We start from the raw sequence: 55,435 nt of genomic DNA on the forward strand, positions 1-55,435 counted from the left end.
TCCCCAGGTACTTGATGCCTCTAAAGGGCCGTCCGAGACCAGGACGTTGATAGGCAGGGTGTGGAAGCGCTGTGAGGCGTGCAGCTAACCTGTACTAATGACCCGTGTGGCTTAACCATACAACACCCAAGAAGTGTGAGACCTTGCAGGTCGAGACTACGACTTCTTCATCAAAATAACGCTTTTTCCGAATTACAGTTTATGCCTGGCGGCCATAGCGTTGTGGAACCACCTGATTCCATGCCGAACTCAGCAGTGAAACGCAACCGCGCCGATGATAGTGTGGCAGCTGCCATGTGAAAGTAGGTCACTGCCAGGCACCCAATTTAGTACTCTGACTATACAGCTTTTGCGGAGCGGTAGTTCAGTTGGTTAGAATACCGGCCTGTCACGCCGGGGGTCGCGGGTTCGAGTCCCGTCCGCTCCGCCATTACTCAAAACCCCAGCCGATTGGCTGGGGTTTTTTCGTTTTAATCAAAATTATCCCAGTACGGCGGGTTACTGAAGTATCCTTCCATAAAATCGATAAAGCATCTGACCTTGCTGGCCAGCAATTTACGGTGTGCATATACGGCATAAAGACCCATGGGCTCGGGCTCATGTTGCGGCAGCACAACTTTCAGCTTGCCTGCTGCAATGGCGGGGCCGCAAATAAAAGAGGGTTGAATGATAATACCGGCACCTTCTATGGCGGCGCTGACCAATATTTCTCCATTATTGCTGAGCATGTCACCTGTTTGTTGATATCCAGCCGGTTGTAGCCACTCGTTGATAGAAAAACCGGTGTTGTCTTCCATATAGCTGTAGCGCAGATACTGATGATTTTTTAGTTCATCCGGACTGGAAGGAGTGCCGTGTTTTTCCAGGTAATCCGGAGCGGCGCACATGATCAGCCTGACCGGAGCTATCAGCTTGGCAATCATGGATGAGCTCTTTAAATGGCCGATGCGCAGCGCTATATCAAAGCCTTCTTCCACAATATCCACTTTTCGGTCGTTCAGTTGCAGGTCGATACTCACCGCCGGATGAGCGCGCTGAAAGCGACAGAGCAAAGGAGCCAGGTGCAGAGTAGCAAAGGATACTGGGGCACTGATGCGCAGTAGCCCCTGTGCATTTTGCTGCAGATCAGTAAGCTGGCTATCCATATCGTCAATATCATCCAGCACTAACTGGGCACGCTGGGCGTAACGGGATCCGGCTTCGGTAAGGTGTATCTTGCGGGTGGTGCGATTGAGCAAGCGTGCACCGAGGTGGTCTTCCAGGCGGGAAACATACTTGCTGACCAGCTGCGGTGACATATTCAGCCGCTCTGCTGCACGGGTAAAACTGCCTTCGGTGACCACGGTAACAAAGGCACGCATAGCATCAATACGGTCCATGGAAGCTCCTGACAAAGTAGACGTCTAATTATCAATGTTATGTTTATAATTAAGCAATATGAGCAGTATTAATCCCTTCAAAAAGAGATAGTAAAGTGTGCTTACTTCCTGAACATATACGTTCAGGCTCACTCATTATTATCTTCATTTGAGGGCATTCCATGAAACGTTCATTAGCACAGAGCTTGTTCAGCAGTAACGGTGGTTATGCTTCATTGGTGCTGCGGATACCCGTCGGGCTGATCCTGGCTGCTCATGGGGCACAAAAGCTGTTTGGCTGGTTTGGTGGCCATGGCCTGGAAGGAACAGGGCAGTGGCTGGCAAGCATTGGTCTGACTCCCGGCTATCTGATGGCAATGCTGGCCGGCAGTGCCGAGTTTTTTGGTGGTATAGCGCTGCTACTGGGCTTGCTGACTCGTCCGGCAGCGCTGGTGTCTGCTTTTACTATGCTGGTGGCAATTTTTTCCGTACATATCGACAATGGCCTGTTTATGTCCAATAACGGCTACGAATATGCTCTGACATTATTGGCGGCGACACTTGCTCTGGCCATTCAGGGAGCGGGACGGCTCTCGCTGGACGACATAATACTGAAGCATTTCGAGCGTGCAGGAAACGGGTTGCGTACTGATGCATAATCATTCCCGGTCTAAACTCAGCAATATTCTCTTTATCTCTCACGGAGGCGGCCCTATGCCGCTGCTGGGAGATCCGGGCCATCAAGAGATGGTGTTTCAGCTCAAGACAATCGCCGGTGCCTTGCCCAGGCCCTCGGCCATACTGGTGATCAGTGCCCATTGGGAAGAGACGGTGCCAACCATTACTTCAGGAGCCAGCCCGTCTCTGATCTACGATTACTTCGGCTTTCCGCCGGAGTCCTATCTCATCGAGTATCCCTGCCCGGGTGAACCTGTGCTGGCGGTGCAGATCCACCAGGCGCTTGAGCAGGCGGGCATTACTGCCCGGCTCGATGAGCACCGGGGGTTTGATCACGGCCTGTTTGTTCCGCTTAAGCTCATGTATCCGGCGGCAGATATTCCGTGTGTTCAGTTGTCACTGGTCACTAGTCTGAATGCAGCTACGCACCTTGCCATCGGACGTGCGTTACAGGCTTTGGAGTGTGAAAATCTGCTGGTGATTGGATCTGGTTTCTCCTTCCATAATATGCGCGCTTTTTTCGCGGCTGATACACCGGACATTCAGGCCGGTAATGCGGCATTTGAATGCTGGCTGAAAGAAACCTGCAGCAGTACTGACATAAAGGAGCCGGAACGTGCGGAGCGGCTGGTGCACTGGGAGCATGCGCCCTATGCCCGACTCTGTCACCCCCGGGAAGAGCATCTGCTGCCGCTGCACGTCTGCTACGGGCTGGCAGAAAAGCCCTGTAGTACTCATATTTCTGCGACAATCCTGGGCAAAAAGTCGGGCATTGTATATTGGGGGCCGGAATCTCTGGTTTGATCGTCTGCTTAAAGACCTGGCTGAAGCGTAAAAATTACTGTAAAACGTAAATGCAAATTAGTTTTAATTGCATTATAGTGTGGTTGCCTGGTTTTATCACATCAAATGCCATTAAATACTAACGGGTGAAAAATGAAAAAAGATAAGAAAATACAAAAGCTGACAGTAAGTGATTGTTACTCTGTCACACCTCATATGCAGCGCCTTGTATTTACAGTCGATGATATTACCCCTTTCACAGAGTGTGGTGCTGGCCAGTACATCAAACTTATGTTTACTCCACAGGGTAAAACCGATCTTTCTTTACTTGGTGAAGAAGAAAAGCCGGTATTACGAACTTACACCATCAGAAAATTCAGCCCGTTACATCAACAAATCACGGTAGATTTTGTCAAGCATCGGGATCTGCCAGAAAAAACACCCATATCGATTAACAGCGGCGGTTATGGTCATTACTTTGCCCAGCATGCAGCTATTGGTGATACCATTTTCATGGCAGGGCCCGGTATCATAAAGCCCATCAATATGGATGCAGACTGGTTTTTACTGGTTGCTGACATGGCAGCAATTCCTGCATTAAGCGTTGAAATAAACACCTTGCCTGAATGTGCAAAGGGCTATGTTGTATTAGCATTAACATCTGAAGATGATATGCCCGAAATAAATATTCCAGCAGGAGTGAACTTGAAATTATGTATTAAAGGTGAAGAGGAATCACTGGCAAACACAGTAGAAAAACTTGAGTGGTTGCGTGGTCGTCCTTCAGTCTGGTGCGCATGTGAGTTTAATGTCATGAAGGCCATTCGCAGATATATCTCTGACCAGCATAATGTTGAACGTAGTAGATGTTACTTTAGTAGTTACTGGAAGGAAGGTGTTACCGAAGATGGCCACAAGGTATTGAAACGAGAAGACAACGACGCTTTTTATCGTTAAATAATACGGGTGACCTACCTACGTTGTTATAACACGCAACCTGGCTGCGGTAGCTCAGAATATGAAATCATGAGCCATGACTGGCCAGCCTTCCCAGATAAGGCTGCAGCGAAAAGCCCAGCTGTTTGCTGAGCGTCCATTCCTGCTCTTTTAGTGCTTTGGCATTGCCAGGAGCGGGGCTGGTGCCGGCAAATACCACCCAGTTGCCGCTGCTGAGCAGGCAGGAACGTACCTCGCAAAAGTGACGGTCCAGCAGTGCCATAAACTCGTCACTCTGATGACAGTCCCAGCAGTTCAGCACCAGCCAGCCGCCGGTTTTAAGCTGGTGTCGGCAGTTTTCGATAAACTCCGCCGAGAACTGCTCGCCTTCTGCATCATCAGCGTTATACAAGTCACTGAAGATCACATCCAGTTTTTTACCCTTGTACTCCCGCATAAAAGCAAAGGCATCGGCCTGATGCAGCTGCAGACGTTTGCCCTGAGGCAACTGAAAATAACGCTGAGCAGCCTCAATCACACTGGGGCGCAGTTCAACTACCTGCTGTTTCAAACCAGCCACGCCTGCATGCAGGCAACTGTTCAGAGTACCGGCACCCAGCCCCAGAGTCAGTGTCTGCCTGGGAGTATTGAATAACAGTACCAATAGCATGGCTCTTACATACTCCAGCTGTGGCACATGAGGTTCACTTCTGCTCCAGCTGCTCTGGGCATCCGGGCCGCCAAAGTTAAGGGTGCGCACACCGTCAGATTCCAGCACGCGAATTGGTCCGAATTCATCATGAGCAGTGAAAATTTCCTGCGGCATCGCTATCTCCCTGGCATAACAAAAAATAAAAAGCCCCGGCTGAGAGACCGGGGCCTGAAAAATACGGAAGGGTATTCAGTCCAGCAGCGCCTGCGCAATTTGCTGCCATTCTTCTTTGGTGGAGCAATTGGGGCGTTTTTTGTCGGCACGGCCATACCAGTAATCGGCATTCCACAGCACGCCTTCTACATGATGCAGATAGGCATGTACCCAGGCGGAAGGCTGATCACTGTTGTCGCGAATGCACTCGTGGGCTTCTTCCCACTGACCATTGGCATCCAGCCACAGGGCGAGCAGGGCATCGGACAGGCCGGCAGGCGGCTTGGGCTGATTAAGGGAGGCGTGAAAGGCCTTGAAGTTCATGTGTTGCTTCCTGAGGTCATTATAAAATTTGATATGCCTCACAGTTTACCATAATGAAAAAACCTAAAAACCCGAAAGCCGGCATCTGAAGATTATTGAGTATTTACCATGGTGAACTCCTGGCCCAGCCGGCGAAAAGCATTCAGCACCAGACCATTATCCCGGACTTCCAGATAATGCAGGTTACCGTCGGCATTCAGCACCAGGGTGAGCTGCTGGCCAGCCTGCAGCCGGCTTAGCGGCTTGTAAGAAGGCTCTGCCTGCACCAGGGCGATCAGCTCCTTGCCGGGCAGCTGCCAACTGCGGAACAGAGCAGATAGCGTTTCTCCGGGTGCCAGTGTGTGATCAATACGTTTGCCGCCAGTGGGCACATCTATCACCCGTTTGTCGGCATCACTCAAGGGTACCGCCAAGCGACCGGTAACAGGGGCATCCGGGGTTGCCGGAGCCGGTTGCCAGACAAACAACCCCAGCCAGGCGGGAAGAAGGATCAGCAGACCCGCCTTATGAACGCGAGGCAAGCGACCCAGAGCGTTCAGCAGCCGCCCCAGGCCTTTGCGGGCAGGCAGTGTAAATTGGTTAAAGCGCGCTCCCAAAGAGTGGCGCTGTTGATGTTTGGCGGCGCTTTTTGATCTGGACATAGTTTCCTCCCCTCGCGGCCACAAGTGTATCCAGCGCCCTGTAACTCCACAAGATAGCGGCACCGCTTCTTTACAAAAGCCGGCGTTGCAGACAGGGTGCTGCGACAAGGCGTTTCACCCCATGCCTTGCGGGTGCTAAAATAGCCGCCATTTCATTTTCAGCTCTTATTTAACCAAGGCAGACAGAATGACAGTTAAAACACGGTTCGCCCCCAGTCCAACCGGCTTTCTTCACGTAGGTGGTGCCCGCACCGCTCTGTATTCCTGGCTTTATGCCCGTCATCAGCAGGGCGAGTTTGTGCTGCGCATTGAAGACACGGATCTGGAGCGCTCCACCCAGGAAGCCATTGACGCCATTCTGGAAGGCATGAACTGGCTGGGCCTGAGCTGGGATGAGGGCCCCTATTACCAGACCAAGCGTTTTGACCGCTATAACCAGCTGATTGATCAGCTGCTGGAGCAAGGTAAGGCTTATAAGTGCTACTGCTCCAAAGAGCGGCTGGAAAGCCTGCGCGAGCAGCAAATGGCTGCCGGTGAAAAGCCCCGCTACGACGGCACCTGTCGTCATGGTGAGCACCAGCATGCTGCCGATGCGCCTTATGTTGTTCGTTTTGCCAACCCCACCGAAGGCAGTGTGGTCTTTGACGATCATGTACGCGGTCGCATAGAGATTGCCAACGATCAGCTGGATGATCTCATTATCCGCCGTACCGACGGTGCACCTACCTATAACTTCTGTGTGGTGGTAGACGACTGGGATATGGAAATTACCCATGTGGTACGCGGTGAAGATCACATCAACAACACACCGCGCCAGATCAATATCTATAAAGCGCTGGGTGCTCCTGTGCCGGAGTTTGCTCATGTGTCCATGATCCTGGGTGATGACGGTGCCAAGCTGTCCAAGCGCCATGGCGCGGTAAGCGTGATGCAGTATCGTGACGACGGTTATCTGCCTCAGGCCCTGCTGAACTATCTGGTGCGTCTGGGCTGGTCTCACGGCGATCAGGAGATCTTTACTCTTGATGAAATGATCTCGCTGTTCTCGCTCAATGCCATCAGCAAATCGGCGTCTGCCTTTAATACCGATAAGCTGCTGTGGCTGAACCAGCACTATATGAAAACCCTGCCTGCGGCAGAGGTGGCCGGTCATCTTGAATGGCACATGCAGGATCAGGGAATAGATATGACTCAAGGTCCGGCGCTGACCGACCTGATTGGCCTGTATGCCGAGCGTTGCCATACCCTGAAGGAGCTGGCCGGACAAAGCCGCTATTTGTTTGAAGACTTCAGCGAGTTTGATGCGGCGGCCGCCAAAAAGCACCTGCGCCCGGTAGCCGCCGAGCCGCTGCAGCTGGCCCGCACCAAACTGGCAGCCCTGACCGACTGGCAGGCGGCATCGATCCATGAAGTGATCAATGCGGTGGCGGCCGAGCTGGATCTTGGCATGGGCAAGGTAGGTATGCCGCTGCGGGTGGCGGTAACCGGTATTGGTCAGTCACCAGCCATTGATGGCGTGATGGCGCTGCTGAGCAAAGACAAGGTTCTGGCCCGCATCGACATGGCACTGGCCTTTATTGCCGAGCGTGCTCAAGGGTAATACATAGCTTGAAGCGAAAAGCCTGAAGCTGGAAGAAAAACGGCGTTGCCTGCAGGTAACGCCGTTTTCACAATCCTCAATCCTAAATTCCGCCAAAATGAATAATTACTGAACGCTTTGTTCAAAAATCATCTGTTTGCACTAATTTTTCTAATTGCCTGTTGACTCTGAACAGCGCTGTGCCTATTATGCGCCTCGCTCGCAGGGACAAGATTCCTGCAACGACTTGTGCGGGGCTATAGCTCAGCTGGGAGAGCGCTTGCATGGCATGCAAGAGGTCCGCGGTTCGATCCCGCGTAGCTCCACCAATCAAGTCAGAGCAGTTTCTGCCAAATGGGGTTATAGCTCAGCTGGGAGAGCGCTTGCATGGCATGCAAGAGGTCCGCGGTTCGATCCCGCGTAGCTCCACCAGGCGGCAGAAACAAACACCAGTAAAACAGTATTGTTTTGGGGCTATAGCTCAGCTGGGAGAGCGCTTGCATGGCATGCAAGAGGTCCGCGGTTCGATCCCGCGTAGCTCCACCAAAACAATCTGACCCAATTCGGGGCTATAGCTCAGCTGGGAGAGCGCTTGCATGGCATGCAAGAGGTCCGCGGTTCGATCCCGCGTAGCTCCACCAAATTTTAAAAAGCCGCAGTTACCATACTGCGGCTTTTTTCGTTCTGGCCTTTTTCTATTCAACTGCGCACAATAAAACAAACTCGTACGAGACTGTTTTTATGGAGCACTTCAATTCTATTTTTGAGCGAGCCTGCGCCCGTCATGGCGGCGAAACCATGCTGCGCCGGCTGATCGCCACTCCCGCCTTCAGCCCCGATGAACTAGCCGCCATTCCCGATGATCGCTGGCTGTCTTCCTTTACCATGAGCCTGTTTCAGTCGGGCTTTGTGTGGAAAGTGATCAGAGACAAATGGCCGGACTTTGAGCGGGCCTTCTTTGGGTTTGACCCTCATAAAATGCTGCTGTTGGATGAACATCACCTGGAGCGGCTCAATAACGACGCCAGCATAGTGCGCCATGCGAAGAAGATTGCCGCTGTGCCGGTCAATGCTCAAATGATACTGGATCTGGGCCGGGATCACGGCGGCTTTGGCGCTTTTGTGGCCGCCTGGCCCAAAGACGATGTGGTAGGGCTGTGGCAGCACATTCGCAAGCACAGCAAACTGCTGGGCGGCAATATCGCCCCTTATGCCTTGCGCCGGCTGGGAGCAGAGACTTTTGTATTTACCGGTGATGTCAGCGCTTATCTGCAGCATCACGGTGTGGTAGATGCGGCGTTAAGCTCCAAAAAAGGCATGAATCAGGCTCAGGCCGCTTTTAACACCTGGCGCGAGCAAAGCGGCCTGAATTTAGGCGAAATCAGCAAGACCATCGCCTTTTCCATCGGTTAACGACAAGGGTTAAAGATAAGGCGCAAGAAACTCGTCTACTTGCTCGGCAATCAATGGCTGTGCCTCGGCAGTGGGATGAATACCGTCATCCATCATCATGCCGTTTTGGCCAATCAGCGGTGCCACAAAAAACGGCAGCAGAGGCACTTGCTGCTGCGTAGCCAGGCGGCTGAACAGGCTTTCAAACTGCTGCAGATAACGGCGGCCATAATTGGGTGGCAGCTGAATATCGGTCAGCACCACCCGGGCACCGGCGTTGTTGGCCAGCGTGATCAGCTGCGCAAGATTGCGTTCAATCAAATCCGGGGGCAGGCCGCGCAGGCCATCATTGCCACCCAGCTCCAGCAAGACCAGGCTGGGCTGATGGCGCTGCAGCAGAGGTGGCAACCGCTGCAGCCCCCCTTGAGTGGTATCGCCACTCACGCTGGCATTGATGACGGTGACATCACGTCCTTGCTGCTGCCATTTTTCAGCCAGCAAATGAGGCCAGGCCTGATCGGCACGCATGCGATAGCCGGCGCTCAGGCTGTCGCCAAGAATAAGCAGGGTATCGGCCAGCACGGCGGACGACCCCAAAAAAACAAACAGCACAAGGATCCGTAGCATGACAACAGCATCTCCCATTATTCGTGTGGTGGATCTCGAGCACAGGGTGAGCCTGGGCGACGAGGACATTACCATCCTTAAAGGTGTTAATCTGGAAGTCAAGGCCGGACAGCGGCTGGCCCTGGTGGGCGCTTCCGGCTCGGGCAAGTCTACGCTGCTGGGATTGCTGGCGGGGCTGGACAGTGCCAGCCGCGGGCAAATTCATATTGCCGGTCAGCCCCTGCACCAGCTTGATGAAGAGCAGCGGGCGGCGCTCAGGGCCAGACACATCGGCTTTGTGTTTCAGTCGTTTTTGCTGCTGCCCACTTTAACCGCCCTGGAAAACGTGATGCTGCCTGCGGAGCTGAAGGGCGACAGTGGTAACCGCAAGCGGGCCATGGCGTTGCTGGAGCAGGTGGGTCTGGGTAACCGGGTGCGGCATTTTCCGGCTCAGCTATCAGGTGGCGAGCAGCAGCGGGTCGCTATTGCCCGGGCCTTTATGACACAACCCGATATTCTGCTGGCAGATGAGCCTACCGGTAATCTGGATCAGCAAACCGGCGCCCGTATTATTGAGCTGTTGTTTGAGCTTAACCGCCAGCACGGCACCACCCTGGTGATTGTGACGCACGACGAGTCTCTTGCCGTCCGCTGTGAGCGCCGTTTGCTGATGACCGCGGGTCAGCTGGAGGAGCAGCATGGCTAGTCTGGGATGGGGACTGATCAAACGGGAAATAGCCAGCGGCCCGCTGCGGCTGTTTGTGCTGGCGCTGGCCCTGTGTGTGGCCAGTATTCTCAGCGTTACTTTGGTGGCCGACCGGCTTAACGGTGCCCTGCAGGTATCAGGACGGGATTACATTGCCGCCGACAGAGTGCTGGCGGGCAGCCGGGCCGCCGAGTCTGAATGGCTGAGCGAAGCCGAAGAACGCGGCCTGCAGGTGTCGCGGGGGCAATCGTTCAACAGTGTGCTGTTTGCCAATGAACAGCTGCAGCTGGCCAGCATCAGGGCGGTGGATAACGCGTTTCCATTTTATGGCGATCTGGTGCTGGCACCGGCGGGCAAGGTGAGGTCTGGCAATATCTGGCTGTCGGCCCGGCTGCTGGCGTTGTTGCAGGTCAGCCCGGGAGACAGGGTGGAGCTGGGCAATCTTGAGCTGACCGTGGCCGGTGAGCTGGTGAGCGAGCCGGATCAGGGCTTTTCACCGTTTTTGCTGGCACCCAGAGCCCTGATGCATCTGGATGACGTGGCCGCCACCGGCATTTTTATGGAAGGCAGCCGCAGCCGTTACCGTTATCTGTTCAAGGGGGAAGACAACATCCTCAATGAATACGCTGACTGGCTGGAACCACAATTGCAGCAAGGGCAGAACTGGCGCGGCCCCGACAATGCCGACACCCCCGTGGCCCGCTCCATTACCCGGGCTGAGCAGTTTTTTCGGCTGGCCTCACTGATTGGTGTGCTGCTGGGCATTCTGGCCATGGCCATTGCGCTGGGTTACTTCTCCCGCCGTGAGCAGGACCGCATTGCCCTGCTGAAAACCCTGGGAGCAGGGCGGCAGTCATTGCTGCGCTGGCTGGCGCGGCTGCTGAGCGTGCTGATGTTGCTGGGGGCAACACTTGGTGCTGCGGTGGGCTATGGCGTGCACCAGCTGATTTTGCTGGCGCTGGGGGATGCTCTGGCGGTGCCCTTGCCACCGCCTTCGCTCACGCCCTTCCTGGTGGCCGGCGGCCTGGCGTTGCTCACCACGGTTATGCTTTCTGTGGTGCCCATGCTGCGGCTGTTAAAAGTGCCGCCGCTCAGAGTGCTGCGCAACGAGGCCGAGGCATATATTTCACCCTGGCTCAGCGGTGGTATTCTGCTGGCAGGCACAGTGGCATTAAGCTGGCTGTTTGCCGGCAGTCTGGGCCTGGCCGCCGGTTTATTGCTTGGGCTGCTGGCGCTGGCGCTGTTGCTGGGCGGATTGTGCCGGGGCTTGCTGGCACTGGCGCGTCTGCCCAAAGGCAGTGTGGCGTTCCGGCTGGCATTAAGCCGGCTTAATCGTGCCCGGCTGGCCACGCTGCTGCAGTTTGGTGGTGTGGCGATGGCGCTGTTTCTGGCCAGCCTGTTATGGGTAGTGCGCGGCGAGCTGACCGAGGGCTTTCTGGCTCGCCTGCCCGCCGACACTCATAACCGTTTTTTAATTAATATTGCCGATTATCAGCTGGATCCGGTACGTCAGATCCTGAACGATAACGGTCTGGCATCTTCTCGTTTCTATCCCATCGTACGCGGGCGGCTGGTGCAGGTGAACGGTGTGCCGGTGGCTGAAATCAACAGCGAGCGCGGCGGTGGTCTGGGCCGGGAGCTGAACCTGACCTGGAGTGACCAAATACCCGAAGGTAACCGCATTATCAGCGGACAGTGGTCACAGGCTGAAGGTGGTGTTTCGGTAGAAAGCGACCTGGCCGAGCGGCTGGGGCTGACGCTGGGAGATACCCTCAGCCTGGATCTGGCCGGCCAGCAGGTATCCGCTGAAGTACGCAATATTCGCGAAGTAGACTGGGACAGCATGAAACCCAACTTCTATCTGGTGCTCAGCCCCGACGTACTGGCGGATTATCCCGCCGCCTGGATGGCGAGTTTTTATCTGCCCGAGCGCCAGAAAGCGGTGGAAGTAGAGCTGATCCGTGCCTTTCCCACCATGACAGTGTTTGATGTGGAAGCCCTGCTGCAGCAGCTGCGCACCATACTGGCGCAGGTGAGTCAGGCGCTGCTGGTCATCATGGCGCTGGTGACCGGTGCCAGCCTGCTGGTGCTGCTGGCGCAGGTGGAAGCTACCCTGGAAAGCCGCCGCCGCGAGCTGGTATTGCTGCGCACACTGGGGGCCAGCAACCGGGTGATTCGTGCCTCATTACGCTGGGAGTGGCTGGGGGCGGGTCTGGTGACCGGGCTGGCGGCGGCGCTGGCGGTAGAGCTATGTGTGGCTGTGCTGCTGCCCTGGTGGCTTGATCTGCCCTGGCAGCCTCATCCGCGCTTATGGCTGGCGCTGCCGGGGCTGGGAGCCGTGCTTTTGCTGATCACCGGCCGCGCCGGCGGCCTGCTCAGCGGCACCCTGATGAACCGGCTGCGGCAATGGGGGTGACCCTGCGGGGAGCTGTAAGTCGGAAGCTGGATGTTTGAAGCTGGAAGTTTAAATCAAAACATTGTCACTCCGGTACTGAACCAAGTTCAGCATGACGGTCCCGGAGTCTAAGTCAGAAACACAGTTATCTGCAGAAAGATTCCGGCTCGAAGGCCGGAATGACCAGTGTTTGGGGCCGGAGTGACGTTGGTTTTAACCTACCGCCTTGGTGCGCTCAGGGTTTCTTTCAGTGCCTTGTCGAGAGTGGGGTAGCGGAAATGAAAGCCGGCCTGTTGCAGCCGCACCGGCATTACCCGCTGGCCGGTCAGCAGCAGATCGGCCATTTCACCAAACAGCAGCTTCATGGCCCAGGCGGGAATACGGGCAAAATGGGGCTTGCTCAGGTTCGCGGCCAGACTTTTACTGAACTGGGCATTGGTCACCGGCTCGGGAGCAGTGGCATTAAAGGCACCGCGACACTCCTCGTGCTCCAGCAAAAACAAAATCAGGTTCACCACATCTTCAATGTGGATCCACGACATATATTGCTTGCCCGAGCCAATGGGGCCGCCCAGGCCAAAACGGTAGCTGGGCAGCATTTTTACCAGAGCTCCGCCTTCGGCCCCCAGCACCACGCCCAGACGAATACAACAGACCCGGGTCTGCTCGGTGTCTGCCCGTCTGGCCAGCTCTTCCCATCTGGCACAGACGTCATGGCTGAACTCGGGATGAGGGTGAGTGTCTTCGTCCACCAGGGTGTCGCCCTGGCGGCCGTAAAAGCCCACTGCCGAACCGCTGATCAGCACTCCGGGCGGATTGCTGCCGGCGCGTAGTTTTTCTACCAGCTGCTCGGTAATTTGCCAGCGGCTTTGGCAAATGCGCTCTTTCTGCGCCGGACTCCAGCGCTTGTCGGCAATGGGCTCCCCGGCCAGGTTAATAACCGCATCAAAGCGGTCGAGATCGGGCAGATCATCAAGAGAAGAGAGGGCTTCAATATCGTGCCCCAAACGTTGATACACCTTATTGGGTGAACGGCTCAGCACCGACACCTGATGGTGCGGACGCAGGTGGCTCATCAGGCGGCTGCCTACAAAGCCGGTTCCTCCGGTAAGCAGTATCTTCATCACAGGCTCCTTCAAAAGGCGGGGCCGGCAGGCCCCGCAAAGACAAGGTTATCCACATTATCTGTGAGTAAGTCTGTAGATTATCTTGCCTGATAAGGATAGTTGTTTGATCTTTATAAAAAAATCAAAGACGCACAGGGATCCGTCAGGATCACTTCAGTGCGGCCAGAGCACCGTCATAGTCGGGCTCATTGGTCAGCTCGGGCACACGCTCAACGTGAGTCACCTTGCCGTCTTCGTCAATGCACACCACGGCACGGGCAGACAGGCCACGCAGGGCACCGTCGCTCAGGGCCACGCCATAGTCGGCCAGAAAATCAGTGTGACGGAAGGCTGAAGCCACCTGTACGTTTTCCAGACCTTCGGCAGCGCAGAAGCGGCTGGCGGCAAAGGGCAGATCCATGGACACACACAGCACCTGAGTGTTGTTCAGGCCGGCGGCCTTTTCGTTAAAGGTACGTACGCTGGTGGCACACACGCCGGTGTCGATGCTGGGGAAGATGTTCAGCAGCACTTTTTTGCCTTTGAAGTCACCCAGCTTGATATCGCTCAAATCGGCACCGGTCAGGGTGAAGTCGGGGGCCGCCTGGCCAACGGTGGGCAGCTGGCCGGAAACGGCAACGGAATTACCCTGAAAAGTTACGGAAGACATTGAGACTCTCCTGATGATTGCGGGTTGTTGGTGATTAGTTATCAGTATGAGTGACTAAGGTAGCAGTTTTCCTATGCTGAAACAGCTTTTTATCCACCTGATAACGCCCCTGTTTATGTAGGGTTATGACCCTCGTCAACGCTTTTGTCATCCTTTGTTAGTAGAGTGGTCAAATGACTCTTTCATTTCAGGGAAATACGGTGCGTACTCTTCATCTGGATGTGGCCATTATCGGGGCCGGCGGGGCCGGGCTGCGAGCGGCCATTGCCGCCGCCGAGGCTAACCCGGCCCTTAACATCGGGCTGCTGTCCAAGGTCTATCCCATGCGTTCGCACACAGTGGCGGCGGAAGGCGGCGCTGCCGCCGTGGTGCGCGACGACGACAGCCTGCAGCAACACTTTGACGACACCGTCTCGGGCGGCGACTGGCTGTGCGAGCAGGACGTGGTGGCATTCTTTGTGGAACGCTGTCCGGAAGAAATGACGCGCATGGAGCACTGGGGCTGCCCCTGGAGCCGCAAACCCGACGGCAGCGTTAATGTGCGCCGTTTTGGCGGCATGAAGGTGGAGCGCACCTGGTTTGCCGCCGACAAAACCGGCTTTCATATGCTGCACACCCTGTTTCAGACCTCGATCAAATACGCGAATATTCAGCGCTTTGACGAATTCTTCGTGCTCGACCTGCTGGTAGAAGAAGGCCGGGTGCGGGGGCTGGTGGCGTTGCATATGGCCGAAGGAGAGCCGGTGCTGATCCGCGCCAATGCAGTGGTAATGGCCACCGGCGGCGGGGCTCGGGTGTTTCGTTACAATACCAACGGCGGCATTGTCACCGGCGACGGCATGGCCATGGCGTATCGTCATGGGGCCGCGCTGCGGGATATGGAATTTGTACAATATCACCCCACCGGCCTGCCCGGCTCCGGCATATTAATGACCGAAGGCTGCCGGGGCGAGGGCGGGGTGCTGCTTAATCGCCACGGCTACCGCTATTTGCAGGACTATGGTCTGGGGCCGGAAACTCCCCTGGGCGAGCCCAAAAACAAGCACATGGAGCTGGGCCCGCGAGACAAAGTCTCTCAGGCGTTCTGGCACGAGCTGCAACAGGGCAACACCATTACCCATGCACTGGGCGAGGTGGTACACCTCGATCTGCGCCATCTCGGTGAGCAAAAAATCAAAGAGCGACTGCCCTTTATTCGTGAGCTGGCCAAGGCTTATGTGAATGTGGATCCGGTGCATCAGCCCATTCCCATTCGGCCCACCGCTCACTACACCATGGGTGGCATAGAGGTCGACAAACATAGTCATTCGGCACTTTATGGCCTGTTTGCTGCCGGCGAATGTGCGTCCAGCGGCATTCACGGCGCCAACCGGCTGGGCTCCAACTCGCTGGCAGAGCTGCTGGTATTTGGCCGTGAAGCCGGCGAAGGGGCGGCCCGGCTGGCGGCCGAAAACGGCGGCGGCAATGACGCAGCCATACAAGAGCAGGCCCATGCCGTGGTGGCTGGGCTGGACAAGCTCAGAGGCCAGCGCGGCACAGAGCGGTTGGCAGACATTCGCAACGAGCTGGGCCGGGTAATGGAAGACGGCTGTGGCATTTACCGGGACGCCACCGGCATGCAGGCAGCGGTGAACAAAGTCGGCGAGCTGAAAGCCCGCTATCAGCACCTTAACCTGACCGACAGCAGTCGGGTGTTTAACACCGAGCTGGTCTCGGCGGTGGAGCTGGGCTTTTGCCTGGATGTGGCCGAGGCCATGGCCCACAGCGCGCTGGCGCGCACAGAGTCGCGCGGGGCGCACCAGCGGCTGGATGACCCTTGCCGCGAGCGCAACGATGAGCAATTTCTCAAGCATACTCAGGCCTTTTATCAGGCTGGTGCCGCGCCGCGCATTGATTACAGCCCGGTCAGGATCACTATATCGTCGCCCGCAAAACGAGTGTACGGTGCCGCTGCCGAGCAGGAGAAAACACAGTGAGCCAACTGAAAACCCTGAACATATTGCGTTATCAGCCCGAGCAGGACGAGGCACCACATTTTGAGCCGTTTCAAGTGCCCTGGGACGACACTACCTCGGTGCTGGATGCGCTCAACTACATCAAGGACGAGCTCGATGCCAGCCTCAGCTATCGGTGGTCTTGCCGCATGGCCATTTGTGGCTCCTGTGGCTTTATGATCAACGGCGTGCCCAAACTGGGCTGCAAAACCTTTTTGCGTGACTTTGACGAGCTGACCCTGGAGCCGCTGGAGCACTACCCCATAGAGCGGGATCTGGTGGTGGATATGGAGCCCTTTGTAGAGCGGCTGGAGGCAGTGAAGCCCTACATCATCGGCAACGATCGCCAGGTAGAAGAGGGCCCCAATGCACAGACGCCCGCCGAGATGAGCGCCTATCATGCGCTGTCTCAGTGCATTAACTGCGGCCTCTGTTATGCCGCCTGCCCGCAGGTGGGGCTGCGTCCGGGCTTTGTGGGGCCGGCGGCCATCGCCTTGGCCCGCCGTTATAACCTGGACAGCCGGGACAACGGCAAAAAAGAGCGCATGGCGCTGCTGAACGGTGAAGACGGCGTCTGGGGCTGCACCTTTGTGGGTTACTGCTCGGAAGTGTGCCCCAAAGAGGTAGATCCGGCGGCGGCAGTCAACCAGGGAAAAATCGACTCCGGCATCAGCTATCTGCTGGCGGCCTTAAGGCGGGAATAAGGAGCAGTTATGAGTGTACGCAAACCCTATCACAGACCCATGCCGGCAGGCTGGTGGCGGCAAAAAGCGCCTTACCGGCTGTATATGCTGCGGGAGGCCACGGTATTGCCCTTAACCTTTTTCTGCCTGTGTTTGCTGGCGGGATTGTGGTCGCTGGGGCAGGGCGCAGCAGCCTGGGCTGGCTGGCTGAGCTTTATGGCCAGTCCGCTGGTGCTGGCGCTGAATGCCCTGGCCTTGGTTGCCAGTTTATTCCATGCCGCTACCTTTTTTCTGATGATGCCCAGAGTCATGCCGGTAAAACTGGCGGGCAAGCCGCTGCCGGTGCACAAGGTGGCGCTGGCGCAATGGGCTATCACGGCGGGCATCAGCCTGTTTGCGCTGTTGTGGCTGCTGGAGGTGCTATGAAACCCATCAATTCAAACCCCAAACGCTCGGAAGAGCCCATCTGGTGGAGCCTGTTCGGTGCCGGCGGCAGCTGGTTTGCCATGCTCACCCCCGTTACCGTGCTGCTGGTGGGTCTGTTGGTGCCGCTTGGCATAATAGACGCCAGTGTGCTCAGCTATGAACGCATGCAGGGAGTGGCGGCCAGCTGGCTGGGCAAGGCGGTGATTGCCGGCTCCATTATTTTGCCGCTGTGGCATGCCATGCACCGCATTCATCATGGCATTCACGACCTGGGTGTAAACGCCGGCCTGGCCGGCAAGGTGGTGTGCTACGGCTTTGCGGCGCTGGTGTCGGTGGTGACCCTGGGATTGCTGGTGTTGTAAAAAGATTCCGGCTCGAAGGCCGGAATGACAGTAAGAAGTCACAGCTCGCGAATAAACGACTTATCCAGTTGTTTAAAGGCGGTGTTCAGGGTCTCGCCCAGCTCAAAGTAGCGGGGGCGGGACACTGGCTCACTGATGCGACCGCCGGCGGCAGCAATTTTCTCGTGTATCTGCAAATACCACTCTCTGAGTGACGGCGGCAGTCGTGTGTCGGCACGCTTGCCCAGCCAGTAATAACCCTGCATGGGCAGGCTGGCCAAAAACAGCGCCGACGCCACCACGCTTGGCCAGTAGTGGGGGGCACCAAACTGAAACTGCAGCATCAGGCTGAGAGTGATAAGCGCCGGCATGGTTTTAATACCAAAGCGGGTAGCAGCAATAATCCGGCTTTCCGGGAACATGGCGGCCAGCCTGCGTTCCTGTGGCCAGATAGTTGAATACTCCTGACCACGATGTAGAGTGCGAGTAAAGGGACTCATAAGTCCTCCGGCAACAACGATTCAGTGTAGCTAAGTTGCAAAACAACGACTCAGGTCAAAAAAACAGCGGCAACTGTCAGTTATTTTACCACAGACAAAAGATTAATATTCTCCATCATGGCTGCCGGCTACAATGCCGCCCTTGTAACGGAAGACACGGCCAGACCGCCCGTTGGTAAAGCCCTTTTCTCAAGGATAGAGTTAAAGTGATTTTTATTGCCCGGTTTTTATAACGGGCAAGATGTTTTCGCAACTCCGAAAGAAAGGATTTCCAATGAGTAACGATCTGGTCCTGGTGCTTAACTGTGGCAGCTCTTCTCTTAAGTTTGCCATTCTGGATGCCGCCAGCGGCAATGAGCAGCTGTCGGGACTGGCCGAATGCTTCTATCTGCCTGATGCCCGCATCAAGTGGAAACTGAACGGTGAAAAAGGCGAAGCTGAGCTGGGTGCCGGTGCAGTCCACCAGCAGGCGCTGGACTTTATTGTAACGCAACTGCTCAACCCCAACCCTGAGCTGCTGCAGGGGCTGGTGGCGGTGGGCCACAGAGTGGTGCATGGCGGCGAGCGCTTTACTCAGTCGGCCCTGATCACCGACGAGGTCATTAAAGGCATAGAAGACTGTGCCAGCCTGGCCCCGCTGCACAACCCGGCGCATCTGGTGGGGATTCACTCGGCGATGGCGTCTTTCCCCAACCTGCCTCAGGTAGCGGTATTTGACACTGCCTTTCATCAGACCATGCCCGAGCAGGCTTACCTCTATGCCATTCCGCACCGGCTTTATCGCGAGCATGGCATTCGCCGCTATGGCATGCACGGTACCAGCCACTATTTTATTACCCAGGAAACCGCCAAAGTACTGAATAAACCGGTTAACGAGCTGAATATTATCAGCTGTCACCTGGGTAACGGTGCTTCCGTGTGTGCGGTGAAAAACGGCGAGTCGGTAGACACCTCCATGGGCCTGACCCCGCTGGAAGGCCTGGTGATGGGCACTCGCAGCGGCGACATCGATCCGGCCATTATTTTTCATCTGCACGATGCCCTGGGCTACAGTGTGGAAAGCATCAACACCCTGCTCACCAAAGAGTCGGGGCTGCTGGGGTTAACCGAAATCAGCAGTGACTGCCGCTTTGCGGTAGAAAATTACCAGCAGTTGCCGGCCGCCAAGCGGGCGCTGGATATCTTTGCCTATCGCCTGGCCAAATACATTGCCGGCTACACCTGTGCCCTTGATGGCCGGCTGGATGCCATTGTGTTTACCGGTGGCATTGGCGAAAACGCCGCCACGGTGCGCGCGCTGACCCTGTCCAAACTGGCACTGCTGGGGGTGGAAGTAGATGCCGACGCCAACCGCGATGCCTGCCTGGGCCGGGCGGGGCGCATCAGCACCAGTAACAGCCTGCCGGTGTGGGTGCTGCCCACCAATGAAGAATGGGTGATTGCCAAAGACGCACTCGCCCTGTCACAACAAGAGGAAAACCAATGACCAGAACCATCATGCTGGTGCCTGTCAGCAGTGGTGTGGGTGCCACCTCGGTAAGCCTGGGGATGGTGCGCGCCATGGAGCGCAACGGCGTTAACGTCAGCTTTTTCAAACCGGTATCCCAGCCTCGAAACCGCCGCAAAATACAGGATCATTCCACTGCTGTGGTGGCCAATGGCACCAACCTGACGCCGCCCGAGCCCTTTGCCCTCAGCTATGCCGAAAGCATGATCTCGGCGGGCAATCTGGATGTATTACTGGAAGAAATTGTCGCCCGCTTTGAAAAGCACGTGACCGAAAGCGCTGCCGAAGTGGTGGTGGTAGAAGGGCTTATTCCTACCGACAAACAGCCCTTTGCCACCCGCATCAACTACGACATTGCCAAGGCACTGGATGCCGACATGGTGTTTATTGCCCAGCCCGGCAGCGACAGCAGCCAATATTTAAAAGAGCGGCTGGAGCTGGCCTGTGCCAACTTTGGCGGCGTGCTGAACAAGCGCATTGTGGGCTGCATTATCAACAAGGTGGGGGCACCGGTAGACGAGCAGGGCAACACCCGGCCCGATCTGACCGAAATGTTCAACCCCAACTACAAGGGCGATCACGTTACCGCCAACCTGGAAGTGCTGCAGGTGTTTGGCAAAACGCCCCTGCGCATTCTGGGCTGCATTCCCTGGAACACTCAGCTGGTGGCACCCCGGGCGGTGGATCTGGCCCGTCACCTCAATGCCACCATTATTAATGAAGGCGCGCTTAATACCCGTCGCCTGCAAAGCGTTACCTTCTGTGCCAGAGCGCTGCACAACATGGTGCATCACTTTAAACCGGGCAGCCTGCTGGTGGCCTCGGGTGACCGCTCCGATGTAATTGTGTCTGTGTGTCTGGCGGCTATGAACGGTGTAAAAATTGGTGCTCTGCTGCTCACCGGCAGCTACCACCCCGAGCCCCAGATCATGGACTTGTGCCAGCGCGCCATTGAAACCGGCCTGCCCATTCTGATGGTGAACACCAACACCTGGCAAACCGCCGTCAGCCTGCAGCATTTCAACCTGGAAATTCCGGTAGACGACGCCGGCCGCATTGAAGCGGTGCAGGACTATGTGGCCGGCCATATCGACAAGCACTGGATAGAGTCGTTGTCGGCCAAGTCGGCCCGAAGCCGCCGGCTCAGCCCGCCGGCGTTTCGCTATCAGCTTACCGAGCTGGCCCGCCGCGCCGCCAAGCGCATTGTGCTGCCGGAAGGCGAAGAGCCGCGCACCATCAAGGCCGCGGCCATTTGTGCCGAGCGCGGCATTGCCCGCCCTGTGCTGCTGGGCAACCAGGAAGAGGTGCTGCGCATAGCCGCCCAGCAGGGCGTGGTGCTGGATGAAAAAGTCGACATTGTTGACCCGGAAGAAGTACGGGAAAACTACATAGAGCGGCTGGTGGAGCTGCGCAAGAGCAAGGGCATTACCGAAATTGTGGCCCGGGAGCAGCTGCAGGATAACGTGGTGCTGGGCACCATGATGCTGGAGCGCGACGAAGTAGACGGCCTGGTGTCCGGTGCCATCAACACCACCGCCAACACCATACGGCCACCGCTGCAAATTATTAAAACCGCGCCGGGCTGCTCGCTGGTGTCGTCGGTGTTCTTTATGCTGCTGCCCGATCAGGTGCTGGTATACGGCGACTGCGCCATTAACCCGGATCCCACTGCCGAGCAGCTGGCAGAAATTGCCATTCAGTCGGCGGAGTCGGCCCGGGCCTTTGGCATAGAGCCCCGTGTGGCCATGATCTCTTACTCCACCGGCAGCTCGGGCACCGGTGCCGATGTGGAAAAAGTGCGTGAAGCCACTCGCCTGGCGCAAGACAAGCGCCCGGATCTGGTCATTGACGGTCCGCTGCAGTATGACGCCGCCATTATGGAAAATGTGGCCAAGTCCAAGGCACCCGACTCGCCGGTGGCAGGCAAGGCCACCGTGTTTATTTTCCCGGATCTGAACACCGGCAACACCACCTACAAGGCGGTGCAGCGTTCAGCTCAGCTGGTGTCCATTGGCCCCATGCTGCAGGGCATGCGCAAACCGGTAAACGATCTGTCCCGTGGTGCTCTGGTAGACGACATTGTCTATACCATAGCGCTGACTGCCATTCAGGCAGGGCAGCAGAGCGATAAGAGGTAGTACTGAATGCCGCGCTTCAGGCGCGGCAATATACAAACTTATTTGCTCTTGATGCCCAGTATTTTATACAGCGGGCAAAAGTTCACAAAAGCGGTGATCAGCGGAATCACGCCAATCCAGCCCCAGGGCGTCTGCGGCCCCACAAACACCATGGCAATCAGGGCCAGGCCCACCACAATACGAATGACCTTATCGATACTACCCACGTTCTTTTCCATCACAGCTCTTTTAATTAGCATTTTCTAATTAATGATGGCGCATTTTCATTCGCCCTGCAAGCCGGCACGCCTTGCAAATTACTGCACGATTGGCGAGGCTGGACCTTTCCCCCGTACCGAGAGTCATGATTGATGAACTTTTTATCCCAGCCGCTGCAAAGCCTGCCCGAGCCAGACTGGCAACAGGTGCAGGCCATTCCTGTTGAAGATAATGGTGATCCGCTGGTACCGCTGGGGCTGGTGCCACCGCCGCTGCGGGTGTATCCGGCCTATTTTCACCTGGGGGTGCCCGGCGCGCTGACCGAATGCTATGTGCGCCGCTCGGTATTGCACCGGCTGCAGCAGGCCGCTACGCTGCTGCCCTCGGGCACCGAGCTGGTGGTACTGGACGGCTGGCGGCCGTTTCGTGTGCAGGAATATTTGTTTGAAACCCTCACCGATGCGCTCAAGCGGCGCTTTCCCGATGAAGACGATCAGCACCTGCTGGCCCGGGCCCGGCACTTTGTGTCTGTGCCAAGCACGGATGAAAACGCGCCCAGTCCGCACCTGACCGGCGGTGCCGTGGATGTGTGCCTGTGCGACGGCAACGGCCAGCTGCTGAACATGGGCACCGCCTTTGATGACATTACCCCCTGGTCTTATACCGCCGCCTTTGAAGCGGTGGTCAAACCCGGTGCTGCCGAGGCCGAGGTGATTGAAAACCGCCGTCTGCTGCACAGCTGCATGAGCCGCGCCGGCTTTACCAATCTGCCCAGCGAATGGTGGCACTACGACTACGGCACCCAAAACTGGGCCTGGTACAGCCAGCAGCCGGCGGCGCTGTTTGGCGCTGTGCAGCAGCACAGCCTGGCCGAACGCTGGCGCATGCAGGTGGATGCCGGCAACCGCTAGTCTGTTTTAAAATGTGATTTCTGCTACAAATTCACACATTGGCCCGAGTGCAGGGCCAATGTTTCCTTTGCCCGTTTTCCGCACACTAACCCCAGGCCGCTCAGTTAAGCATAAACAGTGTAAAATGCTTAACCTTCTAAAAAATAAAACATATTCCATTGTTTCAAAACGGGCGGCGGTTTTCCGTTCAGCATCAGTCATATCACTTTATAAATGGCAGGATTAACTCCAATTAAAATTACTGATGGTGTTACCTACTTGTTATAAAACCAATTGCGGAGTAATTTTCCTGCACTCGCCGGGTGCTCCACGTGAATGGCCCGCAGCTGGCGAACAACTCAGGATGATGTACTGCCAAAAAGGAAATGTTCATGAGCGAACTGGTCAATACCATCAATGGCTATATCTGGAGTCTGCCCCTTATCTATTTGTGTTTGGGCGTGGGCCTGTATTTCTCTCTTCGCACCCGCTTTCTGCAGGTGCGCCACATCAAGGAAATGATCCGGCTGATGTTTCAGGGCGGCACCTCGGCAGCGGGCATCAGCTCGTTTCAGGCGCTGGCGCTGTCGTTGTCGGGCCGGGTAGGCACGGGCAACATTGCCGGTGTGGCCACTGCCATTACCTTTGGCGGCCCGGGTGCCGTGTTCTGGATGTGGGTGGTGGCCTTTTTAGGCTCGGGCACCGCCTTTGTAGAATCGGCACTGGCGCAAATCTACAAAGAAAAAGACGACAACGGCCTCTATCGTGGCGGCCCCGCCTTTTACATTGAAAAGGGCCTGGGCATTAAATGGTATGCCTGGGTGTTTGCCATCTCCACCGTGCTGGCTTGCGGCATGCTGCTGCCCGGCGTGCAGGCCAACAGCATTGCCTCCGGCATTGAAAACGCCTTTGGCATTCCCACTACCGTCTCGGCGGCCATTGTGGTGGTGCTGCTGGGGCTGATCATCTTTGGTGGCGTAAAGCGTATTGCTCACTTCACCCAGATAGTGGTGCCCTTTATGGCACTGGGCTACATTCTGGTGGCCTTTGTGATCCTGGTGCTGAACATTGGCCAGGTGCCGGAAGTCGTTAGTTTGATTGTGGGCAGCGCCTTTGGCATGAAGGCCGGCTTTGGTGCCATTCTGGGCCTGGCCATTGAATGGGGCGTGAAACGCGGCATCTATTCCAACGAAGCCGGTCAGGGCACTGGACCGCATGCGGCGGCGGCCGCCGAAGTGTCTCACCCGGCCAAGCAGGGCCTGGTGCAAAGCTTCTCGGTATACATAGACACCCTGTTTGTGTGCTCCGCCACTGCCTTTATGATCATCATTACCGGTGCCTACAACGTGATGGGCAAGGCTGGCGAGGCCATTGTAGAGCAGCTGCCCGGTGTGGAAGCCGGCCCCGGTTACACCCAGGCGGCGGTAGAGGCGGTTATGCCCGGCTTTGGTGGCATTTTTGTGGCGGTGGCGCTGTTCTTCTTCGCCTTTACCACCATTCTGGCCTATTACTACATTGCCGAAACCAACGTGGCCTTTATTAACCGCAAGGTACACCGCCCCTGGCTGATGTTTGTGCTCAAGCTGGTGCTGATGGCGTCTGTGGTATACGGCTCGGTAAAAACCGCCGATCTGGCCTGGGGCCTGGGTGACATTGGCGTGGGGCTGATGGCCTGGCTCAACATTATTGCCATTCTGCTTCTGCAAAAACCCGCTCTGCTGGCGCTGAAAGACTATGAAGCGCAAAAGGCACAGGGGCTGGATCCTACCTTTGATCCGGAGAAGCTCGGCATTAAAAACGCCGATCACTGGGTAAACAAGGGCAAGCCTTCTCAGGCGGCACCTGCGCCGGATGCTCCTGAGTTAAAACCGCAGCCCGAGCGCTGATCACAAAACACTACCAAAGGCCGGACACAGTTCCGGCCTTTTTTGGCTCCAGCATTTTGTGCACACTGGTGCCTATACTCGGGAGCAGGACTCAGGCATAACGAATTCATTACCATCACAGGAGGCAAACATGGACTCGAACAACCCACTGTGGCAAATCGGCTGGTACTGCAACGGCCAGTGGCAGCGCACTCAGCAACACTACGATGTGATTAACCCCGCCACCGGCAAGGTGCTGGCGCAGGTGTCTCGCTGTGGCAGTGATGAAACACAAGCCGCCATTACTGCCGCCGGGCAGGCCTTCACTCACTGGCGCAACACCACGCCCAAAGAGCGCACCGCCGTGCTGCACCGCTGGTTTGAGCTGATAATGGAGCATCAGGATGAGCTGGCCGAGCTGATGGTATTGGAGCAGGGCAAACCCCTGGCAGAAGCCAAAGGTGAAGTGGCCTATGCTGCCAGCTTTCTGGAATGGTTTGGTGAAGAGGCCAAGCGTGCCACCGGCAGCACCATTCCCAGCCCCAAACGGGAAAACCGGCTATGGGTGATTAAGCAGCCGGTGGGCGTGGTAGCCGCCATTACCCCCTGGAACTTTCCTCTGGCCATGATCACCCGCAAGGTGGGCCCGGCCATTGCCGCTGGCTGCACCGCCGTGGTTAAAGCCTCGAGTGTTACCCCCCTGTGTGCCAATGCGCTGGCGGTGCTGGCCGAGCGGGCCGGCTTGCCTGCCGGTGTGCTGAATTTAGTATCGGGCGACTCGGGCCCCATAGGGGAAACCCTGATGAACAGCCCGGCCGTGCGCAAGCTGTCGTTCACCGGCTCTACCGGTGTAGGCAAAAAGCTCATGGCCCAGGCCGCCGGCACGGTAAAAAAGCTGTCACTGGAGCTGGGTGGCAATGCGCCTTTTATTGTGTTTGACGACGCCGATCTCGATGCCGCCGTGGCCGGTGCCATGGCATCCAAGTTTCGGAACACCGGTCAGACCTGCGTATGTGTGAACCGTTTCTATGTGCAGGCCGGCATTTACGACCAGTTTGTAAGCCGCCTGGCGGAGGCTGCCAGCGCCCTGAAAGTGGCCGAAGGCCGGGTGGAAGGTGCCCAGCAGGGGCCGCTTATTACTCAGGATGCGCTCGACAAGGTAAAAGCCCATGTGGCCGATGCCCTGGAAAAAGGCGGCCGGCTGGTCTGCGGCGGCGCGGCCCATGCGCTGGGCGGCACCTTTTATCAGCCCACCGTGATTGCCGACGCCAGCGAAGACATGCAGCTGGCTCAGGAAGAAACCTTTGGTCCGGTGGCCGCCTGCTTTGAGTTTACCGATGAAGCAGAGGCCATTGAGCGCGCCAACAACACGCCCTTTGGGCTGGCGGCCTACTTCTACACGCAGGATCTGGGCCGGGTGTTCCGCGTCTCCGAAGCGCTGGAATCGGGCATGGTGGGCGTAAACGAGGGCATCATCTCCAACGAAGTGGCCCCCTTTGGCGGCGTGAAGGAATCCGGTCTGGGCCGGGAAGGCAGCCAGATAGGTCTGGATGAATTTCTTGAGACCAAATACGTCAACCTGGGTAATTTGAGCTGACACAGTGACGGGGAAGCGGGCCGGTTGGTGACTGTTTTTTATACAGACAACCGGCCCGGGTGCGGAATTGTCATGATTTTGCGTTAAACTAGATTCGATTGAATCAAATCTTACGCCATTTTAACGCCACTCCAAGGAGGCCCGGCCATGACAGCGGATAAATCTCCCCCGTCTTCCACTGTGCTGATCCCTGTTTTTATTCCGGCAGTAATCGTGATCGCCCTGATGGTGATCGGCACCATGAGCAACCCGCAACTGGCGGGTGACATCTTTTCCAGCACCCTGGCCTACATTACCCGCAGCTTTGGCTGGTTCTATATGCTATCGGTTGCCATTTTCCTGGTATTTATTGTTTCCATTGCTTTTAGCCGCTGGGGCAACATCAGGCTCGGGCCGGATCACGCCGAACCCGAATACAGCTTTCCTGCCTGGTTCGCCATGCTGTTTTCTGCCGGTTATGGTATTGCCCTGCTGTTTTTCGGGGTGGCAGAGCCGGTGCTGCACTATGCCGCACCGCCTGAAGGGCCGGCACTGACGGTGGACGCTGCCAAGCAGGCAATGCAAATTGCCTTTTTTCACTGGGGCTTTCATATTTGGGCCATTTATGGTCTGGTGGGGCTGGCGCTGGCCTACTTCGCTTTTCGCCATGGCCTGCCGCTGTCGATGCGTTCCACGCTGTATCCCATTATTGGCGAGAAAATTCATGGCCCCATGGGCCATACGGTAGATATTTTCGCTATTCTTGGCACCTTGTTCGGCATTGCCACAACACTGGGGCTGTCGGTAGCTCAGATCAATGCAGGCCTTAACTATCTGTGGCCGGAAATACCGGTGAATACTACGGTACAGATTATTGCCATCGTTGCCATTACCGGCCTGGCCATATTGTCGGTGGTAGCGGGCATGGACAAGGGGGTGAAGCGGCTGTCGATCCTTAATATGGTGCTGGCCATTTCGCTGATGGTGTTTGTGTTTGCCGTGGGGCCGACCATTTTCATCCTCAACACCTTTATGCAGAACACCGGCAGCTATTTAAGCAATATTGTGGAGCGCACCTTTAACCTGCAGGCTTACACAGCCAGTGACTGGATTGGTAACTGGACCCTGTTTATCTTTGGCTGGACCATTGCCTGGGCACCCTTTGTAGGCCTGTTTATTGCCAAGATCAGCCGGGGCCGCACCATTCGCCAGTTTGTGGTGGGCGTGATGGTGGTGCCGACCATTTTCACTTTTTTATGGTTTTCAGTGTTTGGCGACACGGCCCTGCATTTGATTATGGTGGAAGGTTATACCGCGCTTATTGACGAAGTGCAGACCGATCATGCCATTGCCCTGTTTAAGCTGTTTGAGCGCTTGCCGCTGACCTCCATTGTGTCTTTTATCACAGTTGTGCTGATCATCACTTTCTTTGTGACGTCGTCCGACTCGGGCTCTCTGGTGATTGACTCTCTTGCCTCTGGTGGCGCTCAGCATACGCCAGCCTGGCAGCGGGTATTCTGGGCCTCAACCGAGGGCATTGTTGCCGCCGCGCTGTTGCTGGCAGGAGGCCTGGGCGCGTTGCAAACCGCCTCCATTGTCAGCGCCCTGCCGTTTGCCATTATTATGCTAATTGCAGCCATTGGCATGTGGCGTGCCTTGATCATTGAAGGCCATCACGAGGTAAGCCTGCAACAGCATATGCAGATGCGCCAGACCAAGGTCGGCCCCGGCTTCTGGAAAAAGCGGCTGGCCAACCTGGTTGATTTTCCGCCGCGCGATGCAGTGGAAACCTTTATTCGTACTACCTCCTTTCAGGCCATGCAGCGGGTTGAGGAAGAGCTTGAGCAGCAGGGCTGGGTAGCAGAGGTTGTGTTTGACGAACCCAACTGCCGCACGCGCTTTGAGGTATTTCAGGAGGGTAAACTGGAGTTCATTTATGAAGTCCGGTTACGCGGTTATGCCATGCCCGACTTTGCCTTTCCGGAAACCGAGCGGGATCTGGATGGTGATGATCACTACTATCGTGCCGAGGTGTTTCTGCGCCGGGGCGGTCAGTCTTATGATGTTTACGGCTATGATCAGCAGGACATCATCAGTGACATTCTTGATCAGTTCGAGAAATATCTGCACTTTCTGCATATCTCTCCGGGCATATTGCCCTGGAAAATGGAAGAGCACGATGACGACCTCAAGCCGGATGAGGCCTCGCCGGCAGATGAAAAGCCGGCATAAGCCGGCTGCGGATAAAAATGGCGCTGTATTCAGCGCCATTTTTTTATTCAGTGGTGGGGCGGTTCAGCCAGCCCTGCATGGCAACAGGCCATACCGCAGCCTTGCCGGTGTGTGACTCACTGAACACGCTGAGCTGTTCATTGGCGCTGAGCAGCACCGACATCTGGTTGCTGTCGGCATTCCATACCAGGCCGGCCTTGTCGGCCCCGGCTTGCCGGGTGCGTGACATCAGATAAAACAACGGACCTTCCTGCTGCAACGCATCGGCGGTGCGCAGCAAAGACACAGTGGTGTCGTAATGAGGGCCAAGCAGGCTGGTCATACGGGTTTTAATGAGCGGCTGCTCCAACAAATTGGTCTGTTCAGGATCAAGCCCCACCATGGGTTTAAGGATGGCCCACATCAGCTGGCTGGGGCCCATTGCCAGTAACGGTGCCATACAGGCACTAAGGGTAAAAGAGAGCAACGCCACCTTTAACAACAGAGCAAAACGCATAGCAAACTATCCGGGTTGAAATAAGCCGGCGCAAATTATCACAGCTCACACAAAAAGAAATCAGCCCCGTTAAAAAATAACCGGCACGTGACAGGCCGGAACAACGCCAGCATTCAACCGGCACACGACAACCCTGCAATTTTTTGGCATGCTGAGCGCCTTGTTGTGACAAGGGTTCTGATATGAAATACGGGCTTATATTGATGCTGACCCTGCTGTTGACGGCGTGCTCGCCCGAGCCCCAGCAGCACATTCGTTTGCTTGGTGGCGACTGGAGCACGGCCCGCGCCATGACAGAGCTGGCCCGGCAGGAGCTGGAGCAGGCCGGCTTTGCCGTGAGTGTAGAGACGGTGGCACCGGGTCAGGTCTGGTCAAAACTGGCCACGGGCGAGGCCGATGCCAGCCTGTTGGTCTGGTTGCCCGACAGCAGCCGCCACCATGCCGAGCGCTTTTTCGACAAGCTGCACGATCTGGGCCCCAACGGCCCTGTGCTGAAACTGGGGCTGGCGGTACCGGTCTCGGCACCACTGAGTCGTATCAGTGATCTGAACGACAGTGATTATGCCGACCATAAGGTGATTGGCATGATGCCCGGACACGGCAGCCAGGTGCTGACCGAGCAGGCCCTGGCCCGCTACCGGCTGGATCATTATCAGCTGCTGTCCGGCACCGGTGAGGCTTACACGCATCTTGCCGATAGCGCCATTGCACAACAACTGCCGGTAGTGATCGCAGCCTGGTCACCGGGCAATATCATGCTCAACCCGCAGCTAAAATGGCTGCAGGACGACAAGGAGTATTTTCCTGCCACCGAGCGGGCACACACACTGGTGCGCCGCGGTCTGGAAGACAGTGCTCCCAAGGCCATGACGGTGCTTGGCAATATTCGTCTGAACGAACATGAACTGATCCGGCTGCTGCAGCTGGTAGCTGACGAAGCAGATATTACGCTGGCGGTTAATAAGTGGCGCAGAGAAACAGCGCCGCTGTAGGGGACTCTGTTACCGGCCGGGCTCAAATATGAGCCCGGGTCTGTTGTGTTTAAAGGGTTTTCGGCAGCACCTGCTCAATGGCCGTGAGCGCACAGCCTTCATCAATTTCGGCTCCGCCGGCACCGGCTACGCCAATGGCACCAATCACCTGATCTTCCACTTTCAGCGGCACGCCGCCACCCAGCAGCAGCAGTTCATCCAGCGTATTGAGGTTTTCGGCCTCAGGGTTGTTGCGGGCGTTTTCCGACAGCTGCCGTGACGAAGTTTTAGTAGACAGAGAAGTAAACGCCTTGCGCTGGGCGGCCAGGGTGTTGTGCGGGCCTACGTTACCATCCCGCTGCAGTGCCACCAGATTACCGCCACGATCTACCACCGCCACTACGGCAGTGCGCCCCTGGGCGTGGCAGGCAGCCAGCGTGGCGTCCAGCAACTGGTTGGCAAGAGACAGGCTTACATCAGCTCGCTGAGGAATGGCGTCGGCGGCAAAACCGGGAGCGGCACACAGGGCCAGAGCCAGCAGAGAAAAGCGTAAGTTTTTCATGACGGTGGTTATCTCCGTTACATATCAGGTGGGAGTGAATAAACACCATCTTGCCTGCCTGACCCCGTCAAACGGATTGCCAAAGCATTACCATTTTGTCATGTTGGCAGCCAGCTGACCTCACACACACTCACCGGCAGCCCCTGTTCCAGCATGGCCCCAAGCCACAGCCGCTGATGATCCTGCAGCCGGTCGCCGGGGCCTTTTACTTCAATTAACCGATACTGGCCGGTGGCCGTATTCAGCTCCAGCAAATCGGGCATGCCCTTGCGGTGGTGGCGCAAATCCAGCAATAAATGCCGGAACACCGCCTCAAGATGCGCTGCCGGAATAATGTTCAGCGCCTGCTCCACCAGCCTTGCCGGCAGGGCAGGCCAATGAATAAAAGAACAGCTGATGCCCTGTTTCTGTTGATGCCGCGCCATGATAAGGGCTCGATATTCTCCTTTGGCCAGCTGAGTAAAACCTTCATCAATCAGCTCACGCCGGGCATCGGCAAATCCGGGCCGGTATAAATCGGCCGGCCCTGCCTGAAACGGATGAAAAAACGCCCCGCGTACCGGCGCAAACAGAGCAGGCCAGAACAGCAGCGCAAACAGGCCGTTGAACAGCCGGTTTTCCACATGAAAAACGCACACCTGCTCGTTGGCCAAATGCGCTGCTACCGCTGCCTCCACACCGCCGCTGTCGGGCTTTGGCAACGGCAAATGACTTACCGGCACCGCAGGCGAGGCCGGTGCAGGCACAACCATGCCCGCCTTTTTGGCGCTGCGCTGCAAAATGCGGCCGAGGCTAATGCGGGCTTCCGGCTGCGTTATCTCATTAAGCGCCTGCTGCGCCAGGGCGGCTACCTTGGCCGGATCGTCCTGTTTTTCCCGCAGGCGCAGGGCACGAATGCGCGCCTCTCTGTGCCGGCTTTGTTCATAATGCGCCAGCGCCAGTGCTGTGTTGCCTTCCCGCTCCGCCTGCCGGCCCAGCTGAAACAGCAACTTGTGGCGGCGATATTCAATCCACTCGCAGGCCACAGGCGCAGGCAGCGGCACATGCTGAGCACAGGTGTCTTGCATGCGCTCCTGCAGCTCAAACAGAGCCAGCATGGCATTTACTTCGTCCCGGTGCTGAAACGGGCGTGAATGCTCACTCAGCGCCACCGGCTCAAAGCGTTGCAGGCCCAGCTCGGTAAGCACAAATTCCGACCAGTCCTGATGCAGATTGCCGAAAAACATCAATCGCAGCCGGGTAAACAAGGCGGTGCAGGAAAGCGCCACCACTGCAAAGGGCGCATGGGGCCACCAGCCGCCCAGCGGCTGCGGGTTTTGCGCCGGGCCGGTTAACAACACCTCTTCCAGATCCTGCTTGCGGGCGGAAGCGGCAATGGCCTGCGCCGGCAGCCGGTGGCGGGCCAGCTGCACACATTCCTCACGCCGGGCCAGGGCACAAACCTCACTTAACGCCAGCGCTGGCTCCAGCGTCACCAGGCCGGCCCCGGCCAGCTCATGCAGCGCAGAAGTCACATTCGGAATTTCGGCATACACCAGCTTGTTAAGCCGAAACAAATGGCCCTTGCGCATGACCAGCCGCACCAGCAAGCCCTGAGCCGGCTCGCTCAGGGCCAGCATGCCGGCAAGCTGGTCGCGCTCACTGGCCAGCCATAAATCGCCATAGCGAGTCAGGCAAAACCGAATTATCTGCTGCATATTACGCAGATAATAAAACGGGTCGTCCAGCGGGGCTGGCGTGATGGAAGGTGTTGTCATGGGGGTAGTTTACAGCGTTAAATTATTGATGAAAAAGACACAGCAGCAAACTGATCCATTTCACATTAAGTCTCGAATGAAAACGCCTCTATACCAGCAAGTTTGATACAGTAACCCGCATGTGTATTTACCGGCCGGCACGATGACTCTCGATTATTACCAGCAACAGGCGGATGCCTTTTTTGCCGCCACTGTCAGCGTGGACATGACTTCTCTTTATGATCGCTTTTTGCCTCATGTGGCCGAGGGCGGTCATATTGCGGATGCCGGCTGCGGCTCGGGCCGCGACAGCCGGCATTTTGCCGGCCTGGGCTACAGGGTAACGGCCTTTGATGCCAGTCCGGCGCTGGTGCAAAAGGCGCGGGACTACACCGGTCTGCCGGTGGCCTGCCACGAGTTTCTCTCGCTCTCCTGCCAGCCCCCCGCCGATGCCATCTGGGCCTGTGCGTCTCTTCTGCATGTGCCAGAAAATGAGCTGGCGGGCGTGCTGGCGCATTTGGCCGCACAGCTGAAAACCGGCGGCGTGCTTTATTGCTCCTTTAAATACGGCAGGGGCGAGGTGGAGCGCAATGGCCGCCGTTTTACCGATATGAATGAACAGGGGCTGGCACAGTTGCTGGAAGCGTTGCCACTGGCAATTACAGAAAGCTGGCAGACGGCGGATCTGCGCCCCGGCCGCGAGCAGGAAACCTGGCTTAATGCCCTGCTGAAAAAGGAGAGCGACTGATGCTGGAACTGGTCACCGGTGGCGGCAAGCAGGATCCTGTGTTCAACCAGCCACTGTTAACGCCATTGCTTGATGCCATTAACCAGGCCGGCAAGGGCAGTGCCATTACCATGGTGGTGTCTTTTATTCGTCAGAGTGGGCTGTGGCTGCTGAAAGATGCGTTGCATGAAGCGCTGGGGCGGGGGGCCACATTGCGGGTGCTCACGTCCGATTATCTGGATGTAACCGAGCCGGTGGCACTCAGAGAGCTGATGCTGCTGGCCGAGCGCAGTGCCGATGTGCGTATTTACCAAAGCAGCGGCGAGGCCGGCTTTCATCTCAAGTCTTATCTGTTTATTCAGCAACAGGGCGAGCAGCAGCTGCAGGGCAAAGGCTTTGTGGGCTCCAGTAATTTATCGAAAGCGGCACTGACCCAATCGCTGGAATGGAGCTGGCAGCTGACGGTGAATGATGTTCACAGTCCGGCGGCCAGCAGCCTGCTGGCGCTGCAGGCGCAGATGGAGCGACTGTTTAACGACAGTCGGGTGGTTCCGCTTTCCAGTGAATGGATAGATGATTACCTCAGGCGTTATCGCCAAAGCCCGTTAACCCATCTTCGGCTGGTTACCGGCGACACCCGCAGCGATGACGAAACCCTGCGCGAAACCCCCATGCCCAACAGCGTGCAGGAAGCAGCATTGGCGGCATTGCAGGCCAGCCGGACCGAGGGCTATCGCCGTGGTCTGGTGGTGATGGCCACCGGCCTCGGCAAAACCTGGCTGGCAGCCTTTGATGTGCGCCAGATGCAAGCCGCGCGCATTTTGTTTGTGGCTCACAGAGACGAGATTATTCGTCAGGCTCAGTCCACTTTTATTCACATGAACCCCGACGCACACACCGGCCTGTATACCGGCGATCAGAAAGAGCAGGCCAACTGGCTGTTTGCTTCGGTGCAGACCCTGGGGCGGGATGTTCATCTCAAACGGTTTGACCGGGAACACTTCGATTACATCATCGTGGACGAATTTCACCATGCCACGGCGTCGTCTTATCGTCGGCTGCTGGATCACTTTAGGCCAAAGTTTTTACTGGGCCTGACCGCTACTCCCGACCGTACCGATCAGGCGGATATTCTGGCCCTGTGCGACGACAATCTGGTGTTTGAGTGCCACCTGCGGGAAGCCATAGAGCGCCGTCATCTGGTGCCGCTGGTCTATCACGGCATTTATGACGAGCATATCAACTACGAGGAAATCCCGTGGCGCAATGGCCGTTTTGATCCTGATGCTCTGGATCATGCCTTTGCCAGCCAAAAGCGGGCCAAGCACGCGCTGGAACAATGGCGACGGCTGGGGCGCAGCCGCACTCTGGCGTTTTGTGTATCGGTGCGTCATGCCGAATTTATGGCGCGTATCTTTCAGGAAGCCGGCATTAACGCCGCCGCCGTCTATGCCGGATCTTCGCTGCCCCGTAACCAGGCACTGAAGGATCTTGCTGTAGGCCGGCTCAGCGTGATCTTCTCGGTGGATTTGTTTAACGAAGGTACGGATCTTCCTGCCATCGACACTCTGCTGATGTTGCGGCCCACCGAATCGCGCATTGTGTTTTTGCTGCAACTGGGTCGCGGCCTGCGCCTGCACCCGGGCAAGCAGGATCTGATGGTGATTGATCTGGTGGGCAATCACAGATCCTGTCTGTTTAAACCCTGGCAATTGCAGGAGACGCTGGGGGGATCAGGCACGCCGGGAGTAACCGATATCACGCTGCCGCCCGGCTGCTTTATTAATCTGGATCCGCAAGTGATCAAACTTGCCGATCAACTGCGTTACGGCAGTCGGGTGAGAGTAGCCGATGATTATGTGCGCCTGCGGGATCAACTGGGATCACGGCCTACAGCGGTGCAGGCCTTTCAGGCAAATATCGATTTTACCAAGGTGCGCAAGCAGCACGGCAGCTGGTTTGGGCTGGTACAAGAGCAGGGTGATCTGCCGGCGAACGCCGAGCGTGTGCTGGCAAAACTACATGATTTTTTGCTGACCGGCATTGAAACCACCCGGCTTGCCAAGTGCTTCAAGCTGATTTTATTGCAGGCGCTGCTGGAGCTGGACGGCCTGCGTGAGCCGCCTCTGCTTAGCGAACTGGCTGAACAGTCCCGGCTGGTGCTGGAGCGCCATCCTGATTTATTTATGCAGGATTTGCCCAAGCCTCAGCAGACCATAGCAGGCAACTCTGCCCAGTGGCTCAGCTACTGGAGCAGAAATCCGATAAAACACAGCACCAGCGGCAGCGGAGACTCTCAGGCTGACTACTGGTTCGAGATTCAGAATGAGCGCTTTTGTCCGCGCTTCAGCCTGCCGCTCAACGAGCTGAGTACTCTGCACGACATGATGCAGGAACTGGTGGACTTGCGGCTGGCAGAATACCGCCGGCGCAAGAATAAAGCCAAAACGGAGCAGATTACGCCAAGCGCCGAGGTGGTGAAGCTGCCGTATTATCCGGATCTGAAAATTGCCTGTGGCCATTTCAGAACCGGCAGCAGCGATGGTGCGGAAATGATGCCGGTGCCCGAAACAAAAGTGCGAGTGGATCCTCTGCATCACTTTCTGGCCAGAGCAAAAGGCAACTCCATGAATGGCGGTAAGCATCCGGTGAACGACGGCGATCTGCTGTTGCTGGAGTGGATTACTCCAGACCATGCCGGCAGCATCAGTAACCAGACGGTGGCTATAGAACGGCAGGATCAAACCGGTGACGATCAATATCTGCTGCGGGTAGTGTGCAAAATCGCCGAGAACAACTACCTGTTGCACGCCACCAATCCGGATTATGAAGACATTGCCGTTACCGAGGAGATGAAGCCGTTTGCACGGCTGAGGGAAGTGCTGAAAGGGTGAGAGCCCTGTAATACTGCCGTCACCTTGCCTGCCCATAGTGATTCAGTTCTTTTTCAAGGAGTTGAATTACATGCAAAAAATCCTGACGCTATCCGCCGTTGCCGGCCTGGTGATGTTATCTGCCACCACTCATGCCAACAGTCTGGGCGGTCTGGCTTTTTCCGGCTCCACGCCCCATAGCGCTGCCATGACGGTAAAAGACGACTTTACCATAACGGGCAAGGCGGAGCTGATGCAGCTGAAGGCCATTAACGAAGACGGCACGGTAAACGCTATTGTAGAAATTCCCACTGGCACCTCCGCCAAGTGGGAAGTAAGCAAGGAAGATCCCAAAGCGGTTTACTGGGAATATAAAAACGGCCAGCCCAGAGTGGTGAATTATCTGGGTTATCCGGGCAACTATGGTGCCATTCCCGGCACGGCCCTGCCCAAAGAGCTGGGCGGCGATGGCGACCCATTGGATGTGATTGTGCTGGGGCAGGCGGTGCCACGAGGTGAAGTGGTGAAGGTGCGGGTGATAGGTGTGCTGAAAATGCTGGATGACGGCGAGCAGGACGACAAACTGATTGCCGTGTTGGCCAAAGACTCCCCCTTTGCTCACATCGGGAGCATGGCGCAGCTGGATGAAGAATATGCCGGCGTCAGCCGAATTGTTGACCTCTGGTTTGCCAATTACAAAGGCCCGGACGGTGGCATGGAAAGCCAGGGTTTTGAAGACGCCGAGTCTGCCCGCAAGGTGCTGAATGCGGCCGCTGCTCATTTTGAGGCCGCCGGTTAAGGCCTGTTGCACAGGCCCCGCCGGCTAAAGCGGCGGCTACAAACAAGAAAAAGGCGTTAACTCTTTCGAGGTAACGCCTTAAAAATCAGTACTTTAACTGAATATAATCAGTTCATTCCATACTTTTTGAGCTTTTTACGCAGAGTGCCGCGGTTAATGCCCATCATGTTGGCAGCGCGGGTCTGGTTGCCGCGGGTATACTGCATGATCACGTCCAGCATGGGCGCTTCGACTTCGGAGAGAACCAGTTCATACAGCTCGGTTACTTCCTGGCCGTTAAGCTGGGACAGGTAGTTGCGCAGGGCCTGATCCACAGAGTTGCGCAGCGGGCGCTGGGTCGGCTGCTCGGAAGTTGCAGATTTGGTGGTAGTTACCAGTGCGTCAGAAGTCGTAGTTTGTTCGAACATATTCAGTCGGCTCTTCTATTGTTCGTTAAGCTATTATTCGCGAAAAACTGCTCCAAGGCGTCGAGCTGTTGCTCGGCATCCTCGATAGCGTTGAAATTACGGCGAAAGTCACGGCCCGCCTCACTTTCCTGCAAGTACCAGCCCACATGTTTTCGGGCAATCCTTGGACCCATTACCTCGCCATAAAAGTCATGCAGCGCGGTAACGTGTTCCCGAATCATTGCCTGCTCCTGTTCCGTCGGAAGCGGGGCGGGCAGGGTGCCTTGCTCAAGATAATGGCGGATTTCTCTGAAAATCCATGGTCGTCCCTGGGCAGCCCGGCCAATCATAATGGCATCGGCACCGGTGTAATCCAGCACAAACCGCGCCTTTTGCGGACTGCTGATATCTCCGTTGGCAACAACGGGGATCGAGACGGCCTGTTTTATTGCCCTGATGGTGTCGTATTCCGCGTTTCCCTTATACATGCAGGCGCGAGTGCGGCCATGCACGGCAAGAGCCCGAATTCCGCAGTCTTCGGCAATGCGGGCAATGTGCACGCCGTTGCGGTTATCCGTGTCCCAGCCAGTACGAATTTTCAGGGTAACGGGCACCGGCACTGCATTTACCACGGCGCTGACAATGTCCTGCACCAGCTCCGGGAATTGCAGCAGGGCGGAGCCTGCCATCTTTTTATTTACTTTCTTTGCCGGACAGCCCATGTTGATGTCGATGATCTGCGCGCCCTGATCCACATTGTATCGGGCTGCATCGGCCATCAGTTCCGGATCGGCTCCGGCAATTTGCACGGAGCGAATGCCGGCCTCACCTGCATGATCCATACGCCGGCGCGATTTGTCGGAATCCCGCAAACGGGGATTGGCCGACATCATTTCCGACACGGCCATGCCGGCCCCCATGCGCATGCACAGGGTGCGGAAGGGTCTGTCGGTTACGCCCGCCATGGGTGCAACCAGTAACGGTGCGTCCAGTTTGTAAGGACCAATTTCCATGAGGTTAAGGCTGTCTTGGCTCAGGGTCGCGTATCTTACGCATTTTTGACGGTGCTGAAAAGCTCACAAATTGACCGGCGCATAAATTTTTATAAGTCAAGGTTCTGGTGCATTTTTTATGCAGTTTCAAGACCGGTTTGGAGCTTTAAGGTGGCTCCATGAGGAGCCTTTTCTCAGCGCTTGCTGCCGTTCAGGCGGGCCCATTCTTCCCGGAACTCAGGCTCGGCCATATCAAACCACTGGTCATACACCTGATTCAGACCATCGGCCTGGGTTTCCAGAATGCCGGATAGCGCCAGTTTGCCGCCTGTGCGCACCAGGCTGCTGATCACCGGAGAGAGTTCTTTCAGCGGGCCGGCCAGAATGTTGGCCACCACCACATCGGCGGTGAGGCCTTCGGGCTGATCCTGGGGCAGATACACACTCAGGCGGTCGGCCACGCCGTTGCGCTCGGCGTTGTCTTTGCTGGCCTGTAGTGCCTGAGGGTCAATGTCGATGCCAATCACTTCTTTGGCACCCAGCTTGAGCGCCGCCAGGCCGAGAATACCCGAGCCGCAGCCAAAGTCGATCACGGTTTTGCCGGTGAGATCCTGGCCGTCGAGCCATTCCAGACACAGTGCCGTGGTGGGGTGAGTGCCGGTGCCAAAGGCCAGGCCAGGATCCAGCATCACGTTCACCGCCTCGGGCTCGGGCACATCGCGCCAGCTGGGGCAAATCCACAGCCGCTGGCCAAAGCGCATGGGATGAAAGCTGTCCATCCACTCGCGCACCCAGTCTTTGTCTTCCAGCTGCTCTACCTTATATACCAGGTCTTTGCGGTAGAACTTTTTCAGAAAGTCGATGATGGGGGCCGGATCGGTTTCGGCGTCGAACAGGCCCACGACGACGGTGTCGTCCCACAACAGGGTTTCACCGGGCAGAGGCTCAAACACCGGCTTGTCTTCGGCGTCCATGTAGGTCACCGCCTGCGCGCCACGGCCAGACAGCATGTTGCTGACCTTGTCGGCGGTTTTTTCGGTGGCGTTGATGCGAATTTGTATCCAGGGCATGGCAGTCTTCGTTAGGGGTTAAAGAGCATATTCTATCATATTGCCGCCGTGTCAGCGGCCAAACAGGGCGCGCACCTCGGCAGAGGGGGGCGGTGTCAGCAGAGAGCCCACCACATAGGCCAGGCCCGAGAGCGCCAGGCTCGGCACTATGGCATGCAGCCCCAGCGGCTTGATGCCAAAGTGCAGCAGCAGGCTGTAGCTGATGGCACCGGTGAGCATGGAGGCCAGCGCGCCCGTGCTGTTGCCCCTCCACCAATACAGCCCCAGCACCAGCGGCCAGAAAAAGATCGCTTGCAGGGCGCCAAAGGCCATCAGGTTCAGCCAGATGATCATTTCCGGCGGGCTTAAGGCGGCCCACAGCACAATCAGCCCCAGCACCAGCGTCACCAGTTTGCTGGCGCGCTTGATGGTGGCGGGGGCCGGCTGGGTTTTGCACAGGTGATTAAGATAAAGGTCTTTTACCAAAGTGGCGGCGGCCTGGATCAGCTGAGAATCAATGGTCGACATAATGGCGGCCATGGGCCCGGCCAGAAACAGTCCGGCTACCAGCGGCGGCAGCACGGTGAGCATCAGGGTGGGCATCACCTTGTCGGGCACCGTCAGCTCGGGCACCAGCACGCGCCCAAGCGCACCGGCAAAGTGCATGCCAAACATCAGCAGGGCACCTACTACAGTGCCGATAATAATGCCTCTGTGCATGGCGGTGCTGTCTTTATAGGCCAGGCAGCGCACCGCCGAGTGGGGCAGACCAATGACCCCAAAGCACACCAGCACCCAGAACGACAGCATAAAGCTCATGCTCAGAAAGCCGTCGGGCCCCTGCGGCTGCACCAGGCCGGGATCAATGGCTTCCAGCTTGGTGAACATGGCCGCTGCGCCGCCACCGGCCTGCAGCACGCCGGCCAGCAGCACCACTGTGCCCAGCAGCATCAGCACGCCCTGCACCGCGTCGGTCACCACAACAGCGCGAAAGCCGCCCACCAGGGTATAGAGCAGCACGGCCCCGGCAAACAGCATAAGTCCGCTCTGGTAAGACAGGCCGGTCACGGTTTCCAGCAGCCGGGCACCGCCAATAAACTGCACCACCATGGTGGCCACAAAGGCGGCCAGCAGCCCCAGGCCGGCCAGCAGTACCACCAGCGAGTTCTGGTAGCGGGCCTGCAGCATGTCGTTAATGGTGAGTGCGTTTACCCGCCGCGCAATATGGGCGAACTGTTTGCCCAGCACCCCCAGAGTCAGCCAGACCGTGGGCACCTGTATCATGGCCAGCAGCACCCAGCCCAGCCCCATGCGGTAGGCAGCACCCGGGCCGCCAATAAAGGAAGACGCCGAGGCGTAGGTGGCCACCATGGTCATGGCCAGCACAAAGCCGCCCATGGAGCGGCTGCCCAGAAAATAGTCCTGCATAAAGCCGTTTTCACTCTGGCGGCGGCCCAGCCAGAGCCCCAGGCTGATCATGGCTGCCAGATAGACGAGCAGCGGAAGGGTGAGTTCGGCATTCATGAGGAGGCTTCCAGGTTTACTGCTTTAAAACACCAGCGCACCATGAGCGCACACAGCACAATAAACAGCAGCGGGTTGAACAGGCAGCTCAGCAAAAACCACAACGGCCAGCCGGCCAGGGTGAGTGCCGGCGGCACCAGCCAGGCACATGCGGCCCAAAGCGCCAGATACAGCAAGGCCAGCAGCACGCTGAGCAAGGCTTCGCGCCGGGCAACAGAGACAATGGAATTCATCAATTGAAGGCTCCTTCAGGAAGGACCGAAGCATACCAGTGAGGGAATAAAGGGACAAACACGGGGGTCACATCAGGGCGTATGTTGTGATGAGCGCAGCGAATCGCAACACCCGGGCACCGGTGAACTGTTGGGGGCGAGCAAAGATACCGGGTCGAGGCCCGGTATGACATTACCCCTGATATTCCTCGCCGGCGGCGGCGACAAAGGCCATCTCCACCAGATAGCCGGGGTTGGCCAGTTCGGCTTTCACGCAGGCGCGGCTGGGCGCTGTGTTTTCCGGGAACCATTCATCCCAGACTTCGTTAAAGGCGGGCAGGTTGGCAAAGTCGGTAAGATAAATGGTCACAGACAGCAGCCGGCCTATGTCGCTGCCGATTTTGGCCAGCGCTGCTTCGGCCTGTGTCATCACCTGCCGGGTCTGCTCCTGAATGCCGGCAGACAGATCGCACTCGGGCACTTCCACAAAATGGGCGATGCCGTTAAATATGGTAATGTCGGACCAGCGTTTGCAGGGGTTGATACGATGAATCTTCATATTGCAGTTGTCTCAGTGGGCTGAGCGCCTGGTGTAACGGTTAGACAAAAACGGCACCCTCGGGTGCCGTTTTATCATTCCGCACAAGCCTTACAGGCCCAGCTTTTTCTCAAGGTAGTGGATGTTGGTTCCGCCATTGCGGAAGTTCTCATCACTCATAATTTCCTTGTGCAGCGGAATATTGGTTTTAATGCCGTCAATAACCAGCTCGTTCAGGGCGTGATTCATGCGGGCAATGGCGATATCGCGGTTTTCGCCGTAGCAGATCAGCTTGCCGATCATGGAGTCATAATAGGGCGGTACCCGGTAGCCGGCATACACGTGAGAGTCCCAGCGCACACCCAGGCCACCCGGCGAGTGGAAGCGGGTAATTTCGCCCGGGCTGGGAATAAAGGTGCGCGGGTCTTCGGCGTTAATGCGGCACTCAATGGCATGGCCACGCACCATCACCTGCTCCTGGGTGATGGACAGGGGCAGGCCGGCGGCCACACGCAGCTGTTCTTTAATCAGATCCACACCGGTGATCATCTCGGTCACCGGGTGCTCCACCTGAATACGGGTGTTCATTTCAATGAAATAGAACTCGCCGTTTTCATAGAGGAACTCAAAGGTGCCGGCGCCGCGGTAGCCAATGTCCACACAGGCCTTGCAGCAGCGTTCGCCGATGAACTTGCGCATTTCGGCGGTAATGCCCGGCGCCGGTGCCTCTTCTACCACCTTCTGGTGGCGGCGCTGCATGGAGCAGTCGCGCTCGGCCAGATGAATGGCGTTGCCCTGGCCGTCGGCCAGCACCTGAATTTCGATATGGCGCGGATTTTCCAGGAATTTCTCCATATACACCATGTCGTTGCCAAAGGCAGCACCGGCCTCGGCCTTGGTCATGGCAATGGAGCTTTCCAGCTCAGACTCGGAGCGCACCACACGCATGCCGCGACCACCACCGCCACCGGCGGCCTTGATGATTACCGGATAGCCAATGCGCTTGGCAATGGTGGCGTTACGCTTGGCGTCGCCGCCAATGGGGCCGTCGGAGCCGGGCACACAGGGCACGCCGGCTTTTTTCATGGCTTCAATGGCGGACACCTTGTCGCCCATCAGGCGAATGGTGTCACCGCGCGGGCCAATGAAGATAAAGCCGGACTTTTCTACCTGGTCGGCAAATTCGGCGTTTTCTGCCAGAAAGCCGTAACCCGGGTGAATGGCCACGGCGTCGGTCACTTCGGCGGCGGCAATAATGGACGGCACGTTCAAATAAGACTGAGTGGCCTGGTTGCCACCAATGCAGATGGACTCGTCGGCCAGCAGCACGTGCTTGAGTGCGCGGTCGGCGGTGGAGTGCACCGCAACCGTCTTGATCCCGAGCTCCTTGCAGGCGCGCAGAATACGCAGGGCGATTTCACCGCGGTTGGCGATGACTACTTTATCCAGCATGGGAATTCCTTATTCGATGATGAACAGCGGCTCGTCGAATTCGACCGGCTGGCCGTTGTCAACCAGAATGGCCTTCACCACGCCGGCCTTGTCGGCCTCGATCTGGTTCATCATCTTCATGGCTTCAACAATGCACAGGGTGTCGCCCACATTCACGGTCTGGCCTACTTCAACGAAGTTTTTGGCACCGGGGCTGGAGGCGCGGTAGAAGGTACCTACCATGGGAGAACGCATAACATGACCGCTCAGCTCGGCAGCAGGGGCTTCGGCAGCCGGAGCAGCAGCAGCGGGGGCGGCAGGCGCTGCAGCCGGGGCGGGAGCAGCCTGAAACTGCTGCGGAGCCTGCATTACCGGGGCGGGGTTACCGTAACGGCTGATGCGTACGGACTCTTCGCCTTCGGCAATTTCCAGCTCGGCAATACCGGACTCTTCTACCAGTTCTATCAGTTTTTTGATTTTACGAATATCCATGAGCGTTCTCTTTAGTTTTGTTGATGCTGATATCAATCAGCGACGGGCCAGGTAACGGGCCGCCGCCTCAAGGGCAAATTCGTAACCATCGGCACCCAGGCCACAAATTACCCCCACCGCCTTGTCTGCCAGGTAGGAGTGATGGCGGAAAGGCTCACGGGCATGCACATTCGACAGGTGCACTTCAATGAAGGGAATATTAACTCCCAGCAGGGCATCGCGAATGGCTACGCTGGTGTGGGTAAAGGCTGCAGGATTGATGATTACAAAATCCTGCTGGCCATCGGCCTGGTGAATGGCATCGAGCAACAGGTGCTCTGCATTGGATTGGAGGTGACTGAGCTCAATATTGCGCGCCGCAGCCTGCTCGGTAAGGCGGGCAACAATATCGGTCAGGCTGTTATTGCCGTAAATGCCCGGTTCGCGCCGGCCCAGCAGGTTAAGATTTGGCCCGTTGAGCAGGAGAATTCGGTATTTGTCGGCCATTCTGCAGCAATCCTCGTCAATCTTGCGGTGTTCACCTTGATTTGAGATGAGCCTAACGCTTTTTGCCGGTTTCAGGCAAATAAAATTATGCATTTGGGCTCGGTGCGCTCAATTATAGTGATTTCACGAAAATTGGCAGCAATTTACTGGTCTAATGACCTAAGTTTTTTTGATGATGATCATGGCGGGCTGCCGCTGACGGGCATTGAAAGCGACAGCAAGCTCTGCAAACTGTTGTTGCTGCGACAATTTGCGACCGTTATTAAGGTCCCGGCATAAAAAAACGCCGCATAAAGCGGCGTTTTTGCAACGGGCAGTCTGGCCTTATGCGACCTTGCTGCGCTCTTCAATCAGGCGATCCACCACACCCGGATCGGCCAGGGTAGAGGTATCACCCAGAGAGTCGGTCTCGCCGGTGGCGATCTTGCGCAGAATGCGGCGCATGATCTTGCCGGAGCGAGTCTTGGGCAGGCCTTCGGCCCAGTGGATCACGTCGGGCGTGGCAATAGGACCAATCTCTTTGCGCACCCAGTCTTTTACTGCCTTATGCAGCTCGGCAGACGGCACTTCGCCGGCGTTAAGCGTGACATAGGCGTAAATGCCCTGGCCTTTAATGTCGTGGGGCACACCCACCACAGCGGCTTCGGCAATTTTCGGGTGAGCTACCAGCGCCGACTCAATTTCGGCGGTGCCCATGCGGTGGCCGGACACGTTCAGCACGTCATCCACACGGCCGGTGATCCAGTAGTAACCGTCTTCATCGCGGCGCGCGCCGTCACCACTGAAGTAGGTGCCGGGGAAGGTAGAGAAGTAGGTCTGCTCAAAGCGGTCGTGATCACCATAAATGGTGCGCATCTGACCGGGCCAGGAGTCCAGGATCACCAGGTTGCCGTCGGTAGCTCCTTGCAGCTGGTTGCCTTCGCCGTCTACCAGTGCCGGCTGCACCCCAAAGAAGGGGCGGGTAGCAGAGCCGGGCTTGAGGTCGGTAGCGCCGGGCAGCGGGGTGATCAGAATGCCGCCGGTCTCGGTTTGCCACCAGGTGTCTACAATGGGGCAGCGCTCTTCACCAATGACACGGTAATACCATTCCCAGGCTTCCGGGTTAATGGGTTCACCCACAGAGCCGAGCACCCGCAGGCTGGACCGGCTGGTGCCTTCCACGGCTTCGTTGCCCTTGGCCATAAAGGCACGAATGGCGGTGGGGGCGGTATACAGAATGTTGACCTGATGCTTGTCTACTACCTGCGCCATGCGGTTGGTCTTGGGATAGTTGGGCACCCCTTCAAACAGCAGGGTGGTGGCACCGTTAGACAGCGGACCGTAGATCAGGTAGGAGTGGCCGGTGATCCAGCCCACATCGGCAGTACACCAGTACACATCACCCGGGTGATAGTCAAAGATGTACTTGAAGGTCATGGTGGCATACACCAGATAACCGCCGGTGGTGTGCAGCACGCCTTTGGGGGTGCCGGTAGAGCCGGAGGTGTAGAGAATGAACAGCGGATCTTCGGCGTTCATTTCTACCGGCTCACAGTCGGCGCTCACCTGGGCAGTGGCTTCGTGCCACCAGATGTCACGGTGGTCGTGCCAGGCAATGTCGCCGCCGGTGCGCTGATATACGATCACACTCTTGATGGTGGTCACGTCGGGGTTGGTGAGGGCTTCGTCCACGTTGGCTTTCAGCGCCACTTTACGGCCGCCACGCAGGCCTTCGTCGGCGGTGATCACCACCTTGGCCTTGGAGTCGATAATACGGCTGGCCACGGCATCGGGAGAGAAGCCGCCAAATACCACAGAGTGCACGGCACCAATGCGGGTACAGGCCAGCATGGCCACGGCAGCTTCAACCACCATGGGCATGTAGATGCTGACCACGTCGCCTTTTTGCACGCCCTGGGCTTTCAGTACGTTGGCAAAGCGGCAAACCTGCTCGTGCAGTTCGCGGTAGGTAACTTTTTTGTCGTCTTCGGGGCTGTCGCCTTCCCAGATGATGGCGACCTCGTCGGCCTTGGTGGCCAGGTGACGGTCAATACAGTTTGCAGACAGGTTCAGGGTGCCGTCTTCAAACCATTTAATGCTGATGTGACCCGGGTCGTAGGAGGTGTTCTTGACCTTGGTGTAGGGTTTGATCCAGTCAACAAGCTTGCCCTGTGTACCCCAGAATTCGTCGGGGTTTTCAATGGACTGCTGATACATGGCCAGATAGCCGTCGTTATCCAGCAGTGCGGTCTTCGCAAACTCGGGCGTGACCGGATGAACCTTTACTTCACTCATTATTCCGCTCCTTGGTTGTAACCATTGGTTAACAAGGTGACCCAGATGGCCGTTACGCTCAATTAGACTTTCGGCTAGCCAAAACTGGCACGGCCTTGCGTAACATTGTGATTCAGTGCTTCGAGTATACGGCCATGAAAGTCGCCTTCGATACCGATCAGGCTCACATTTCTTAACGATTGCTTAAAGATTGTTCCGGTAACAACGCCAGATACATCAAGGCGGTGGTTAATGCATCACCAAAGGCGGTGTGGCGGGCCAGCAGCGGTACCTTGAGGTGGTTTGCCATTTGTTCAAAACCCAGATGGGGCTCAATGTCAGGATTTTTGCGCAGCTGCCGGTTGCGATAAATGTGAGCCAGCTCAAGGTGCCGGTTGGGCAGCTCAAAACCAAGGTGTTCTTTGGTGAGCCGGCTGAGCAGCGCAATATCAAAGCGCACATGATAGCCCAGCAGGGGGCGGTTCTGAATAAAGCCCAGCAGCCTCTCCAGGGCCTCTTTCTGAGTCAGGCCGGCGCTCAGGTCCTGATGGCGCAGCCCATGAATACGAATGCTGTCGCCGGTGAGTTTGGGACTGGCCTGCAGCGTCAGCTCCAGCCGCTGACTGGTGAGTACCCGCCGGCCCCGCACCGGCACGGCGGCAATGGTGAGCACATCGGCCCGGCGTGGATCCAGCCCGGTGGTTTCGGTGTCGATGGCGATCACCTCTTCGCCTTTATAAGGTTCAAACAGGTGATTCCAGGGGCTGTCGGCAAATTTGCGCGCCAGCCACAAGCGCTTCAGCGGCAGCATGGTTACTCCGTTTTATGACTTTTTGTCATTCCGGCCTCCGAGCCGGAATCTTGTTTTGTAGGCCCGGTTTCAACCGGGCAAGGCGCGACCGTCCTGTACCTTTGCCCCATTAAAATGGGGCCTACAAGTTACCGGCACCCTACAACCCCCGGATTTGAAAATGCACTTCCAGCTTTTGTTTGAATTTTTTTACTACATGCAGGGCGTGGCGCAGCAGATCCCGCTGGTGGCGGGGCAGGGCGGCGGGGTTCAGCTGCTGGTTCATGCCGTCGCCGCCGCTGGCCAGTTGCTGCTCCAGGCGCAGTTGCCAGAACAATATCAGCGCGGCACTCAGGTTGTCGGCCTGCTCGGGCTCAAAAATCTTCAGATCGGTCAGCCGGCGAATACGCTCCAGGGTGTTGGTGTCGGTCACACCCTGCTCCAGCGCCAGGGCGCGCACGCCCTGCACCACCGGAAAAATGCCGCCGCGTTTAATATCCAGCCCCTTGTCGGATTGCTTGATATCACCAAAAAAGGTCAGCGGGGTATGAAAGCGCAGCGCCTGGCCGGCAAATTCGCTCAGCAGCAGCTCCCGGCCTTTTACCGCCGCCAGCAGGTGTTTCTGAAACTGCCGCACCAAAGACTCGCGGCCGGCTATAAAGTGCGGATCTGCCACTATGGCCAGCTGCATATGGCTTTCCGGGGTGTTGCGGTTCACCCAGCGGTCCAGGCACTGTTGCCAGTCGTCAAGCGGTCTTACCCAGTCGGGATTATTGACCATGACCCGGCCGGGGCAGGGCGGATAACCCAGCCGCTCCAGATAGCGGCTGAATTGTTCGGCCTGGGGCAGTACTTCGGCCGCTGAGAGATCATTATCCAGAATAAGGGCATTGTCCTGATCGGTTTTCAGTACCTGCTCGCTCCTGCCTTCACTGCCCAGCACCATGAGTGCCAGCCGGTCGTGCAGCTCGGGAGCAAAGGCAAACTCAAAGGCCTTGCGCATCAGCTGGCTGTTCAGGCTGGCCAGCAGCTTCATGATAAAGGGCAGACGCACGCCATTGTTATGCAGGTTTTCCACCAGCATGCCAAGGGTGGCAGCCGCCTCGGCCAGCTCGTCTATGTTATCAGCCCGCAATATGCGCAGCCCCAGCACATGAGAGTGGGTGGAAAACTGGCTGAGCAGCTGAGTCATTTCCAGAATACCTGCCAGTTGCTCGCCTTCTTTTACTGCCACCCGCTCAATTTTTTTCTGCACCATCAGCATCAGGGCGTTAAACAAAAAATCGCCCTTTTGCACCGATACCAGGTTAAAGCTGGCCAGCACATGCACCGGCTCGCCGGGGGGCAGCTCATTAAGCACGGCCCCATAAAGCAGATCGGTGCCGGTGAGCATGCCAAAGCTGCCGTCATGGGCCACAATCAGCGATTCGAGGTGATGGGTTTTTAACAGCTGAGTGGCCTGAAAAATCGAGGTCTGACCGTCAATCACCATGGCCGGCTGAATATTGCTGTTGTCGATGCGGGTTAAAATAAATTCCGACAGATTTTTACGGGGCTCGGCGGTTTGCTGGCGGCCTTTGAGATCGTGCTGAAACCAGGCGGCAAAGTCGGAGTTTTCTGTCATCAGGTTAAGAAAGGCCTGGGTAGGCAGCACAAAACACAGGGTTTCTTCCAGCGCCACATAGTCGTGGCGGCATTCGCCGTCGAACTGGCCACGAATATCAAACAAATCGTCCGTGGTGTATTGCGCCAGCACTTCATTACGATCTTTGTGGCGCTCTTCCACCACGCCTTTAAGGATAATATGCAGGCTGTCGATTAGCTGGCCCGGCTCAAGAATGGTTTCACCCCTGCCAAAATAGGCAATATCTGTCTGATCAAGCAGATCCTGGCGCTCGTCCGGGGTCAGAGTATTAAAAGGGGGTTGCTCAAAGTTAAACTTGTCCTGCATATTGGCCTCCGTGCCGCAATCCATTGAGTATTGCAGCCGCAGAGGGCTTTACCAGCCAACTTTGGTCTATAGCAGCAGGGTGTCGGCAAACCAGAGCACAACGGCATAGCGCAACGCCTTGCCAATAAACACCAGCAGGGTAAACAGGGCCAGCCGCACCCGCATAATGCCGGCAATAAAGGTAAGCGCGTCGCCGCCCACCGGTGCCCAGGCCAGCAGCAGTGACCAGACCCCAAAGCGCTGAAACCAGCGCTGGGCCCGATCCAGTTGTTTATCACTGACCGGAAACCAGCGTTTGTGCCGGTAGTGCAGCAGATATTTACCCAGCCACCAGTTGATCATGGAGCCAAGCGTGTTGCCCACACTGGCCAGCAGCCATAGCAGCAGAGCCGCATCGGGCTGGCGGGTGAGCACGGCGGCCAGCACCACTTCCGAATAAAAAGGCGCTATGGTGGCCGCCAGCAGACTGCTGCCAAATACCAGTAAATAATCAATCATAGAGGGCTTCGGGCCGGCTTTTTTCGGCGGCACGAACCAGATTGTGAAACAGCCGGCGCTGGCCGGCCAGATAAGGCAGATATTCCGGATGCCACTGCACTCCCAGCAAATAATGGCTGGAGGTGGTTTCAATGGCCTGCACAAAGCCGTCAAGATCTCTGGCGACGACGGCAAGCCCGGTGCCCACTCGGTCAACTGCCTGATGATGCAGGCTGTTTATGCGCCACTGTGGCTGCTGCATCACCCTGCTGAGCCGGCCGTCGCCACAGCCAATGGCGGTTTTGCGCGGCAGCGGTGTGCGCCGGTTGGAGGTGTGCAGGCGCTGTGGCCGAATATCGGCATGCAATGAGCCGCCCAGCACCACGTTAATTAATTGCGCGCCCCGGCAAATACCGAGCAACGGCAGTCTGGTATTGAGCGCATGTTCAATCAGTTCAATTTCAAAGGCGTCCCGCTCCGGATCTGCCGGTGCCCGTCCGGTGTCGGCCCCGTAGAGGGCGGCATCGATGTCGTCACCGCCGCCAATAATCAGCCCCTGCAGTTGATCACGCTTGTGTTTATGCATATTGGCGGGGGTCAGCCGCAGTCCCTGACCACCGGCCAGCCGCAGCGACAGCCGCGTGGCCCACCAGGCCAGGGGCAGGCGGCTGTTGGGGCCGGTGACGCCAATCAGCGCAGCCATGGGCGCACCTTGATACCCCAGGGATCGATAAAGTCGGGTGTGAGCTGATTAAGATGGGCCTGATAAGCCAGGCATACCTGCTCAAGACGGTGTTCGTCATGGGCCAGCCATTCCACCTGCAGCCAGCCGTCCCAGGCGTGCTGTAACGACCAGAGCGGGTTGTCGATATCGGAATTAGGCAGCCGGTAGTGCAGGGTGGGGCGCTTGTTGACCTTGCTGTCCTGTACCACGGACTGTACTTTCTGTTCATTGTGCCAGGCCAGCAACGGCAGCAGATCCATGGCCCGGTTGCGGGTAGGGTTCCAGGCCAGGTAATCCTCAATAAATTGTGTCATGTCAGGCTGATAAGCAGGGCTTATCACTTGTTTGACATAGTCTTTGGGAAAGGCGCGAATATAGGGCGATATTTTGCGGGCAGCCACGATATCTTCGTGGGCGTCAAGCCAGTCGTGCAGGCACAGATAGGCACGGAAATAGCGCAAAATAGTGTGAATGCCGGTGTCGGGCAGCTCGGGGTTAAGATGCAGGCCAAAAGCATAATGCAGGGCGTGGCGGGTGCCCTGGGCACCCAGCTCTCTGAGCCGGCCAAACAACCGGTTGAGCTCATTCAGCCGTGACAGGGGCAGCGGCGGGCAAACCAGCTCCAGCGGTACCAGCTGCAAGGCCAGGCTGCCCAGCAAGTCGGTGGCGGCCTGTTCCAGCTCGCCGGGCGGATGCTGTTTTTGCTCCCGGGCCAGCTGTTTAAGATAGTCAAAGTCGAGTTCGGCCCGAAAGCAGCCGTCTTCGGTCAGAATATCGGTTTCATAGTCTGATACCGGCTGAGCCTGGCCCTTAAGAGTGTCGGCCACCACAAAAACCAGCTGCTCCAGCGTAATACCGCTGAGCTCCAGCTCCACGCCCAGCCGGCGCTCTTCACCCTGAGTAGTCGTCAGTTGCGGGGGCATGGCAAGTGGCATCGTTACTCCGCTACGTTGTTGAGATAGTGCAGATCCATGATAAACACCGCCTGCAGCAGGGCAGCCGCGGCAGCATAAAAGCCGTTATGGTCACGCTCGCTGCAACCGGTAACAAACGCAGGCAGCCAGTCAATCAGCAGGGTGTTGGCCAGCTCTCTTTGCTGATCCAGCAGCGCCAGGCGGCTCTTCTCGTCGCCGGCTTCGGCAGCGGCCATGGCCAGGGTACCCATCATTTCCAGCTGGTTACACACATGCAGCGGATCATCATCGGCAAGGCCGGTGCCGTGTTGTTTAAGCAGCATGCTCATTAACAGCAGGTTATCTTGTGATGCTTCACTCAGGTGCTGAGTGTCGAGCAAGGGCGGGCTGGCCGTAAGCGCCTGATAACGGCCGGCCAGCGCGTCGTGCTGTGCCTGCTCAGCCTGCTGGCGAAAGGCTTCTGTGGCTTCGGTGAGCGGATCCAGGGTGGCAAGACTGTCAAGAAAGCGGTGCATGTCGTAGCCACCAAAGTCATTGAGGTCGTCTTTGCTGAGGGGGGCGGCAAACAGGGCGGTAAACCAGTGATACAGCTCTGCCCGGCGCTGGGAAGTAACTCTGAACGCTTGCATAATCCCCTTTTACTCGTGATGCGGCCCAGACGGGCGGTAAATCGAAACAATATTCTATCGGGTTTACCGGTCAACGTCATACCCGGTAAAACACTTGATTTGTTAAAGTTGAGTTAAACTTTATGTGAAGTTTTCAACATAAATGGTAAAAAAAACGTTTAAGCCGGGCTTCAGGGCTAGGCCGGATTGTCGCTTGGGGGTACAATTTGGCTTTCAGTGACAATCCCCCCATGAGTCAGGAGAGACGGATGTTAAAGCGTGAGATGAATATCGCCGATTATGATCCCCAGCTGTGGCAAGCCATCAGTGATGAAACCGTGCGTCAGGAAGAGCACATTGAGCTGATTGCTTCCGAGAACTACACCAGCCCGCGGGTGATGCAGGCGCAGGGTTCTCAGCTGACCAACAAATACGCCGAAGGCTATCCGGCCAAGCGTTTCTACGGTGGCTGTGAATACGTGGATCAGGTAGAAGAGCTGGCCATAGCGCGTGTCAAAGAGCTGTTTGGCGCCACCTGGGCTAACGTTCAGCCGCACTCCGGCTCTCAGGCCAACTCCGCTGTTTTTCTGGCGCTGGTCAAGCCCGGCGATACCGTGATGGGCATGAACCTGGCTCACGGTGGTCACCTGACTCACGGCTCTCCCGCCAACTTTTCCGGCAAGCTGTATAACATCATTCCCTACGGCATTAACGAGCAGGGCGTGATCGATTATGAAGAAATGGAGCGCCTGGCGGTTGAGCACAAGCCGAAGATGATCATCGGCGGCTTCTCTGCCTTCTCCGGCATTGTAGACTGGGCCCGCATGCGCGAAATTGCCGACAAAGTGGGTGCCTGGTTTATGGTCGACATGGCTCACGTAGCCGGTCTGATTGCCGCCGGTGTTTACCCCAGCCCGCTGCCTCATGCTCATGTGGTGACCTCTACCACCCACAAGACCCTGGCTGGTCCTCGTGGCGGTATTATTCTGTCTGCTGCCAACAACGAAGAGCTGGAAAAGAAACTGAACTCTGCTGTTTTCCCCGGTGGTCAGGGCGGCCCCCTGATGCACGTGATTGCTGCCAAGGCCGTGGCCTTTAAAGAAGCGCTGGAGCCCGAGTTCAAGGAATATCAGGCGCAGGTAGTGAAAAACGCCCAGGCCATGGCCGACGAGTTCCAGAAGCGTGGTTTCAAGGTGGTATCCGGCGGCACTCACAACCACCTGTTCCTGCTGGATCTGATCGACAAGGACATCACCGGTAAGGAAGCCGATGCCGCTCTGGGACGCGCCTTTATTACCGTAAACAAGAACGCCGTGCCCAATGATCCGCGTTCTCCGTTTGTGACCTCCGGCATTCGCATCGGTACTCCTGCCGTTACCCGCCGTGGCTTTAAAGAAGCCGACGTGCGCCAGCTGGCCGGTTGGATCTGCGATGTGCTGAGCAACATCAACGACGACGCCACCATCGCCAGCGTAAAAGAGCAGGTGCTGGACATCTGCCGTCGCCACCCGGTTTACGCGTAACACGCACCGGGATTAGGGACTAAACCCAGGGAATAGTGAATAGGGAGTAGCAACTCCCCCACTATTCCCCATTCCCGCTTCACAATTCCCTGCTCCCCATTCCCTTCCTTCACAATTCCCCGCTTTTAAAACATCCCCCGCTTCTTTACACTAACAGCCGATTAACAGGCCCTGCGGAGGCTTTATGCACTGCCCCTTTTGTAACGCAACTGAAACCAAGGTCATCGACTCCCGTCTGGTGGGCGATGGCTTGCAGGTGCGCCGGCGGCGGGAGTGCAATGCCTGCAGGGAGCGTTTCACCACCTTTGAAACCGCCGAGCTGGTAATGCCGCGCATTATTAAAAGCAGCGGCATTCGCGAACCCTTTAACGAAGACAAGCTGGAAGCCGGCATGCAGCGGGCGCTGGAAAAGCGTCCGGTGAGCACCGAGGCCATAGAGCAGTCGGTGAGTCGCATCAAGTCGCGGCTGCGGGCCACCGGTGAGCGAGAAGTAAAATCGGAGCTGGTGGGCAACCTGGTGATGGACGAGCTTAAACAGCTCGACAAGGTGGCTTACATTCGTTTTGCATCCGTGTATCGTTGTTTTGAGGATCTGCGTCAGTTTGGCGAAGAAATAGCCCGCCTGGAGCAATAAGTGTTCACACCCCAAGATGCGCACTGGATGGCCAGAGCGCTTGAGCTGGCCCGTCGTGGCCGCTATACCACCAGCCCCAATCCGGCGGTGGGCTGCGTGATCGTGAAAGACGACCACATTGTCGGCGAAGGCTTTCATCAGCGCGCCGGCGGCCCCCATGCGGAAGTGTTTGCCCTGCGGGCCGCCGGTGGCGCAGCCCGCGGTGCCACTGCTTATGTGACCCTGGAGCCCTGCTCTCATTATGGCCGCACGCCACCCTGTGCTCAGGGCCTGATTGACGCCGGTGTGGCCCGGGTGGTGGCCGCCATGGTGGATCCCAACCCCCAGGTGGCGGGCCGGGGCCTGGCTATGCTGCGCGAGGCGGGCATAGCAGCCGAAGCCGGCCTGATGACCCAGGAAGCGGAAGCGGTGAATGTAGGCTTTTTGCACCGCATGCGCACACGCCGGCCCTTTGTCACCTTAAAGCTTGCCGCCAGCCTGGATGGTCGCACCGCACTGGCCAATGGTGAAAGCAAATGGATCACCGGCCCCGCTGCCCGGCGCGATGTGCAGCGCCACCGGGCGCAAAGCTGCGCCATTCTTTCCGGTGCCGATACCGTATTAATGGACAATGCCGCGCTGAATGTGCGCTGGCAGGAGCTGCCCGGCTCACTGCAGCAACACTACCCCGAAGCTGAGCTGCGCCAGCCGCTGCGCATCATTATTGATACGCAAAACCGCTTGCATGCCGGCCTGCGCCTGTTTGCTCAGCCCGGCCCCGTATTGCTGCTGCGGAGCAAGGTCACCGGTGGTTTTAGCGAGCAAGTAGAAGAATGCCTGCTGCCGTTAAGCGATCATGGCAAGCTGGATCTGGCGTTGCTGCTGGACGAGCTGGGCCGGCGACAGCTGAACCATCTGTGGGTAGAGGCGGGGGCCACGCTTGGGGGCGCGCTGTTTGCGGCCGGACTGGTGAATGAGCTGATTTTGTATCAGGCCCCCATGCTGATGGGCAACCCGGCCCGGGGCCTGCTGGCGCTGCCGGAATTTACCGTCATGAGTCAGCCGCCTCGGCTGGCATGGCAGGACAGCCGCTTTGTGGGTGACGATCTTAAACTGACTGCAAGAGTAACCGACTGATGTTTACCGGTATTGTTGAAGCCACCGGCACCCTGGCCGCCATTGAGCGAAAGAGTGCCTCCTCGGTGATCCGCATTCATTGTCCGGCGTTGGATTTATCTGATGTGGCACTGGGTGATTCCATTGCCACCAACGGCGTGTGCCTCACCGTGACCGAGCTTGGCAAAGATTATTATTGCGCTGATGTTTCGGCAGAAACCATTGCCCGCACCGGCTTTGCCGATTACCAGACGGGGCAGGCGGTCAATCTGGAAAAAGCCCTGTTGCCCACCACCCGCCTGGGCGGCCATCTGGTGTCGGGTCATGTGGATGGCGTGGGACGGATCACCAAAAAAGCCAAGGTAGGATTTGCCATTGAGCTGTGGGTTGACGCACCCGAGGCGCTGGCCCGCTATATTGCCGAAAAAGGCTCCATCACGGTAGATGGCATCAGCCTCACAGTAAATGCGGTATCAGGCGCGGCCTTTAAATTGACGCTGGTACCCCATACATTAAACAACACCACGCTGAATGACTGGCAGGTTGGCCGCAGTGTTAACCTGGAAGTAGATTTGATTGCCCGCTATCTGGAGCGCCTGCTGAGTGCCGATGCGCCGCCAGCGTCCGGCGGGCTGACGCTGGCGACTCTGGCCGCCAGCGGATTTGTAAAGTAAGCGGCTTAGCGAATTAACCAAGGGGAACATCATGGCCTTAAGTAGTACCCAGGAAATCATCGACGACATTCGTCAGGGCAAAATGGTCATTCTGATGGATGACGAAGACAGAGAAAATGAAGGCGATCT

At 57.1% G+C, this 55,435-nt stretch carries 54 protein-coding genes, 5 tRNA genes and 2 rRNA genes (1 of these 61 cut by a window edge); 33 read left to right on the top strand and 28 right to left on the bottom strand.

The features are described from left to right. From R0I78_RS13990 to R0I78_RS14000, 3 genes are all read left to right on the top strand, one after another. A 23S ribosomal RNA gene (locus R0I78_RS13990) occupies positions 1-119 on the top strand; the annotation flags it as partial. An 85-nt stretch (positions 120-204) separates the two neighbouring features. Beyond that, positions 205-319: ribosomal RNA gene (gene rrf, locus R0I78_RS13995) — 5S ribosomal RNA — on the top strand. A 34-nt stretch (positions 320-353) separates the two neighbouring features. Beyond that, a tRNA-Asp gene (locus R0I78_RS14000) sits at positions 354-430 on the top strand. A 40-nt stretch (positions 431-470) separates the two neighbouring features. On the opposite strand, the gene R0I78_RS14005 is transcribed toward R0I78_RS14000, so the two are convergent. Next, positions 471-1,379: a LysR family transcriptional regulator gene (locus R0I78_RS14005; RefSeq protein ID WP_317075767.1), complete on the bottom strand. Its 909-nt coding sequence runs from the start codon at positions 1,377-1,379 to the stop codon at positions 471-473. Between the two features lie 161 nt (positions 1,380-1,540). On the opposite strand from R0I78_RS14005, the gene R0I78_RS14010 reads away from it, so the two are divergent. From R0I78_RS14010 to R0I78_RS14020, 3 genes are all read left to right on the top strand, one after another. Further along, positions 1,541-2,017 (top strand): DoxX family protein, encoded by a 477-nt coding sequence (locus R0I78_RS14010; protein ID WP_019935875.1) that lies wholly within the window; start codon positions 1,541-1,543, stop codon positions 2,015-2,017. A 55-nt stretch (positions 2,018-2,072) separates the two neighbouring features. Next, entirely contained in the window at positions 2,073-2,840 is a 768-nt protein-coding gene (locus tag R0I78_RS14015; protein ID WP_410506590.1) for a DODA-type extradiol aromatic ring-opening family dioxygenase, read from the top strand. Between the two features lie 132 nt (positions 2,841-2,972). Next, a complete protein-coding gene (locus tag R0I78_RS14020; protein ID WP_317075769.1) occupies positions 2,973-3,776 on the top strand; it encodes a siderophore-interacting protein in 804 nt (267 codons plus the stop codon). 67 nt (positions 3,777-3,843) lie between these two features. Here R0I78_RS14020 and R0I78_RS14025 read toward each other — a convergent pair whose 3' ends face one another. The 3 genes from R0I78_RS14025 to R0I78_RS14035 all read right to left on the bottom strand — a co-directional run bounded on the left by R0I78_RS14025 (position 3,844) and on the right by R0I78_RS14035 (position 5,585). Beyond that, a complete protein-coding gene (locus R0I78_RS14025) occupies positions 3,844-4,581 on the bottom strand; it encodes a spermine synthase (protein ID WP_317075770.1) in 738 nt (245 codons plus the stop codon). 75 nt (positions 4,582-4,656) lie between these two features. After that, entirely contained in the window at positions 4,657-4,944 is a 288-nt protein-coding gene (locus tag R0I78_RS14030) for a hypothetical protein (RefSeq protein WP_317075771.1), read from the bottom strand. Positions 4,945-5,036: 92 nt separating this feature from the next. After that, positions 5,037-5,585, bottom strand: coding sequence for a LysM-like peptidoglycan-binding domain-containing protein (locus tag R0I78_RS14035; RefSeq protein ID WP_317075772.1), 549 nt, complete (start codon positions 5,583-5,585; stop codon positions 5,037-5,039). 187 nt (positions 5,586-5,772) lie between these two features. Here R0I78_RS14035 and gltX point away from each other — a divergent pair, with 187 nt between their 5' ends. The 6 genes from gltX to R0I78_RS14065 all read left to right on the top strand — a co-directional run bounded on the left by gltX (position 5,773) and on the right by R0I78_RS14065 (position 8,577). Further along, a complete protein-coding gene (gene gltX / locus R0I78_RS14040) occupies positions 5,773-7,185 on the top strand; it encodes a glutamate--tRNA ligase (protein WP_019935881.1) in 1,413 nt (470 codons plus the stop codon). Between the two features lie 232 nt (positions 7,186-7,417). Then, positions 7,418-7,493 (top strand) — tRNA-Ala (locus R0I78_RS14045). Between the two features lie 27 nt (positions 7,494-7,520). Then, positions 7,521-7,596 (top strand) — tRNA-Ala (locus tag R0I78_RS14050). Between the two features lie 38 nt (positions 7,597-7,634). Continuing rightward, positions 7,635-7,710: transfer RNA gene (locus tag R0I78_RS14055), tRNA-Ala, on the top strand. 19 nt (positions 7,711-7,729) lie between these two features. Continuing rightward, a tRNA-Ala gene (locus R0I78_RS14060) sits at positions 7,730-7,805 on the top strand. A gap of 100 nt (positions 7,806-7,905) precedes the next feature. Beyond that, entirely contained in the window at positions 7,906-8,577 is a 672-nt protein-coding gene (locus R0I78_RS14065; protein ID WP_317075773.1) for a DNA-3-methyladenine glycosylase I, read from the top strand. Positions 8,578-8,586: 9 nt separating this feature from the next. Here R0I78_RS14065 and R0I78_RS14070 read toward each other — a convergent pair whose 3' ends face one another. Then, positions 8,587-9,183, bottom strand: coding sequence for an arylesterase (locus R0I78_RS14070; RefSeq protein ID WP_317075774.1), 597 nt, complete (start codon positions 9,181-9,183; stop codon positions 8,587-8,589). On the opposite strand from R0I78_RS14070, the gene R0I78_RS14075 reads away from it, so the two are divergent. Then, entirely contained in the window at positions 9,182-9,868 is a 687-nt protein-coding gene (locus R0I78_RS14075) for an ABC transporter ATP-binding protein (RefSeq protein ID WP_019935884.1), read from the top strand. The genes R0I78_RS14070 and R0I78_RS14075 overlap by 2 nt on opposite strands. After that, the gene (locus tag R0I78_RS14080) at positions 9,861-12,284 is read left to right on the top strand and encodes an ABC transporter permease (protein WP_317075775.1); all 2,424 of its coding nucleotides are present in this window, start codon (positions 9,861-9,863) and stop codon (positions 12,282-12,284) included. The genes R0I78_RS14075 and R0I78_RS14080 overlap by 8 nt, the downstream gene beginning before the upstream one ends. A gap of 197 nt (positions 12,285-12,481) precedes the next feature. Here R0I78_RS14080 and R0I78_RS14085 read toward each other — a convergent pair whose 3' ends face one another. Both R0I78_RS14085 and tpx read right to left on the bottom strand, forming a co-directional pair. Continuing rightward, on the bottom strand, positions 12,482-13,387 hold the full coding sequence (locus tag R0I78_RS14085) for a TIGR01777 family oxidoreductase (protein ID WP_317075776.1): 906 nt from the start codon (positions 13,385-13,387) through the stop codon (positions 12,482-12,484). A 151-nt stretch (positions 13,388-13,538) separates the two neighbouring features. Further along, positions 13,539-14,039: a thiol peroxidase gene (tpx, locus tag R0I78_RS14090; RefSeq protein ID WP_019935887.1), complete on the bottom strand. Its 501-nt coding sequence runs from the start codon at positions 14,037-14,039 to the stop codon at positions 13,539-13,541. Between the two features lie 200 nt (positions 14,040-14,239). On the opposite strand from tpx, the gene frdA reads away from it, so the two are divergent. Genes frdA through frdD form a run of 4 tightly spaced genes read left to right on the top strand, consistent with a single transcriptional unit; the run spans position 14,240 to position 17,504 of the window. Continuing rightward, entirely contained in the window at positions 14,240-16,015 is a 1,776-nt protein-coding gene (gene frdA / locus R0I78_RS14095) for a fumarate reductase (quinol) flavoprotein subunit (protein WP_410506591.1), read from the top strand. After that, positions 16,012-16,737 carry a succinate dehydrogenase/fumarate reductase iron-sulfur subunit gene (locus R0I78_RS14100; RefSeq protein ID WP_317075778.1) on the top strand — a complete coding sequence of 242 codons (726 nt, stop codon included), beginning with the start codon at positions 16,012-16,014 and terminating at the stop codon, positions 16,735-16,737. Before frdA ends, R0I78_RS14100 begins: the two co-directional genes overlap by 4 nt. Before the next feature lie 9 nt (positions 16,738-16,746). After that, positions 16,747-17,142: a fumarate reductase subunit FrdC gene (gene frdC, locus R0I78_RS14105; RefSeq protein WP_317075779.1), complete on the top strand. Its 396-nt coding sequence runs from the start codon at positions 16,747-16,749 to the stop codon at positions 17,140-17,142. Continuing rightward, a complete protein-coding gene (gene frdD / locus R0I78_RS14110) occupies positions 17,139-17,504 on the top strand; it encodes a fumarate reductase subunit FrdD (RefSeq protein ID WP_317075780.1) in 366 nt (121 codons plus the stop codon). Before frdC ends, frdD begins: the two co-directional genes overlap by 4 nt. Before the next feature lie 38 nt (positions 17,505-17,542). On the opposite strand, the gene yfbV is transcribed toward frdD, so the two are convergent. Continuing rightward, on the bottom strand, positions 17,543-17,983 hold the full coding sequence (gene yfbV / locus R0I78_RS14115) for a terminus macrodomain insulation protein YfbV (protein ID WP_317075781.1): 441 nt from the start codon (positions 17,981-17,983) through the stop codon (positions 17,543-17,545). 274 nt (positions 17,984-18,257) lie between these two features. Here yfbV and R0I78_RS14120 point away from each other — a divergent pair, with 274 nt between their 5' ends. Next, complete coding sequence (locus R0I78_RS14120) at positions 18,258-19,469, top strand: acetate kinase (protein ID WP_317075782.1); 1,212 nt, start codon at positions 18,258-18,260, stop codon at positions 19,467-19,469. Continuing rightward, the gene (pta, locus tag R0I78_RS14125) at positions 19,466-21,628 is read left to right on the top strand and encodes a phosphate acetyltransferase (protein WP_317075783.1); all 2,163 of its coding nucleotides are present in this window, start codon (positions 19,466-19,468) and stop codon (positions 21,626-21,628) included. Before R0I78_RS14120 ends, pta begins: the two co-directional genes overlap by 4 nt. Before the next feature lie 38 nt (positions 21,629-21,666). Here pta and R0I78_RS14130 read toward each other — a convergent pair whose 3' ends face one another. Continuing rightward, complete coding sequence (locus tag R0I78_RS14130; protein ID WP_019935895.1) at positions 21,667-21,846, bottom strand: DUF2892 domain-containing protein; 180 nt, start codon at positions 21,844-21,846, stop codon at positions 21,667-21,669. Positions 21,847-21,978: 132 nt separating this feature from the next. Between R0I78_RS14130 and R0I78_RS14135 the strand changes: the two genes are divergently transcribed. The 4 genes from R0I78_RS14135 (at position 21,979) to R0I78_RS14150 (ending at position 28,389) form a co-directional block, all read left to right on the top strand. After that, positions 21,979-22,737: a M15 family metallopeptidase gene (locus R0I78_RS14135; protein ID WP_317075784.1), complete on the top strand. Its 759-nt coding sequence runs from the start codon at positions 21,979-21,981 to the stop codon at positions 22,735-22,737. Between the two features lie 371 nt (positions 22,738-23,108). After that, a complete protein-coding gene (locus R0I78_RS14140) occupies positions 23,109-24,602 on the top strand; it encodes an alanine/glycine:cation symporter family protein (protein WP_317075785.1) in 1,494 nt (497 codons plus the stop codon). Between the two features lie 130 nt (positions 24,603-24,732). Next, positions 24,733-26,178 carry an NAD-dependent succinate-semialdehyde dehydrogenase gene (locus R0I78_RS14145; protein WP_317075786.1) on the top strand — a complete coding sequence of 482 codons (1,446 nt, stop codon included), beginning with the start codon at positions 24,733-24,735 and terminating at the stop codon, positions 26,176-26,178. A 147-nt stretch (positions 26,179-26,325) separates the two neighbouring features. Continuing rightward, positions 26,326-28,389 carry a BCCT family transporter gene (locus R0I78_RS14150; protein ID WP_317075787.1) on the top strand — a complete coding sequence of 688 codons (2,064 nt, stop codon included), beginning with the start codon at positions 26,326-26,328 and terminating at the stop codon, positions 28,387-28,389. A gap of 43 nt (positions 28,390-28,432) precedes the next feature. On the opposite strand, the gene R0I78_RS14155 is transcribed toward R0I78_RS14150, so the two are convergent. Beyond that, positions 28,433-28,885, bottom strand: a complete 453-nt coding sequence (locus R0I78_RS14155; RefSeq protein ID WP_019935902.1) for a hypothetical protein — start codon at positions 28,883-28,885, stop codon at positions 28,433-28,435. Positions 28,886-29,067: 182 nt separating this feature from the next. Here R0I78_RS14155 and R0I78_RS14160 point away from each other — a divergent pair, with 182 nt between their 5' ends. Continuing rightward, positions 29,068-29,877 carry a glycine betaine ABC transporter substrate-binding protein gene (locus R0I78_RS14160; protein WP_317075788.1) on the top strand — a complete coding sequence of 270 codons (810 nt, stop codon included), beginning with the start codon at positions 29,068-29,070 and terminating at the stop codon, positions 29,875-29,877. 49 nt (positions 29,878-29,926) lie between these two features. Here R0I78_RS14160 and R0I78_RS14165 read toward each other — a convergent pair whose 3' ends face one another. Together R0I78_RS14165 and R0I78_RS14170 are read right to left on the bottom strand one after the other, a co-directional pair. Then, a complete protein-coding gene (locus R0I78_RS14165; RefSeq protein WP_317075789.1) occupies positions 29,927-30,418 on the bottom strand; it encodes a heme-binding protein in 492 nt (163 codons plus the stop codon). Positions 30,419-30,516: 98 nt separating this feature from the next. Further along, on the bottom strand, positions 30,517-32,175 hold the full coding sequence (locus R0I78_RS14170; protein WP_317075790.1) for a VRR-NUC domain-containing protein: 1,659 nt from the start codon (positions 32,173-32,175) through the stop codon (positions 30,517-30,519). A 142-nt stretch (positions 32,176-32,317) separates the two neighbouring features. Between R0I78_RS14170 and R0I78_RS14175 the strand changes: the two genes are divergently transcribed. The 3 genes from R0I78_RS14175 (at position 32,318) to R0I78_RS14185 (ending at position 36,553) form a co-directional block, all read left to right on the top strand. Further along, positions 32,318-32,902: a class I SAM-dependent methyltransferase gene (locus tag R0I78_RS14175; RefSeq protein ID WP_317075791.1), complete on the top strand. Its 585-nt coding sequence runs from the start codon at positions 32,318-32,320 to the stop codon at positions 32,900-32,902. Next, positions 32,902-35,775 (top strand): DEAD/DEAH box helicase family protein, encoded by a 2,874-nt coding sequence (locus tag R0I78_RS14180; RefSeq protein WP_317075792.1) that lies wholly within the window; start codon positions 32,902-32,904, stop codon positions 35,773-35,775. Before R0I78_RS14175 ends, R0I78_RS14180 begins: the two co-directional genes overlap by 1 nt. Positions 35,776-35,845: 70 nt before the next feature. Further along, positions 35,846-36,553: an inorganic diphosphatase gene (locus R0I78_RS14185; protein ID WP_317075793.1), complete on the top strand. Its 708-nt coding sequence runs from the start codon at positions 35,846-35,848 to the stop codon at positions 36,551-36,553. Positions 36,554-36,660: 107 nt separating this feature from the next. Here R0I78_RS14185 and fis read toward each other — a convergent pair whose 3' ends face one another. From fis to R0I78_RS14265, 16 genes are all read right to left on the bottom strand, one after another. Further along, complete coding sequence (fis, locus tag R0I78_RS14190; RefSeq protein ID WP_019935912.1) at positions 36,661-36,960, bottom strand: DNA-binding transcriptional regulator Fis; 300 nt, start codon at positions 36,958-36,960, stop codon at positions 36,661-36,663. A 2-nt stretch (positions 36,961-36,962) separates the two neighbouring features. Then, positions 36,963-37,952 (bottom strand): tRNA dihydrouridine synthase DusB, encoded by a 990-nt coding sequence (gene dusB / locus R0I78_RS14195; protein WP_019935913.1) that lies wholly within the window; start codon positions 37,950-37,952, stop codon positions 36,963-36,965. A gap of 173 nt (positions 37,953-38,125) precedes the next feature. Then, on the bottom strand, positions 38,126-39,001 hold the full coding sequence (gene prmA, locus R0I78_RS14200) for a 50S ribosomal protein L11 methyltransferase (RefSeq protein WP_317075794.1): 876 nt from the start codon (positions 38,999-39,001) through the stop codon (positions 38,126-38,128). A gap of 51 nt (positions 39,002-39,052) precedes the next feature. Then, positions 39,053-40,504: a sodium/pantothenate symporter gene (panF, locus tag R0I78_RS14205; protein WP_317075795.1), complete on the bottom strand. Its 1,452-nt coding sequence runs from the start codon at positions 40,502-40,504 to the stop codon at positions 39,053-39,055. Continuing rightward, a complete protein-coding gene (locus R0I78_RS14210) occupies positions 40,501-40,737 on the bottom strand; it encodes a DUF997 family protein (protein ID WP_019935916.1) in 237 nt (78 codons plus the stop codon). Before R0I78_RS14210 ends, panF begins: the two co-directional genes overlap by 4 nt. Before the next feature lie 172 nt (positions 40,738-40,909). Beyond that, positions 40,910-41,275 (bottom strand): RidA family protein, encoded by a 366-nt coding sequence (locus tag R0I78_RS14215; protein WP_317075796.1) that lies wholly within the window; start codon positions 41,273-41,275, stop codon positions 40,910-40,912. 90 nt (positions 41,276-41,365) lie between these two features. After that, complete coding sequence (accC, locus tag R0I78_RS14220) at positions 41,366-42,706, bottom strand: acetyl-CoA carboxylase biotin carboxylase subunit (protein ID WP_317075797.1); 1,341 nt, start codon at positions 42,704-42,706, stop codon at positions 41,366-41,368. Between the two features lie 9 nt (positions 42,707-42,715). Then, on the bottom strand, positions 42,716-43,177 hold the full coding sequence (gene accB / locus R0I78_RS14225) for an acetyl-CoA carboxylase biotin carboxyl carrier protein (protein ID WP_317075798.1): 462 nt from the start codon (positions 43,175-43,177) through the stop codon (positions 42,716-42,718). A gap of 36 nt (positions 43,178-43,213) precedes the next feature. Then, positions 43,214-43,663, bottom strand: a complete 450-nt coding sequence (gene aroQ / locus R0I78_RS14230) for a type II 3-dehydroquinate dehydratase (protein WP_317075799.1) — start codon at positions 43,661-43,663, stop codon at positions 43,214-43,216. A 324-nt stretch (positions 43,664-43,987) separates the two neighbouring features. Then, a complete protein-coding gene (acs, locus tag R0I78_RS14235) occupies positions 43,988-45,937 on the bottom strand; it encodes an acetate--CoA ligase (protein ID WP_317075800.1) in 1,950 nt (649 codons plus the stop codon). Between the two features lie 172 nt (positions 45,938-46,109). Next, positions 46,110-46,727, bottom strand: a complete 618-nt coding sequence (locus R0I78_RS14240) for a 3'-5' exonuclease (protein WP_317075801.1) — start codon at positions 46,725-46,727, stop codon at positions 46,110-46,112. 139 nt (positions 46,728-46,866) lie between these two features. Further along, positions 46,867-48,657, bottom strand: a complete 1,791-nt coding sequence (locus tag R0I78_RS14245) for a putative nucleotidyltransferase substrate binding domain-containing protein (RefSeq protein ID WP_317075802.1) — start codon at positions 48,655-48,657, stop codon at positions 46,867-46,869. 66 nt (positions 48,658-48,723) lie between these two features. After that, positions 48,724-49,155: a YqaA family protein gene (locus R0I78_RS14250; protein WP_019935925.1), complete on the bottom strand. Its 432-nt coding sequence runs from the start codon at positions 49,153-49,155 to the stop codon at positions 48,724-48,726. Next, complete coding sequence (locus R0I78_RS14255; RefSeq protein ID WP_019935926.1) at positions 49,148-49,837, bottom strand: gamma-glutamyl-gamma-aminobutyrate hydrolase family protein; 690 nt, start codon at positions 49,835-49,837, stop codon at positions 49,148-49,150. The genes R0I78_RS14250 and R0I78_RS14255 overlap by 8 nt, the downstream gene beginning before the upstream one ends. Continuing rightward, the gene (locus tag R0I78_RS14260) at positions 49,825-50,793 is read right to left on the bottom strand and encodes an amidoligase family protein (RefSeq protein WP_317075803.1); all 969 of its coding nucleotides are present in this window, start codon (positions 50,791-50,793) and stop codon (positions 49,825-49,827) included. Before R0I78_RS14260 ends, R0I78_RS14255 begins: the two co-directional genes overlap by 13 nt. 2 nt (positions 50,794-50,795) lie before the next feature. Continuing rightward, complete coding sequence (locus R0I78_RS14265; RefSeq protein ID WP_317075804.1) at positions 50,796-51,401, bottom strand: molecular chaperone TorD family protein; 606 nt, start codon at positions 51,399-51,401, stop codon at positions 50,796-50,798. A gap of 248 nt (positions 51,402-51,649) precedes the next feature. Between R0I78_RS14265 and glyA the strand changes: the two genes are divergently transcribed. The 5 genes from glyA to ribBA form a co-directional block, all read left to right on the top strand. Continuing rightward, on the top strand, positions 51,650-52,903 hold the full coding sequence (glyA, locus tag R0I78_RS14270; RefSeq protein WP_019935929.1) for a serine hydroxymethyltransferase: 1,254 nt from the start codon (positions 51,650-51,652) through the stop codon (positions 52,901-52,903). 184 nt (positions 52,904-53,087) lie between these two features. Continuing rightward, positions 53,088-53,537, top strand: a complete 450-nt coding sequence (gene nrdR / locus R0I78_RS14275; protein ID WP_019935930.1) for a transcriptional regulator NrdR — start codon at positions 53,088-53,090, stop codon at positions 53,535-53,537. Then, positions 53,538-54,653, top strand: coding sequence for a bifunctional diaminohydroxyphosphoribosylaminopyrimidine deaminase/5-amino-6-(5-phosphoribosylamino)uracil reductase RibD (ribD, locus tag R0I78_RS14280; protein ID WP_317075805.1), 1,116 nt, complete (start codon positions 53,538-53,540; stop codon positions 54,651-54,653). It abuts the gene before it with no gap. After that, on the top strand, positions 54,653-55,306 hold the full coding sequence (locus R0I78_RS14285; protein ID WP_317075806.1) for a riboflavin synthase: 654 nt from the start codon (positions 54,653-54,655) through the stop codon (positions 55,304-55,306). The genes ribD and R0I78_RS14285 overlap by 1 nt, the downstream gene beginning before the upstream one ends. A gap of 31 nt (positions 55,307-55,337) precedes the next feature. Next, a protein-coding gene (gene ribBA, locus R0I78_RS14290; protein ID WP_019935933.1) for a bifunctional 3,4-dihydroxy-2-butanone-4-phosphate synthase/GTP cyclohydrolase II crosses the window boundary here: on the top strand, positions 55,338-55,435 show its 5' end (the start). Its footprint extends 1,012 nt past the window's final position; 98 of the gene's 1,110 nt are visible here — the first part of the coding sequence; its start codon is at positions 55,338-55,340; the stop codon falls past the right edge of the window.

The sequence above is a fragment of the Oceanimonas sp. CAM02 genome (assembly GCF_032842915.1).
GTDB lineage: Bacteria > Pseudomonadota > Gammaproteobacteria > Enterobacterales > Aeromonadaceae > Oceanimonas > Oceanimonas smirnovii.

What these genes read in the sequence shown, in the direction of transcription:
- acs (WP_317075800.1), bottom strand. Translation starts at nt 45,937, where the DNA reads ATGAGTGAAGTAAAGGTTCATCCGGTCACGCCCGAGTTTGCGAAGACC.
- nrdR (WP_019935930.1), top strand. Translation starts at nt 53,088, where the DNA reads ATGCACTGCCCCTTTTGTAACGCAACTGAAACCAAGGTCATCGACTCC.
- gltX (WP_019935881.1), top strand. Translation starts at nt 5,773, where the DNA reads ATGACAGTTAAAACACGGTTCGCCCCCAGTCCAACCGGCTTTCTTCAC.
- R0I78_RS14030 (WP_317075771.1), bottom strand. Translation starts at nt 4,944, where the DNA reads ATGAACTTCAAGGCCTTTCACGCCTCCCTTAATCAGCCCAAGCCGCCT.
- R0I78_RS14215 (WP_317075796.1), bottom strand. Translation starts at nt 41,275, where the DNA reads ATGAAGATTCATCGTATCAACCCCTGCAAACGCTGGTCCGACATTACC.
- R0I78_RS14015 (WP_410506590.1), top strand. Translation starts at nt 2,073, where the DNA reads ATGCCGCTGCTGGGAGATCCGGGCCATCAAGAGATGGTGTTTCAGCTC.
- R0I78_RS14160 (WP_317075788.1), top strand. Translation starts at nt 29,068, where the DNA reads ATGAAATACGGGCTTATATTGATGCTGACCCTGCTGTTGACGGCGTGC.
- R0I78_RS14140 (WP_317075785.1), top strand. Translation starts at nt 23,109, where the DNA reads ATGAGCGAACTGGTCAATACCATCAATGGCTATATCTGGAGTCTGCCC.
- R0I78_RS14165 (WP_317075789.1), bottom strand. Translation starts at nt 30,418, where the DNA reads ATGAAAAACTTACGCTTTTCTCTGCTGGCTCTGGCCCTGTGTGCCGCT.
- R0I78_RS14250 (WP_019935925.1), bottom strand. Translation starts at nt 49,155, where the DNA reads ATGATTGATTATTTACTGGTATTTGGCAGCAGTCTGCTGGCGGCCACC.
- pta (WP_317075783.1), top strand. Translation starts at nt 19,466, where the DNA reads ATGACCAGAACCATCATGCTGGTGCCTGTCAGCAGTGGTGTGGGTGCC.
- R0I78_RS14245 (WP_317075802.1), bottom strand. Translation starts at nt 48,657, where the DNA reads ATGCAGGACAAGTTTAACTTTGAGCAACCCCCTTTTAATACTCTGACC.
- frdC (WP_317075779.1), top strand. Translation starts at nt 16,747, where the DNA reads ATGAGTGTACGCAAACCCTATCACAGACCCATGCCGGCAGGCTGGTGG.
- R0I78_RS14210 (WP_019935916.1), bottom strand. Translation starts at nt 40,737, where the DNA reads ATGAATTCCATTGTCTCTGTTGCCCGGCGCGAAGCCTTGCTCAGCGTG.
- R0I78_RS14085 (WP_317075776.1), bottom strand. Translation starts at nt 13,387, where the DNA reads ATGAAGATACTGCTTACCGGAGGAACCGGCTTTGTAGGCAGCCGCCTG.
- frdD (WP_317075780.1), top strand. Translation starts at nt 17,139, where the DNA reads ATGAAACCCATCAATTCAAACCCCAAACGCTCGGAAGAGCCCATCTGG.
- R0I78_RS14005 (WP_317075767.1), bottom strand. Translation starts at nt 1,379, where the DNA reads ATGGACCGTATTGATGCTATGCGTGCCTTTGTTACCGTGGTCACCGAA.
- R0I78_RS14240 (WP_317075801.1), bottom strand. Translation starts at nt 46,727, where the DNA reads ATGCTGCCGCTGAAGCGCTTGTGGCTGGCGCGCAAATTTGCCGACAGC.
- R0I78_RS14155 (WP_019935902.1), bottom strand. Translation starts at nt 28,885, where the DNA reads ATGCGTTTTGCTCTGTTGTTAAAGGTGGCGTTGCTCTCTTTTACCCTT.
- glyA (WP_019935929.1), top strand. Translation starts at nt 51,650, where the DNA reads ATGTTAAAGCGTGAGATGAATATCGCCGATTATGATCCCCAGCTGTGG.
- R0I78_RS14130 (WP_019935895.1), bottom strand. Translation starts at nt 21,846, where the DNA reads ATGGAAAAGAACGTGGGTAGTATCGATAAGGTCATTCGTATTGTGGTG.
- dusB (WP_019935913.1), bottom strand. Translation starts at nt 37,952, where the DNA reads ATGGAAATTGGTCCTTACAAACTGGACGCACCGTTACTGGTTGCACCC.
- tpx (WP_019935887.1), bottom strand. Translation starts at nt 14,039, where the DNA reads ATGTCTTCCGTAACTTTTCAGGGTAATTCCGTTGCCGTTTCCGGCCAG.
- R0I78_RS14135 (WP_317075784.1), top strand. Translation starts at nt 21,979, where the DNA reads ATGAACTTTTTATCCCAGCCGCTGCAAAGCCTGCCCGAGCCAGACTGG.
- R0I78_RS14070 (WP_317075774.1), bottom strand. Translation starts at nt 9,183, where the DNA reads ATGCTACGGATCCTTGTGCTGTTTGTTTTTTTGGGGTCGTCCGCCGTG.
- yfbV (WP_317075781.1), bottom strand. Translation starts at nt 17,983, where the DNA reads ATGAGTCCCTTTACTCGCACTCTACATCGTGGTCAGGAGTATTCAACT.
- R0I78_RS14185 (WP_317075793.1), top strand. Translation starts at nt 35,846, where the DNA reads ATGCAAAAAATCCTGACGCTATCCGCCGTTGCCGGCCTGGTGATGTTA.
- aroQ (WP_317075799.1), bottom strand. Translation starts at nt 43,663, where the DNA reads ATGGCCGACAAATACCGAATTCTCCTGCTCAACGGGCCAAATCTTAAC.
- R0I78_RS14065 (WP_317075773.1), top strand. Translation starts at nt 7,906, where the DNA reads ATGGAGCACTTCAATTCTATTTTTGAGCGAGCCTGCGCCCGTCATGGC.
- R0I78_RS14265 (WP_317075804.1), bottom strand. Translation starts at nt 51,401, where the DNA reads ATGCAAGCGTTCAGAGTTACTTCCCAGCGCCGGGCAGAGCTGTATCAC.
- R0I78_RS14285 (WP_317075806.1), top strand. Translation starts at nt 54,653, where the DNA reads ATGTTTACCGGTATTGTTGAAGCCACCGGCACCCTGGCCGCCATTGAG.
- R0I78_RS14255 (WP_019935926.1), bottom strand. Translation starts at nt 49,837, where the DNA reads ATGGCTGCGCTGATTGGCGTCACCGGCCCCAACAGCCGCCTGCCCCTG.
- R0I78_RS14075 (WP_019935884.1), top strand. Translation starts at nt 9,182, where the DNA reads ATGACAACAGCATCTCCCATTATTCGTGTGGTGGATCTCGAGCACAGG.
- fis (WP_019935912.1), bottom strand. Translation starts at nt 36,960, where the DNA reads ATGTTCGAACAAACTACGACTTCTGACGCACTGGTAACTACCACCAAA.
- R0I78_RS14080 (WP_317075775.1), top strand. Translation starts at nt 9,861, where the DNA reads ATGGCTAGTCTGGGATGGGGACTGATCAAACGGGAAATAGCCAGCGGC.
- R0I78_RS14145 (WP_317075786.1), top strand. Translation starts at nt 24,733, where the DNA reads ATGGACTCGAACAACCCACTGTGGCAAATCGGCTGGTACTGCAACGGC.
- R0I78_RS14150 (WP_317075787.1), top strand. Translation starts at nt 26,326, where the DNA reads ATGACAGCGGATAAATCTCCCCCGTCTTCCACTGTGCTGATCCCTGTT.
- prmA (WP_317075794.1), bottom strand. Translation starts at nt 39,001, where the DNA reads ATGCCCTGGATACAAATTCGCATCAACGCCACCGAAAAAACCGCCGAC.
- panF (WP_317075795.1), bottom strand. Translation starts at nt 40,504, where the DNA reads ATGAATGCCGAACTCACCCTTCCGCTGCTCGTCTATCTGGCAGCCATG.
- R0I78_RS14035 (WP_317075772.1), bottom strand. Translation starts at nt 5,585, where the DNA reads ATGTCCAGATCAAAAAGCGCCGCCAAACATCAACAGCGCCACTCTTTG.
- R0I78_RS14175 (WP_317075791.1), top strand. Translation starts at nt 32,318, where the DNA reads ATGACTCTCGATTATTACCAGCAACAGGCGGATGCCTTTTTTGCCGCC.
- R0I78_RS14170 (WP_317075790.1), bottom strand. Translation starts at nt 32,175, where the DNA reads ATGACAACACCTTCCATCACGCCAGCCCCGCTGGACGACCCGTTTTAT.
- R0I78_RS14025 (WP_317075770.1), bottom strand. Translation starts at nt 4,581, where the DNA reads ATGCCGCAGGAAATTTTCACTGCTCATGATGAATTCGGACCAATTCGC.
- accB (WP_317075798.1), bottom strand. Translation starts at nt 43,177, where the DNA reads ATGGATATTCGTAAAATCAAAAAACTGATAGAACTGGTAGAAGAGTCC.
- R0I78_RS14020 (WP_317075769.1), top strand. Translation starts at nt 2,973, where the DNA reads ATGAAAAAAGATAAGAAAATACAAAAGCTGACAGTAAGTGATTGTTAC.
- R0I78_RS14260 (WP_317075803.1), bottom strand. Translation starts at nt 50,793, where the DNA reads ATGCCACTTGCCATGCCCCCGCAACTGACGACTACTCAGGGTGAAGAG.
- R0I78_RS14120 (WP_317075782.1), top strand. Translation starts at nt 18,258, where the DNA reads ATGAGTAACGATCTGGTCCTGGTGCTTAACTGTGGCAGCTCTTCTCTT.
- R0I78_RS14010 (WP_019935875.1), top strand. Translation starts at nt 1,541, where the DNA reads ATGAAACGTTCATTAGCACAGAGCTTGTTCAGCAGTAACGGTGGTTAT.
- accC (WP_317075797.1), bottom strand. Translation starts at nt 42,706, where the DNA reads ATGCTGGATAAAGTAGTCATCGCCAACCGCGGTGAAATCGCCCTGCGT.
- R0I78_RS14180 (WP_317075792.1), top strand. Translation starts at nt 32,902, where the DNA reads ATGCTGGAACTGGTCACCGGTGGCGGCAAGCAGGATCCTGTGTTCAAC.